The sequence below is a fragment of the Streptomyces sp. NPDC013457 genome, from assembly GCF_043089925.1.
In the GTDB taxonomy this organism is placed as follows: Bacteria; Actinomycetota; Actinomycetes; order Streptomycetales; family Streptomycetaceae; genus Streptomyces.
In genome coordinates this window covers 55544-110691 of sequence record NZ_JBICBL010000010.1, presented here as the reverse complement: position 1 = coordinate 110691, position 55148 = coordinate 55544, and the positions used below count along the sequence as shown (strand labels likewise).

Here is a 55148-nt window from a genome sequence, read left to right as displayed (position 1 = left end):
GGCCTCCGCGAGCCCCCAGCCGGTCAGGACGTCGGCGACGTATCTTCGGGCGGCGGACACCGAGGCGGGATCGCTCGGCAGAGTGACGGTTGCTTCCTGGTGGTCTGCCATGGCGACGCTGTCCCTTTCCCACCGGGCCCGGCCCGGATTGCGCTACGCGTCAGAGTGCCACCGATCGTGCCGCCTCGTATGGCGATCCACCAAGATATGTGCATATTTGTCGCTCGAAGCGGTGAACTCTGCTACGAGAGACCGTATTTGAGCTGCGGTCAGACGGTCGGGGGTGCTGTCCGCACGATCGTGGCGACGGCCTGCTCGATCTGCGCGTCCGTCAGATCCGCACGGGCCGTGAGACGCAGTCGCGAGACACCGTCCGGCACGGACGGGGGACGGAAGCAGCCGACGACGAGCCCCTGGTCACGGCAGTCGGCGGCCCACCGCAGCGCCGCCTCGGGCGAGGGCGCGCGCACCGAGACGACGGCCGCCTCCGGGCGTACGGCGGTCAGACCAGCCCCCGTGAGCATCCCGTGGAGCGTGGTGGCGACGGTCCTGGCACGCTCGGCGAGGCGGGGGTCGCTCTGGATCAGCCGCAGACTCGCCAGGGCGGCGCCCGCGGCGGCCGGGGCGAGGCCGGTGTCGAAGATGAACGTACGGGCCGCGTTGACCAGGTGCTCGATCACCCGGGCGGGGCCGAGGACGGCTCCGCCCTGGCTGCCGAGCGACTTGGAGAGGGTGACGGTGGCGACGACGTCCGGGGCGCCGGAGAGACCGGCGGCGTGGAGTCCGCCCCGCCCGCCGTCGCCGAGCACGCCCAGACCGTGGGCGTCGTCCACGACGAGCCCGGCGCCGTGGGCACGGGCGACCTCCGCCAGCTCGGCCAGCGGGGCCTGGTCGCCGTCCACGGAGAAGACGGAGTCGGAGACCACGAGGGTCCGGCGGTCCGGGTGGGCCTGGAGGGTCTTGCGTACGGCCTCGGGGTCGGCGTGCGGGACGACCGCCGTCTCGGCGCGCGACAGCCTGCAGCCGTCGACGATCGAGGCGTGGTTACCCGCATCGGAGACGATCAGCGCGTCCCGGCCGCTGAGCGCGGTGAGCGCGGCGAGATTGGCGGTGTAGCCGGAGGAGAAGACGAGGGCCGCCTCGAAACCGCAGAAGTCGGCGAGCTCGCGCTCCAGGCGGGCGTGCAGCCGGGTGGTACCGGTGACAAGACGCGAACCGGTGGAGCCGGCGCCCCACCGGCGGGCCGCCTCGGCCGCCGCCTCCGTGACCTCCGGGCGGTGGGTCAGTCCGAGGTAGTCGTTGCTCGCCAGATCGAGCAGATCCGACTCGGCCGGCCGCGGCCGGAGCGTGCGGACGAGACCCGCCTCCGCGCGGCGGCGCGCCTCCGCTTCGGTCCAGTCGAACGGGGTCCGGCGGGTGTCCTCGTCCCGGTGCATGGGGCAGATCCTTTTGTAGGCAGCGCACAGACCCTAACGGTCGGCGGCCAGGGACAGGGTGTGGCCATGCACACACCTCAATCGGGCTCGTTTGTTCAGATCCTCCTTGGCCGCGAGGTGTGCCGTAGGCGAGGATCACCCTTTATGGACCTGCTGAACACGCTGGTGGACAAGGGGCTGCGGCGCGAGCTGCCGAGCCGTGAAGAAGCGCTCGCCGTACTGGCGACCTCCGACGACGAACTGCTCGATGTGGTGGCCGCCGCCGGCAAGGTGCGTCGTCAGTGGTTCGGGCGGCGCGTGAAGCTGAACTATCTGGTCAATCTGAAGTCGGGGCTGTGTCCCGAGGACTGCGGGTACTGTTCGCAGCGGCTCGGCTCGACGGCCGGGATCCTCAAGTACGGCTGGCTGAAGCCGGACGAGGCCTCGCAGGCGGCGGCCGCCGGTGTCGCGGGCGGCGCCAAGCGGGTCTGCCTGGTGGCGAGCGGCCGGGGGCCGACGGACCGGGACGTGGACCGCGTCGGCAAGACGATCGAGGCGATCAAGGAGCAGAACGAGGGCGTCGAGGTCTGCGCGTGCCTCGGCCTGCTCTCCGACGGTCAGGCGGAGCGGCTGCGCGCGGCGGGCGCCGACGCGTACAACCACAACCTGAACACGTCCGAGGAGACGTACGGGGAGATCACCACCACCCACACGTACCAGGACCGGGTGGACACCGTGCAGAAGGCGCACGCCGCCGGTCTGTCCGCCTGCTCCGGTCTGATCGCGGGCATGGGCGAGAGCGACGAGGACCTGGTCGACGTCGTCTACGCGCTGCGCGAGCTGGACTCGGACTCGGTGCCGGTGAACTTCCTGATCCCGTTCGAGGGCACGCCGCTCGCGAAGGAGTGGAACCTCACCCCGCAGCGCTGTCTGCGGATCCTCGCGATGGTGCGGTTCGTCTGCCCCGACGTGGAGGTCCGGATCGCGGGCGGGCGCGAGGTGCATCTGCGCTCGATGCAGCCGCTCGCGCTGAACATCGCGAACTCGATCTTCCTCGGCGACTACCTGACCAGCGAGGGCCAGGCCGGCAAGGCGGACCTCGACATGATCGCGGACGCCGGCTTCGAGGTGGAGGGCGCGGGGACCACGACGCTGCCGAAGCACCGCGCGGACGCGCTCGCGGAGGCGGGTGCGGCCGCCGCCGCGGGTGCGGCCGGCGGGTGCGGCTCCCACGCGTCGGGCGGCTGCGGACCGTCGGGGTCCGCGGCGGCGCCGGCGGGCTGCGGCTCGCACGCCGAGTCGGGCGGAGGCTGCGGACCGTGCGGTGGTCACGCGCCGGCCGGGGCCCCGGAGGAGTCCACGGAGGCGGAGCCCGCCGCCGAGGGCGTGCCGGGGGCCCGTACGGACCTGGTGGCGGTACGTCGTCGGGGCGCCGGGACGGAGTTCGCGCCCAATGCGTAACGAGGAACTGCTGGCCCTGGACCGGGCGCACGTCTGGCATCCGTACGGCCCCATGCCGGGCCGTACGGACCCGATGGTCGTCGCGTCCGCGTCCGGGGTACGGCTCCAGCTCGCCGAACCCGTCCACGGGCAGGACGAGTTGATCGACGGCATGTCCTCGTGGTGGTCCGCGATCCACGGCTACAACCACCCGGTGCTCAACGAGGCGGCGCACGGTCAGCTGGACCGGATGAGCCACGTCATGTTCGGCGGGCTCACCCACGAGCCGGCCGTCCGGCTCGCCACGCGCCTGGTGGAGATCACGCCCGAGCCGCTCCAGCACGTCTTCCTCAGCGACTCCGGCTCGGTCTCCGTCGAGGTCGCGGCGAAGATGTGCCTGCAGTACTGGCGCTCGGTGGGCAAGCCCGGCAAGCAGCTCCTGATGACCTGGCGGGGCGGGTACCACGGGGACACCTGGCAGCCGATGTCGCTGTGCGACCCCGAGGGCGGGATGCACCAGCTCTGGTCGGGCGTGCTCCAGCGCCAGGTCTTCGTGGACGCGCCGCCGACCGCGTACGAGGAGTCGTACGCCGACATGCTGCGGGAGCAGATCGCGCTCCACGCGGACGAGGTCGCCGCGGTGATCGTGGAGCCGGTGGTGCAGAACGCGGGCGGGATGCGGTTCCACTCGCCCGAGTACCTGCGCGTGCTGCGCGAGGCGTGCGACGAGCACGGGGTGCTCCTGATCTTCGACGAGATCGCGACCGGGTTCGGCCGCACGGGCACGCTCTTCGGCGCCGGCCACGCGGGGATCTCACCCGATGTGATGTGTGTGGGCAAGGCGCTGACCGGCGGCTATCTGTCGATGGCGGCGACGCTCTGCACGACACGGATCGCCGAGGGGATCTCGCGCGGCGAGGTTCCGGTGCTCGCGCACGGGCCGACGTTCATGGGCAATCCGCTGGCCGCCGCGGTGGCCGGCGCCTCGATCGACCTGCTGCTGTCCCAGGACTGGGCGCAGGAGGTCAAGCGGATCGAGACGGGTCTGCGCGAGGGCCTCGCGCAGGCGGCCGCGCTGCCCGGTGTCCGGGAGGTGCGGGTGCTCGGCGCGATCGGCGTCGTCCAGCTGGACCACGACGTGGACATGGCCGCGGCGACGGAGGCGGCGGTCCGCGCGGGCGTCTGGCTGCGCCCGTTCCGCGACCTGATCTACACGATGCCGCCGTTCGTCACGGGCGACGACGACCTGGCCCGTATCTGCGCCGCGGCGTGCGCGGCCGCGGCGGCGGGCTGACGGCCGGGCGGCACGAGAGCGAGCCGGAAGCCGGCCCGTGCCCGTCCTTCGTCGGCGGAGCGCGGGCCGGCGCACCGGACGGCGGGTCCGCGTCCGGGCCCCTCGGGAGCCCGGACTCGGGCCGGCGCACCAGATCCCCCGCGGCCGTGCGGTCGCGGGGCCCAGGAGAGGAATCGACACACCATGACCGTCATCGTCGTCAGCGGTACGGGGACGGAGATCGGCAAGACGATCGTGACCGCCGCCGTGGCCGCGGTGGCCGTCGCGCAGGGGAGGTCGGTCGCCGTGCTCAAGCCGGCGCAGACCGGGCTGGAGCCCGGTGAGCGGGGCGACGCGGACGAGGTCGTACGGCTTTCCGGCGCGGCGGTCTCCGAGGAACTGGCCCGCTTCCCCGAGCCGTTGGCGCCCGCCACGGCCGCCCGGCGGGCCGGGATGGCACCGGTCGGGCCCCGGGAGGTCGCCGAGGCGGCCGCGAAGCTGGCCTCCGAGCACGATCTGGTGCTCGTGGAGGGCGCGGGCGGGCTCCTCGTCCGCTTCGACGAGGAGGGCGGCACGCTGGCCGACGCGGCCCGTCTCCTCGGCGCACCGGTGCTGGTCGTGACGCCCGCCGGGCTCGGCACGCTCAACACGACCCAGCTGACCGCCGAGGCGCTCGCGGCGCGCGGCATCGACCAGCTGGGCGTGGTGATCGGCAGCTGGCCGGCCGAGCCGGACCTGGCCTCGCGCTGCAACGTGGCCGAGCTGCCGGAGATGGCCGGGGCGCCGCTCCTCGGGGCCGTACCGGAGGGGGCGGGCGCGCTTGACCCGGCGGAGTTCCGGGCGCGTGCGGGCACGTGGCTGGCCCCGGCGCTCGATGGGGTCTGGGGCGCCGACACGCTCTGACCTCCGTAGGCTGGATCCATGCGCGCACACGTTTCGGAGATCGTTTTCGACTGCGCCGATCCGGCGGGTCTGGTGCGGTTCTGGGCCGAGCTCCTCGGCGGGGTCCCGGTCGACCGGAGCCCCGACTGGTCGTACGTCGAGCCACCCGGGTTCGTACGGATCGCCTTCCAGCAGGTCCCCGAGGGCAAGGCCGTGAAGAACCGGCTCCATCTGGATCTGGACGCGCCCGAGCTGGACGCGGCGGCGGACGGGGCGACCGCCCTCGGCGCGTCCCGGGTCGGCGGTGTGGTCACCGATCCGCAGGGGTCTTTTCAGGTGATGCGGGACCCCGAGGGCAACGAGTTCTGCTTCGTGTCGGGCTGAGAAGGGCGGCAGGGGGCAGAATCCTTCCGTCCGTCCACGTCTGCGACGTCGAGCGTCGGAGGAGGTCCGCGATGTCCTCGCGTTCCACCCGGGTCCCCCGGGATGCCGTCCACCATCCCCTCTTCGCCCGCTTCTATGCGCGGTTCAGCGTCTCCGCCGACACGAAGGGCGGTATCGGCGCCCTTCGTTCGGAGCTGCTGACGGGCCTCTCCGGCCGGGTCATCGAGATCGGCGCAGGGAACGGGCTCAACTTCGCGCACTACCCGGGCGCCGTGTCCGAGGTGGTGGCCATCGAACCGGAGCGCCATCTGCGGCAGTTGGCGGCGGAGGCGGCGCTCCGCGCCGACGTGCCGGTGGACGTCGTGCCGGGCGCGGCGGAGGCGCTGCCGGTGAAGAGCGAGGCCTACGACGCGGCGGTCGCGTCGCTGGTGCTGTGCACCGTACGGGATGTGCACCGGACCCTCGCCGAGCTGCACCGCGTCCTTCGCCCCGGTGGCGAACTACGCTTCTTCGAGCACGGGTTGGCGCCGACACCCGGTATGGCGCGGACCCAGCGCGCCCTGGACCGCACGGTGTGGCCGCGGATGTTCGGGGGCTGTCACACGGCCCGTGACCCGCTGGCGGCGATCGAGGCGGCGGGCTTCGAGATCGTCACCTTCCGCCACCTCCAGGTACCCGAGAACGGTCCCCGGCTGCCCTCCTCCTTCTGCGTGTTGGGGACGGCCCGCAGGACTTGAGGGGCCCGTCGGCTCAGCGGCTCCACTGGCGCAGCTCGTCCGCGATGGCGCGCACGTCGGCCTCGCCCTTCTTCACCAGGCGGGCCAGGTCCCGGACCTGTTCGGGCGAGGTGACGACCTTCAGGCCGCTGGCGACCAGGTAGCCGTAGGCGACGGCGGAGGCGAACATGGCGTTGGAGTGCTCCAACGCCGGTACGTGCAGCAGAAGCTGGAGGAGGGCGGCGGCGCGGGCGTGCGGGTCGCTGTACACGGGCACGCCGAAGATCTCGGCGTCGTGCCTGCGGACGGCGGCGACAAGCGCTCCCCAGTCGGTGACCTGGGGGTCGCCGGGCGTCTGGTGTTCGGCCACCATGAGCAGCCAGGAGAGGTCGACCGTGAGGCTCATGCGGTGCGGTCGCGTGCGGTGCGGTCGCGCTCCGTCCCGAACTCCTCGGCGAACACGGCCTCGTACTGCTTCATGAAGTCGGCCGCCGCCTCGACGAAGGCGCGTCCCGATTCCCCCGCGTCCTGCTGGACGAGTTCCTCGATGTAGCGGTTGACGCTCATGCCGCGCTGCTGCGCCCGCCGGCGCGCGGTGTCGGCGGTGTTCTCGTCCACCCGTACGTTCAGCTGAGTCTTGGCCACACGACCACGCTAGCGCCGACGCGCTAGCACCGTCCAGATGAAACCGTCCGGACGAAGGCGCAGACCCTAGGCGCAGGAGGGGCAGACTCCCCGGTAGGTGACGTCCGCCGCGGCCACCGCGAAGCCGAACCGCTCCCCCACCGGGAGGTCGGCCAGCGGGTCCCCGGTCGGGTGGACGTCGCGGATGGTGCCGCAGCGCGAGCACACCAGGTGCTGGTGCGGGTGGCGCGCGTTCGGGTCGTACCGCTTGGCACGGCCGTCGGTGGAGACCTCGGCGACCTCGCCGAGGGAGACCAGCTCGCCGAGCGTGTTGTAGACCGTCGCCCGGGAGATCTCGGGCAGCCGCTCCGCCGCGCGGACGTGCACCTCGTCGGCCGTGAGGTGCACGTGGTCACCGTCGAGGACCTCGGCGACGACACGCCGCTGGGAGGTCATGCGCCAGCCACGTCCTCGCAGCCGCTCCAGCAGGTCGCTCATTCGGTTCACCCATTCAGCTCGGACTTCGGCGGGACACGCGACGTTCACCCAGGGGCGCCAGCATTCCGAGGAGGTAGAGGATTGGCGCGCTTCTTGACTTGGACTCTGTCTATCGTAGGATCGATTCCGGCAATAGCCAAGGCACGACATGGCTCCGGACGGGCGACACGACCGCTCCCCCGGGCCGCCCCGGCTGAGCACCGCGATCCGCCCCGTCCGGAAGGATTCCCATGTCCGAAAACCACGATGCAGTCGTCACCGACGCGAAAGCGGAGGGCGCGGGTGGCTGCCCGGTCGCGCACACCGCGCGCGCCGCGCACCCCACGCAGGGCGGCGGAAACCGCCAGTGGTGGCCGGAGCGGCTCAATCTGAAGATCCTCGCCAAGAACCCCGCCGTGGCGAACCCGCTCGGCGAGGAGTTCGACTACGCCGAGGCCTTCAAGGCCCTCGACCTGGCGGCCGTCAAGCAGGACATCGCGGAGGTCCTCACCACCTCCCAGGACTGGTGGCCCGCCGACTTCGGCCACTACGGCCCGCTCATGATCCGTATGGCCTGGCACAGCGCCGGTACGTACCGCATCAGCGACGGACGCGGTGGCGGTGGCACCGGTCAGCAGCGCTTCGCGCCGCTCAACAGCTGGCCGGACAACGGCAACCTCGACAAGGCCCGCCGCCTGCTGTGGCCGGTCAAGCAGAAGTACGGCCAGTCCATCTCCTGGGCCGACCTCATGATCCTCACCGGCAACGTCGCCCTGGAGACGATGGGCTTCGAGACCTTCGGCTTCGCCGGCGGCCGCGCCGACGTGTGGGAGCCCGACGAGGACGTGTACTGGGGCCCTGAGACCACCTGGCTCGGCGACGAGCGCTACACCGGTGACCGCGAGCTGGAGAGCCCGCTCGGCGCGGTCCAGATGGGCCTCATCTACGTCAACCCCGAGGGCCCCAACGGCAACCCGGACCCGATCGCCGCGGCCCGCGACATCCGCGAGACGTTCCGCCGCATGGCGATGAACGACGAGGAGACCGTCGCCCTCATCGCCGGTGGCCACACCTTCGGCAAGGCCCACGGCGCCGGCCCGGCGGACAACGTCGGCGACGACCCCGAGGCCGCGCCGCTGGAGGCCCAGGGCCTCGGCTGGGCGAACACGTACGGCACCGGCAAGGGCGCCGACGCGATCACCAGTGGCCTCGAGGTCACCTGGACCACCACGCCCGCGCAGTGGGGCCACGACTTCTTCAAGCACCTCTTCGAGTACGAGTACGAGCTCACGAAGAGCCCGGCCGGTGCCCACCAGTGGGTGGCGAAGAACGCCGAGGCCATCATCCCCGACGCCCACGACGCGTCGAAGAAGCACCTCCCGACGATGCTCACCACGGACCTGTCGCTCCGCTTCGACCCGGTCTACGAGCAGATCTCGCGGCGCTTCTACGAGAACCCGGCGGAGTTCACGGACGCCTTCGCCCGCGCCTGGTTCAAGCTGACCCACCGTGACCTGGGCCCGGTCGTGCGCTACCTCGGCGCTGAGGTCCCGTCCGAGACGCTGCTCTGGCAGGACCCGCTGCCGGCGCGCGAGGGCGAGCTGATCGACGCCGCGGACATCGCCTCCCTCAAGGAGCAGGTCCTCGGCTCGGACCTCACGGTCACCCAGCTGGTCTCCGCCGCCTGGGCCGCCGCCTCCTCCTTCCGCGGCAGCGACAAGCGCGGCGGCGCCAACGGCGCCCGCATCCGTCTGGAGCCGCAGCGCAACTGGGAGGTCAACAACCCGGACGAGCTGGCGCAGGTGCTGCGTACGCTCGAGGGCATCCAGTCGTCCTTCAACTCCGCGGGCGGCAGGCAGGTCTCGCTGGCCGACCTGATCGTGCTCGCGGGCTCCGCGGCCGTCGAGAAGGCGGCCAAGGACGGCGGCTTCGACGTCGAGGTGTCGTTCACGCCGGGCCGCGTCGACGCCGCGCAGGAGCAGACGGACGTCGAGTCGTTCGCCGCGCTCGAGCCCACCGCCGACGGCTTCCGCAACTACGCCGGCAAGGGCAACCGTCTGCCGGCCGAGTACCTGCTGGTCGACAAGGCGAACCTGCTGACCCTCAGCGCGCCCGAGATGACGGTCCTCGTCGGTGGTCTGCGCGTCCTGGGTGCCAACACGGGCCAGTCCAAGCACGGTGTCCTCACCGACCGGCCGGGCACGCTCTCCAACGACTTCTTCCGCAACCTGCTCGACCTGGGCACGGCGTGGAAGTCGACGTCCTCGGCGCAGGACGAGTTCGAGGGCCGCGACCTCGCCACGGGCGAGGTCAAGTGGACCGGCACCCGTGCCGACCTCGTCTTCGGCTCGAACTCCGAGCTGCGCGCGCTCGCCGAGGTCTACGCGAGCGCCGACGCCGAGGCGAAGTTCGTGCACGACTTCGTCGCGGCGTGGACCAAGGTCATGGAGCTGGACCGCTTCGACCTCGTCTGACGAGAGCCGCGGGGCCCCGCGGCCCCCGCCCTGACGTCCAGGCCTGCCCCTCGGGCAGGCCTGGACTGCTCTGCGCCCGCATCGCGGAACACGGTCGACGGACAGCCGGAGCCGGTGGTGGGATGCGCACCATGACCGAACCGCACATCCGGACCGCCCTGCCGGCCGACCTGGACGCCGTCCTCGCCTTCTGGAAGATCGCCGCTGAGGGCACCAGCATCAGCGACGACCGGGACGGGATCGAGCGGCTCGTCGCCCGCGACCCCGAGGCCCTGCTCCTCGCCGAGCGGGACGGCGAGCTCGTCGGCACGGTGATCGCCGGCTTCGACGGCTGGCGCTGCCACCTCTACCGGCTCGCCGTACACCCGGACCACCGCCGCCGGGGCGTGGGCGGCGCGCTGCTCGCCGCCGCGGAGGAGCGTTTCGTCCGGCTGGGTGGCCGACGCGCCGACGCGATGGTGCTCGACCGCAACGAGCTCGGGCGCCACGCTTGGCGGGCGGCGGCGTACGGCCCCGAGGAGCAGTGGACCCGCTGGGTGAAGCCGCTGCCGACCGCCACCCCTCACCGGTGAGAACGGCTTTGCCCGTCCTTTACTATGGGTACCTCTCTTCCCCGCACGATCGAAAGGTGTGAGCGTCCGCCCATGGGCGAGCCTCCCAGTACCAAGCGAGCGATACCTCTGTCCGTGACTGATCATGGAACGGAGGTGAACCGATGATCGAAGTGCTTCTGCTCGTGGTGGCGCTCCTGCTCTCGCTGGCGTGCGGCGCCTTCGTGGCGGCCGAGTTCTCGCTCACCACGGTCGAACGCTCCGAGCTCGAGAAGGCCGTCGAGCGGGGGGAGCGGGGTGCGTCCAGCGCCCTCAAGGCCGTCAAGTCGCTCACCTTCCAGCTCTCCGGTGCTCAGCTCGGCATCACCGTCACCAACCTGATCGTCGGCATGCTGGCCGAGCCGTCGGTCGCCAAGCTGATCCGCGGACCGGTCGAGGCCCTCGGCCTCTCCCCCTCCGTCGCCTCCTCCGTCGCCCTGGTCCTCGGCACCGCCCTGTCGACCATCGTCCTGATGGTCGTCGGCGAGCTGGTCCCCAAGAACTGGGCGATCTCGTCACCGCTGGCGATCGCGAAGCGGGTGGCGACCCCCATGCGGGTCTTCACCGCCGCCTTCAAGCCGCTGATCAGCCATCTCAACAACACCGCGAACCGCGTCCTGCGGCGGCTCGGCATGGAGCCGACCGAGGAGCTGGGCTCCGCCCGTTCACCGCAGGAGCTGGTGGCGCTGGCCCGCCACTCGGCGAAGGCGGGCTCGCTGGAGGCCGACACCGCGGAGCTGTTCGTACGGACCCTCAACCTGGCCGAACTGACCGCGGAGAACGTGATGACCCCGCGCGTGCAGGTCACGGCGCTCGAAGTGCAGGCCACCGCGGAGGACGTCGCCAACGCGACCCGTGCGACCGGTCTGTCCCGTTTCCCCGTCTACCGCGGCACCCTCGACTCCGTCGTCGGCATCGCCCACATCAAGGACGTCCTGGCCATACCGGCCGACGAGCGGCGCCGCCGGCGCATCGGGGACATGCTGCGCCAGCCGTTGCTGGTCCCGGAGACGCTGACCGTGGACCGGCTCCTCGACCGGCTCTCCGGCAAGCAGACCATGGCCGTCGTCATCGACGAGTACGGCGGCACGGCCGGTGTCGCCACACTGGAGGACATCGTCGAGGAGGTCGTCGGCGAGGTGCGTGACGAGCACGACCCGCACGAGACCCCCGACCTGGCGCGGGCCGGTGTCGACGCGGACGGGCGCGAGCTCTGGTCCGCCGACGGCGCGGCCCGTACCGACCAGCTGGAGGCGATCGGCCTGCGCGTGCCGGACGGACCGTACGAGACGCTGGCGGGCGTCATCGCCAACGAGCTGGGCCGGATCCCGTCGGTCGGTGACCGGGTGGAGCTGGCCGGCTGGCTGCTGGACGTGGTGGACGCCTCCGGGCGCCGGGCGGCGCGGGTGCTCATGCACGTGCCGCCCCTCGAGGAGTCCGGCACGATCCGGGAGGCGGGCCGATGACCGCGATCCAGTTGCTGATCGGCGCGCTGACCCTGGTCGTGAACGCCTTCTTCGTCGGCGCGGAGTTCGCCCTGATCTCCGTACGCCGCAGCCAGATCGAGCCAGAGGCCGAGGCGGGCAACCGGCGGGCGCGCAGCGTCATCTGGGGTCTGGAGCACGTATCGGCGCTGCTCGCCGCGGCGCAGCTCGGCATCACGCTGTGCACCCTGGTGCTCGGCATCGTCGCCGAGCCGGCCATCGCGCACCTGCTCGAACCGGTCTTCGACGCGGTCGGCGTCCCGCACGGTCTGGTGCACCCGATCTCGTTCGTGATCGCGCTCGCCGTGGCGACGTACCTGCACATGCTGCTGGGCGAGATGGTCCCCAAGAACATCGCCCTCGCCGAGCCGACCCGCTCGGCGCTGCTGCTCGGCCCGCCGCTGGTCGCGCTCGCGCGGGCGCTGCGGCCGGTGATCTTCGCGATCAACGCCTTCGCCAACGCGCTGCTGAAGCTGTTGCGGGTGGAGGTCAAGGACGAGGTCTCGGCCACGTTCTCGGACGACGAGCTGGCGCGGATGGTGACCGACGCGGGTGTCGCCGGCCTGCTCGACGACCGCGCGGCGGAACGGCTGCACGACGCCCTGGAGCTGGGGCGCAGGCCGGTCGGGGATGTCGTCATGCCGGTGGAGAAGGTCGTGTACGCGGCGGTCGGGACGACGCCCGAGCAGCTGGAGTCCCTCGCCGCCGACTCGGGCTTCTCCCGCTTCCCGGTGGTCGACGCGGGGAAGCGGATCCTGGGCTACCTCCATGTGAAGGACGCCCTGGACGTGACGCCGAGGGATCTGCCCTTCCCGGTCTCGGCGATGCGGCCGATCGCCCGGGTCCGGGCGGCGACGCCGATGGACGACGTCCTGACGGCGATGCGCCGCAGCCGCACGCATCTGGCGGCGGTCCTGGACGAGGACGGCAAGCTGGCCGGCCTGGTCACGATGGAGGACGTGCTGCGGCAGCTGGTCGGCCGGCCGACGGCTCCGTAGGACATCGGGAACAGGAGCCCCGGGGTGCGTCGCGCGCCCCGGGGCTCCGTCCTGCCTCCGGCGGAACGCGCGCATACCGCGCGGTATGATCGCTCACGCCATGGAGATGAATGCCACCTACACAAGTCTGGTCGCCGTCGGGGACAGCTTCACCGAGGGCATGTCGGACCGACTGCCCGACGGGTCGTACCGGGGGTGGGCCGACCTCCTCGCGGCGCGCCTCGCCGCCCGCACCCCCGACTTCCGCTACGCGAACCTCGCCGTACGCGGCAAGCTCATCGGCCAGATCGTCGAGGAGCAGGTGGACCTGGCCGCCGCGATGAAGGCGGACGTGGTGACCCTCGTCGGCGGCCTGAACGACACCCTGCGGCCCAAGGTCGACATGGGGCGCGTACGGGGACTGCTGACCGAGGCCGTGGAGAAGCTGGCGCCGTCCTGCGGACAACTGGTCCTGATGCGCAGCCCGGGCCGCAACGGGCCCGTGATGGAGCGTTTCCGGCCCCGCATGGAGGAGCTCTTCGGGTACGTCGACGAGCTGGCCGCCCGCCATGGCGCCCTGGTGGTCGACCTCTACGGGGCACCCGCGCTCGGCGACCCGCGCATGTGGGACGTCGACCGGCTCCACCTCACCGACGAGGGGCACCGGAGGGTGGCCGAGGCCGTGTGGCAGGCCCTCGGCCTGGCCGCCGAGGACGACTGGCGGACGCCGCTGCCGCCGGCCCTGCCCCCGGGCTGGATGACCCGCCGCCTCGGGGACGCCCGCTTCGCGCGGGAGTACCTCGGCCCGTGGATAGGCCGCCGCCTGACCGGCCGCTCCTCGGGCGACGGCCGCCCGGCGAAACGGCCGGAACTGCTCCCGTACGAGTCGAACACGACACCCGAGCGGAACACGGCGAACGCGGCGAACGTGCCGGACAAGCCGGAGAAGCCCCACGGGACTCCGCAGGCCTAGGGTCTGGCACCCGGCACCTGGCAGAAGCCCGCCTGCCCCGGGGGGGTCAGGAGCTGATGGAGACGGTGCCGAGCGGCTCGGTGGTGGGCTGGCGCGAGCCGCCGGGAGGTTCGACGGTGATGCCGACGGCCACCGCGTCGCCGAGAGGGCCTTCGAGGACACGTGCCGAGCGGTCGCCGACGCCCGGCAGCAGGCCGGCCGCGCGCAGATCGCCCGTCGGCTCGGCGTACCAGAGCTCGTAGACCTTGCCTCCGGTCAGCGCCGGGAGACCCTGGGCCGTGAAGACGGCTTCGGACTGACGGCGGGAGACGATGACCGCCGCCGTCGCTCCGTCGCTCAGCTCGCCGGTGTGGATCGTGGCGTCGGGCGCGGTCAGCACGTCGGCGAAGGCGGCCTGGGCCTGCCGGGCCTCCCGCTGCGCCTGTGCGGCCCGGGTGCTCGCGTCGTCGGCCTGCGAGTGCTGCCAGGCGGCGACCCCGCCGAGCCCGGCCGCCACCACGATGCTCGCTGCCAGTGCGAAACGCAGACCACGCGTGCCGAGAGACGGCCCGTTCGCGCCGGGACGACGCCGCTCCTGACGGGTGCGGGCGGCGACGTCGAGGACACGCGCGCGCAGCCCGGGTGGCAGGGGGGCGGTCTCGACGGCGGCGAGCCGGGCCGTGGTCGCCTCGAACTCGGCGACGTCCCTGCGGCACTCCTCGCAACCGGCCAGATGGTTCAGGAAGGCCGCCTCCTCCGCCGGCGTGAGCGCGTGCAGAACGTAGGCGGCGGCATCGAGGTGGGGATCTTCCTGCCGTGTCATGAGCCGGCCTCCAGACATCGGCGGAGCTGCTCGAGGCCGTTGCGCATGCGGGACTTCACCGTGCCTTCCGGCGTCGACAACGATCGGGCGACCTCGATGTACGTCATGCCCTGGTAGAAGGCCAGCACGAGCGGGACCCGCTGGAGGCGTGACAGGCCCGCGAGGCAGCGGTAGACCCGTCGCCGCTCGTCGTGGCCCTCGACGGTCTCCGTCACCTGGTCGAAGGCCCGGTCCGCGGCCAGCACGCCGGCCCGCTGTTCGCGCTCGGTGCTCGCCTGCGCGCTGCGTACCCGATCCACCGCGCGCCGGTGCGCGAGGGTGAGGACCCACGCCTTGGCCGATCCGCGTTCGGGACGGAACCGGCCGGCCGTCCGCCAGACCTCGATCATGACGTCCTGGGTCACCTCCTCGGCCTGGGCGGCGTCCCTCAGGATCCGGCACGCGAGCCCCATGACCGGCTGGGCCAGCGCGTCGTAGATGCGGGCGAACGCCGCCTCGTCACCCTCCGCGGTCCGGGACATGAGCGCGTCGACGGGCTCCGCCGGCTCGGATTCGTGCCGCACTGGCTGCTCCCCGTCGTGCCAGTGGTCGTCCTGCCCGGTCGGTGCGGCGGACCGGCTGCCGCCGGACGTCACCCACCCTCGACTCTGCCGCGAGCGGTGCGCGATCGCCGGATGGGGGTGCCGACCGGGTGAGACCGGGCGCGGCGCCCGTGACATCACGGCGGTGCGTCCCGCGAGGCGGCGGTGTCGGGGGCCAGGGTCAGCGTGACGTGCACGGTCTTGCCGCCGAGACGCGGCACGACCGTGATCCGGCCGCCCAGACTGCGCATGATCTCCAGGCCGAAGCCGCCCCGGTGGTCCCCGCCGTCCCGTCGGCGCAGATCCGGGATCTCCTCGCTGTGGTCGGTCACGGCGAGGTCCAGGGAGGCGCTGTGGGCCGTCAGGGTGAGCACACACGGTCCGTCGGTGTGACGGACGGCGTTGGTGACCAGTTCGGACACGATCACGCTCACGTCCGGCGTACGGGCGGCGTGGCCCAAGGACTCCAGCCATCGGGCCGTGATGCGACGGGCGGCGGCCGGACTGTGCAGGTCGCGGGGGAGAGCCGCGACGTGGCGTGTCGTGGTCGGTGGTGGCGCGATGGTGGTCATGCCCGCTCACTCCCTCGGGGCGCGAGGCCTGTGCACAGGGGATTCGTAGCCGCGCCGACCGCGGATGTGCGGCGCCGCGCTCGGCGTGTCCGGCACCGCCACGGCGGCTCCCGCGTCGCCCACGTCGGTCTCGACCGTCGTCACGGGTGACCACCATGATCGCCACGAACGGTGCGAGTGGAAGAAGGGCCACTGGGAGAAGAAGTGGGTGAAGGGCCACTGGGACTGCCGGCACCGCTGACCGCACCGCCGGCGGCGACAGCATCCGAGGACCGGGCCGTGCGGCGGCCCGGTCCTCACCGTGCGCGCCCGTGACGGCCGTCTCGTAGCAAGAGACGAAGACGGCGGTGGCGCTGGCCTGCAGAAACCGCCAGTAGAATCTGTCCACGTGACTGCTGTGACTGCGAAGCCCCGAATCCCCAACGTCCTGGCCGGCCGCTACGCCTCCGCGGAGCTCGCCGTCCTCTGGTCCCCCGAGCAGAAGGTGAAGCTGGAGCGCCGGCTCTGGCTCGCCGTGCTGCGTGCTCAGAAGGACCTCGGGATCGAGGTTCCGGACGCGGCCCTCGCCGACTACGAGCGCGTGCTCGACCAGGTCGACCTCGGCTCCATCGCCGAGCGCGAGAAGGTCACCCGGCACGACGTGAAGGCCCGGATCGAGGAGTTCAACGCCCTCGCCGGTCACGAGCACGTCCACAAGGGCATGACGTCGCGCGACCTCACCGAGAACGTCGAGCAGCTGCAGATCCGCCTCTCGCTGGAGCTGATGCGCGACCGCACGGTCGCCGTCCTCGCCCGGCTCGGCAAGCTGTCCGGCGAGTACGCCGAGCTCGTCATGGCCGGTCGCTCCCACAACGTCGCCGCCCAGGCCACCACCCTCGGCAAGCGTTTCGCCACGGCCGCCGACGAGCTGCTCGTCGCCTTCGGCCGCCTGGAGGAGCTGATCGCCCGCTACCCGCTGCGGGGCATCAAGGGCCCGGTCGGCACCGCTCAGGACATGCTGGACCTGCTCGGCGGCGACGCGGACAAGCTGGCCGACCTGGAGCAGCGCATCGCCGGTCACCTCGGCTTCGCGCACGCCTTCACCTCCGTCGGCCAGGTCTACCCGCGCTCGCTCGACTACGACGTCGTCACGGGCCTCGTGCAGCTGGCCGCCGCGCCGTCCTCGGTAGCCAAGACGATCCGTCTGATGGCCGGTCACGAGCTGGTGACCGAGGGCTTCAAGCCCGGCCAGGTCGGCTCGTCCGCGATGCCGCACAAGATGAACACCCGCTCCTGCGAGCGCGTCAACGGTCTCATGGTCATCCTGCGCGGGTACGCCTCGATGACCGGCGAGCTGGCGGGCGACCAGTGGAACGAGGGCGACGTGTCGTGCTCGGTGGTCCGCCGGGTCGCGCTGCCGGACGCGTTCTTCGCTCTGGACGGCCTGCTGGAGACCTTCCTGACCGTCCTCGACGAGTTCGGGGCGTTCCCCGCGGTCGTCGCGCGCGAGCTCGACCGGTACCTGCCGTTCCTGGCGACCACCAAGGTCCTGATGGGCGCCGTCCGGGCCGGCGTCGGCCGCGAGCTGGCCCACGAGGCCATCAAGGAGAACGCCGTCGCCTCCGCGCTCGCCATGCGCGAGCAGGGTGCCGAGCGCAACGAGCTCCTCGACAAGCTGGCCGCCGACGAGCGGATCCCGCTGGACCGCGCGCAGCTCGACGCCCTCATGGCGGACAAGCTGTCGTTCACCGGTGCCGCCGCCGGCCAGGTCGCCGCCGTGGTCTCCCGTATCGAGGAGATCGTCAAGCAGCACCCGGAGGCCGCCGCGTACACCCCCGGGTCGATCCTCTGACCCGGTTCACCCCGCAGGAGCTCCAGGCCGCCCGCGACCGCGTCATCCCCGACGTGGTGGCGGGCGGCCTTTCGGTCCTCTTCTGCGGGATCAACCCCGGTCTGATGTCGGCGGCGACGGGCTATCACTTCGCGCGCCCGGGCAATCGCTTCTGGCCCGTGCTCGCACGGTCCGGTTTCACGCCCCGGCAGCTGAAGCCGTCGGAGCAGGAGGAGCTGCTCGCCTACGGTCTCGGCATCACGAACGTGGTGGCGCGGGCGACCGCGCGTGCCGACGAGCTGAGCGCCGAGGAGTTCCGCGAGGGCGGCCGGCTGCTGACCGGGCGGGTCGAGCTCCGGCGTCCGCGCTGGCTGGCGGTGGTCGGCATCACGGCTTACCGGACGGCGTTCGGCGAGAAGCGCGCGGTCGTCGGGGAGCAGGAGCGGACGATCGGGGAGACCCGGATCTGGGTCCTGCCCAATCCGAGCGGGCTGAACGCGCACTGGACGGTGGACTCGATGGCGGAGGAGTTCGGGCGACTGCGCGAGGCGGCGGGCGTACCGGACCGGCGGTCCGACGTCACGGCGGGTCCACGTCCGTAGCGGCGGCCCGACGTCACGGCGGGTCCACGTCCGTAGCGGCGGCCCGACGTCACGGCGGGTCCACGTTCGTACCGGCGGCCCGACGTCACGGCGGATCCACCTCCGTGACGCAGGCGATGAGTCCGTGGCCGTCCTCGCCCCGGCGCGTGAGTCCGAGCACGACCCAGTGGGTGTCCACCCGCCAGAGCTGGATGTCGGGCACGGAGGCGCAGATCAGCGCCCAGGGCCTGGGTATGTCCTCGCCCGCTCCGGCACGGGCGAGCAGGGAGTGGAGGCTGACCAGCCGAGGCGGCCCCCAGCGGGTCTCCAGGAGCAGGGCGAGGGCTTCCCGTTCGGCCTCCGCCTGCTCCTCGGTCGGGTCCTCGACGGCTAACTCGGCGAGGTGGTAGCCCTCTTCGGGGAACGCGCGGGCGCGCAGCAGGTCGAGGGCGGCGAGATGCTGTGCGAGCGTCATGGGTCCAGTAAACCGCCCGGCTCTGACAGCCGATGACCCGTCAGGAGCCCCGTTCGCCCCAGCAGGGTGCGGACGGACCTCGCCGCACCCCGGTCCATTGAGTAACATCCGGCAGACATGCGCACGAGCTGGGAGGACACACGGTGGGGCGGCTGACCGGCGGGGATCCGTCGCTGCTGCGGCGGATCAATTCCGCGGTGGTACTCCATGCTCTGCGGGGCGCCGACGCGCTCACGCTCACGGACCTGACACGGATCACCGGGCTGTCCCGGCCGACCGTCGAGGGCGTCGTCGAGGGGCTCATCGTCGGAGGTCTGGTCGTCGAGGCGGCGGCCGAGGAAGGCGAGGCGAGGCGGCAGGGCCGGCCCGCCCGCAGGTTCCGCTTCCGCGCCGAGGCGGGGCATCTGCTGGGCATCGAGATCGGTCCGCACCGGGTCGCCGCGCTGCTCTCGGGTCTGGACGGCCGGATCATCGGCGCGGGGGCCCGTGACGTCTCGGAGACGGCTCCCGAGGACGAGCGCCTGGAGCGGGTCCGTACGGTCGTGGCCGACGTGCTGCGCAGGGCGGGCGTCGCACGGTCGAACCTACGGGCGGTCGGCGTCGGCACGCCCGGGATCGTCGAGGCGGACGGCACGGTGCGGCTGGGTACGGCGCTGCCCGGCTGGACGGGCCTGGCACTCGGGGAGCGGCTGCGGCGGTCGTTCAAGTGCCCGGTCCTGGTGGAGAACGACGCCAACGCGGCCGCGGTCGCGGAGCACTGGAAGGGCGCGGCGACCGACTCCGACGACATCGTCTTCGTCCTGGCCGGGCTGAGCCCGGGCGCGGGTTCGCTGATCGGCGGGCGGCTGCACCGGGGCTACGGCGGGGCGGCGGGCGAGATCGGCGCGCTGCACCTGCTGGGCCGGGGCGTCACGCCCGAGCATCTGCTCTCCACCACGGACGAGCCGCTGCATCCGCTGGACGAGCAGGCGGTGGCCGAGGTCTTCGCGCTGGCCCGCGGGGGCGACGCCCGCGCGGAGGCGGCGGTGGAGCGCTTCACCCAGCGTCTGGTGCACGACGTGGCGGCGCTGGTCCTCGCGCTCGACCCGGAGCTGGTCGTGATCGGCGGCTGGGCGGCCGGCCTGGACGGCGTCCTGCAGCCGCTGCGCGACGAGCTGGACCGCTTCTGCCTCCGCCCCCCGCGTGTGGTGCTGTCGATGCTGGGCGAGGCGGCGGTGGGCACGGGCGCGCTGCGGCTGGCTCTCGATCACGTGGAGGAGCAGCTCTTCGCGGTGGAGGGCACGGCGACGGCCCGCCGCTGAGCGCGACGGGCCGGGGCTTCTGCCGAACTCCCGGTCAGGCCGACGGTTCCGACGCTTCCGGGCTCGGGTCGACGGTTCGCCGGCGCTTCCGGGCTCGGGTCGACGGTTCGCCGGCGCTTCCGGGCTCGGGTCGACGGTTCGCCGGCGCTTCCGGGCTCTGGTCGACGGTTCTCCCGCGTCCCTGTCAGGACGCCATCACCAGGTCGCCCGCGTCGCCGAAGGTGAGGCGGCAGGTGTCGGCGCGGTAGGTGGCCACCGAGACCGCGGCCGTGCGGCCTTCGGAGAGGTAGCGGGTCGTGACGACGAGGACCGGGGCACCGGGGAGGCGGTCCAGCTCCTTGGCGTCGTCCGCGCGGGCCGAGCCGAGCTCGACGGCACGGTCCTGTCCGTCCAGGGCGAGACGCTGGAGTTCGCGCAGGACGACACGGGCGCGGGCGGGGCCGGCCGGGGCGTCGATCGCGGTCAGGTCGGGGACCGAGGAGGACGGGACGTACAGGAGCTCGGCCGCGACGGGCTGGCCGTGTGTGACGCGCAGTCGGCGCACGATGTGCACCTGCTCGTCGGGGGCCAGGTCCAGGAGCTTGGCGACGGTCGCCGGGGCGGTGTCGCGGGCGGAGTCCACGGACTGCCAGGTCTCTTCCCCGACGCCGGGCCAGACGTGCTGCGTGGTGGAGACGTCGACGCCCACGCGCGGCGGTGCGACGGTCGTCCCGACACCGCGGCGGCGCTGCAGGCGGCCCTCCAGTTCGAGCTGCTCCAGTGCCTGCCGGAGCGTGGCCCTGGCGACGCCGAAACGCGCGGCCAGTTCACGCTCGTTGGGCAGGATCTCGCCGACCGCGAAGTCGGAGTCGAGTGCCTCGCCGATCACGGTCTTGAGGTGCCAGTACTTCGGCTCCGGAGCCGATTCCAGCTGCGTGGTCCCCACCCTGATCCTCCGCAATTCGCCGTGTCCCGCGGCGGTTTTCCGCGCCCTTGTTTATTAAAGGTTCCTGCACTAACTCTGCGACCATAAGGCGGCGCACCTACTTGGTCAAGACCAATCGTGACCCGGATGCCCCCCATTGCGGCCCTCTGGCGTAGATCGTTCACAGGACGTTCGCACCGTTGTGTGCCCTGCGCAGCAAAGTGCCCCGCCTCCGGGAGGAGGCGGGGCAGAGGGCGCACGTGGCGCGGGCGTCGGCGGCGCGGCAGGTCAGCCGGGGTCGACGGCGTGCAGCTTCTCGGGGTTGCGCACGATGTAGACGCACTGGATGCGCCCGTCGCGCACCTCGATCTGGAAGACCGAGTCGGGCTTGCCGTCGGCGAGGGCCAGCAGCCCGGGCGCTCCGTTGAACTCGACGAAGCGGAACTCGAAGGCCGCCTCTGCGCCCTGGGCGACGGCGATGAGGAAGCGGCCGACCTTGTCCGCGCTGTCGATGACCCGCAGAGGTGCCTTCGCCTTGCCGCCGCTGTCGCCGACGAGCCGGGCGTCCGGGGCCAGCAGGGCCAGGAGCTGTTCCAGGTCGCCGCCCGCAGCCGCGGCGAGGAAGCGCTCGGTGAGGTCGCGGCGTTCGGCCGGGTCGACGTCGTAGCGGGGCCTGCCCTCGTCGACGTGGCGGCGGGCACGGCCGGCGAGCTGGCGGACGGCGGCCTCGGAGCGGTCGAGCGCGGTGGCGATCTCCCCGTACGGGAAACCGAACGCCTCGCGGAGGACGAAGACCGCGCGCTCCAGCGGCGAGAGCGATTCGAGGACGACGAGGACGGCGAGTGAGACGGAGTCGGCGAGCATGGCGCGCTCGGCGGTGTCGGGGACGGCCGGACCGAAGTCGGTGACGACGGGTTCGGGGAGCCAGGGCCCCACGTAGGACTCGCGTCGGGACTGCACCTGGCGGAGCCGGTCGAGGGCCAGCCGGGTGGTGATCCGTACGAGATAGGCGCGCGGTTCGCGGACGTCGTCGCGGTCCGCGGAGGACCAGCGCAGCCAGGCCTCCTGGACCACGTCCTCGGCGTCGGCGGCGCGGCCGAGCATCCGGTAGGCCACCCCGATGAGGATCGGCCGGTGCTCTTGGAAGACGTCGGTCAGCGTGTCGGTCACCACTCCCCCATCCCAGCCGACGCGCCGCGCCGTGTCCAGTTCCGTCCGCGCCCTTGAACTCGTATCTACCGAGCGGTAATTCTTGCTGACAGGGTGTCTAAGTCAAGGAGCAGGCGTATGTCCGCACAGATCTCGTTCACGGTCCGGACCCCGGCGGGTCCACGCACGGCCTCGGTGGCGTACGAACGCAGGGGCGCGGGCGAGCCGCTCCTGCTGCTGCACGGCATCGGCCACCACTGGCAGGCGTGGGAGCCGGTGCTCGACATCCTGGCCGCCGAGCGGGACGTCGTGGCCGTGGACCTGCCCGGTTTCGGCACCTCCCCCGCGCTGCCCGACGGCTGCGCGTACGACCTGTCGACCGTGGTCCCGGTCCTGGGCGCCTTCTGCGAGGCGCTCGGTGTCGAGCGGCCGCATGTCGCGGGCAACTCGCTGGGCGGGCTGCTCGCCCTCGAACTGGGCCGGGAGAAGCTCGTGCGCTCGGTCACCGCGCTCTCCCCGGCCGGGTTCTGGTCGGAGAGCGAACGGCGGTACGCCTTCGGGACGCTGCGGGCGATGCGGGCGGCCGCGCTGTCGATGCCGGTCCCGCTGATCGAGCGGCTTTCGCGCAGCGCCGCCGGGCGGACGGCCCTGACGAGCACCATCTACGCCCGCCCGGGCCGCCGTTCACCCGAGGCGGTGGTCGCCGAGACGCTCGCGCTGCGGGAGGCCACCGGCTTCCGGCAGACCCTGGAGGCCGGACGGACGGTGATGTTCGGCGACGACGTCACCGCGGTGCCCGTGACCGTCGCCTGGGGCACCCGCGACCGGCTGCTGCTGCGCCGGCAGGGCGTCCGCGCCAAGCAGACCGTCCCGGGAGCGAGGCTCGTCCGGCTGCCCGGCTGCGGGCACGTTCCCATGAGCGACGACCCGGCTCTCGTCGCCCGGGTGATCCTCGACGGCAGCCGCTGAGCCGTTCCGGCGGCCGAAGAGCCCCGTCCCGAGGGCCGCTCCGGCGCCGACGAGGAGCCCGCCGGCGGCCTGCGGAACGCCGAAGCCGCCGGTCGCCACGAGCGCCGCGGTGCCGGCCGCGGCGACCGGGATGGCGCCGGTGAAGAGGGTCGCGCGCTCCATGCCGAGCCGCTGGACGCCCATGTAGAACAGGACGAACCCGACGACCGTGGCCAGGACGGCCTGCCACAGCAGAGCACCCGTCTCCACGGCCGTCGGCATCCGCAGGAACGCGCCGCCGTCCACGAAGAGCCCGAGCAGCGCCGACTCCACGGCGGCGATCCCGCACACGGCGGCCGTCAGGAGCTTCGGCCCGAGCGGACGGAGCACCGGTACGGCGAGGACGGTGAACCCCACTTCGCCCGCCAGCGCTCCTACGGAGTAGGAGAGGCCCGCCAGGTCGGTGCGGCCCCACCCCTGGACGACGAAGGCGCCGGCGGCCACCAGGAACGCGCCGTGGAGGACCGGCCGGCTCGGCCTGCGCCCGTCCAGGAGGGGGACGATCACGGCCACGACGATCGGGGCGCAGCCCACCAGGACGCCGGGGACGGCCGGTTCGGCGGTACGTTCCGCGGCGAGGACCGCGAGGTTGAAGCCGACCATGCCGACGGCGGCGAGCACCGCGAGCCGGGACCATCCACGGACGCCGAGGCCCCGCAGCGGCGCGAGCCCGCCGCGGCCGAGCAGGGGCAGCAGCAGAAGGCAGGCGGCGCCGTAACGCAGAGCCTGGCCGCCCGCGTACGGATAGTCGCCCAGAAGGCTGTTGGCGGTGAAGGAGGCACCCACGAGGGCATAGGCGACGGTCACGAGGAGGGCTCCTCGCAGGGAGTTCGCGTTCATGCCCCCGACGCTAGAAAGCGGACCGGCCCGGCTTAAGGGCCACTTTCTCCTCGCCATCGGGGACCACTTCGCGTATCGCGGTCGGCGGAGGTGCCGGTGGAGGCGGAGACGGAGACGGAGACGTAAGAGGAGGCGACGGCGGAGGCGGAGGCGGAGGCCGCGGGGAAGGTACTCTCCACCGCGTTGTGCCGCGCCGGGTGACCACCAAGGCCGCGCGACCGCGGCCGACCGGCCACGGAGGCCGGCGGCACGGACACCGCGATCAGGGGGACTTCTCGCATGCGGCCCACACCGGCCTGGGAACTGCTGCTCCCGGCGGCCGCCGCACCGGCCAGGCGGCGCGGCCGTGCGCTTCAGGAGGCGCTGCGGGAGGCGGTCCGCACCGGGCGGCTGACGCCCGGGACCCGGCTCCCGTCGAGCCGTGAACTGGCCGCCGACCTCGGCGTCTCACGCGGCCTGGTGACGGAGGCGTACGAGCAGCTGACCGCGGAGGGATACCTGCGCAGCGGCCGGGGCGCGGGCACCTGGGTCGGGGAGGCGGTGCGCGCGGCCACGGACCGGGCGGTACGGGACGCGGCGCCGCGCCCGCCGGGCCTGCGGATCGACTTCCGTCCCGGCACCCCCGACCTCGCGCTCTTCCCCCGCGCGGCCTGGGCGGCGGTCCAGCGCTCGGTGCTGTCCGCGCTGCCCCACCGGGCACTCGGCTACCCCGACCCGCGCGGGCTGCCGGAGCTGCGGACGGCGCTCGCCGGGATGCTGGCGCGGCGGCGCGGCGCGGCGGCCGATCCGGAGCGCCTGGTGGTGTGCTCGGGTGTCGCCCAGGCGTCGACGCTGCTCGGATTCGTGCTGCGCGCACGGGGGCTGCGGACCGTCGGGATCGAGGACCCCGGAAGTCCGGAGCACGGGCGGCTGTTCGCCTCCACCGGCCTGGACACGGTGTGGCTGCCGGTGGACGACGAGGGGCTGCTGCCCGGTCCGCTCGCCGCGTCCGGGGTGCGGGCGGTGGTGGCGACGCCCTCCCACCAGTTCCCGACCGGCATCGCCTACGCGGCCGCGCGCCGTGCCGCGCTGCTCGACTGGGCGCGATCGGTAGACGGGTACGTCCTGGAGGACGACTACGACGGGGACTTCCGCTACGACCGGGCGCCGGTGGGCGCCCTCCAGGGCCTCGATCCGGAGCGAGTCGTCTACGCCGGTTCGGTGAGCAAGTCCCTGGCCCCTGGGCTGCGGCTCGGCTGGATGCTCGTACCGCGGGAACTGCTCGCCGAGGTCGTGGAGCGCAAGCGGACGATGGACCTCGGGAACCCGGCACTGGACCAGGCGCTGCTGGCCGAGTTCGTGACGCGCGGGGCGTACGACCGGCAGCTGCGGCGCTGCCAGCGGGCGTACCGGGAGCGCCGGGACGCCCTGCTGGCGGCGCTCGCGGAGTCCTTTCCGGGCACCTCGGTGAGTGGCATCGCGGCCGGTCTGCACATCATCGCGCGCGTGCCGGAGCGATACGGCCCCACGGCCCGCTTCGTGGAGCGTGCGGCGGGGGCGGGGGTGGCTCTGCGCCCCCTGGAGGAGTACGGCACGGCCCGCCCGACGGACGGCGCGGTCCGGCTGGTCCTCGGCTACGCCCATCTGACGCCGTCCGAGATCGGCCGCGGAGTGCGCCTCGCGGCGGAGGCGTGCGGTGCGGGACGCGGGGCGGGGGCTGGGGCCGGGGCCGGGGTGCGAACCGAGGCCGGGACCGGGGCCGGGGTCCGGACCGGAGCCGGGGACGGGGACGGGGACGGGGTCCGGACCGGAGCCGGGACCGGGGCCGGGGTCCGGACGACCGGGGACGGGGTCCGGACCGGGGACGGTGACGGGGGTGCTGTCCGGAGGGCAGAGGACGCGCCTGACCCGAACGGGGGGTGAATCCGGGGTGTTCACCCCGGGTTCGTGTCCGCGCCGCCCCTGGCCGTTAGGCATGGGCGACGCAACACACCTGCCCCGTACCGCACTTGGAGGCGCCGATGTCCAGCTCCGTCCCCGATGGACCGTCCCCCGCCCGCCGCAGCGTGCTGCGCGGCTCGCTCGCCGCGTCGGCTGCCCTCACCCTCGGCGGCGCCGTGGCCGCAGCCCCGGCGCTGGCGCTCTCGGGGCGGCCGCGGGCCGCGTGGGGGGTGCAGACCGGCGATGTGACCGCCTCCTCGGGTCTGGTCTGGGTCCGTTCGGACCGGCCGGCCCGGATGATCGTGGAGACGTCGTCGAGCGAGTCCTTCCGCCGTACGCACCGCCATGTCGGGCCCCTGCTGGGGACGGGCAGCGACTTCACCGGGACGACGGCGCTGCGCGGGCTGCCCGCTGGCGAGCAGATCCATTACCGGGTCACCCTCGCGGACCCGGACGACCCGCGCCGTACCGGCGAACCGGTCGTCGGCACGTTCCGTACGGCCCCTGCACGGCCGCGCGACGGGGTGCGTTTCCTCTGGTCGGGCGACATCGCCGGGCAGGGCTGGGGCATCAACCCGGACATCGGCGGATTCCGCGCGTACGAGGAGATGCGCCGGCTGAACCCGGACTTCTTCCTGTGCAGCGGCGACACGATCTACGCCGACGGCCCCGTCCAGCCGAGCGTGACCCTGCCCGACGGCCGGATCTGGCGGAACGTCACGACGCCGGAGAAGTCGAAGGTCGCCGAGACGCTGGCCGAGTACCGCGGCAACTTCCGCTACAACCTGCTCGACCACAACGTGCGCGCGTTCAACGCGCAGGTGCCCACGGTCGTGCAGTGGGACGACCACGAGGTCCGCAACAACTGGTACCCCGGCCAGATCCTGGACGACGCCCGCTACACGGAGAAGGACGTGGACGTCCTCGCGGCCCGTGCCTCACGCGCGTTCGCCGAGTACTTCCCGGTCTCCACGCTCCACGCGCGCGGCGGCGGCGTCGAGGGCCGGATGCACCGGGTGGTGCGGTACGGCCCGCTGCTCGACGTCTTCGTCCTGGACATGCGCTCCTACCGGAACGCCAACTCCCCCGGCCGGCAGGCCGACGACACGACGGGCATCCTCGGCGCGGAGCAGCTGGCCTGGCTCAAGCGGGAGCTGAGCCGCTCACGGGCGGTGTGGAAGGTACTCGCCGCCGACATGCCGCTGGGGCTCGTCGTCCCCGACGGTGCGGCGAACATCGAGGCGATCGCCCAGGGCGATCCGGGCGCCCCGCTCGGCCGTGAGCTGCAGATCGCGGAGCTGCTCCGCTTCGTCAAGCACCGCCGGATCACCGGCACGCTGTGGCTGACCGCGGACGTGCACCACACCTCCGCGCAGCACTACGCGCCGGAGCGCGCGGCCTTCAAGGACTTCGCGCCGTTCTGGGAGTTCGTCTCCGGGCCGCTGGCCGCGGGCGGTTTCCCGGCCAACGCGCTGGACGGCACGTTCGGGCCCGAGCGGGTCTTCGTACGGGCCCCGGAGCGGGCGAACCTGTCGCCGATGGAGTCGCCGCAGTACTTCGGCGAGGTCGACATCGACGGTGGCAGCGGGGAGTTGACGGTCCGGCTCCGCGCGGAGGGCGGGACGGTCCTGTTCAGCAAGGTCCTGCAGCCGGGACGCGTGGGGCAGTAGGAGCAGGAGGCCGGCCCGGGGGCGCGCGAGCCGGAGCAGGGAGGCCGGGCCGGGGGCGGCTCCGGCGGGCCGCCGCGGTACGGCTCCCAGAGGTGGGCAGCGGGGCTGATTGTCAGTGGTGGGTCCTAGCGTTTTCGTCATGACGCGATCCGTACAGGCGCTCGCCTACTCATGCCCGTCCGCCCTGCGCTCCTCCGGGGACGGCCGGCTCCTCGGCCTGGAGACCTCCGGGGGCCTCACGCCCACCGGCGCCGAGGCGCATCCTCGTTTCTTCACCGGGTTCCTGACGTCCCCGCAGATCGCCGCGCGGGGTCTGCTGGCGGTGGCGGACGTGGCGGCCGCCCGCTACTACCAGCGGATACGTCCGGGGTCGCTCGACCCGGTCGTGACGGGGAACGGCGACCGGCTGCGGTTCGAGTCCTTCTCCGGCTGCGGCGGGGTGTACGCCCGGCTCGACGTGCTGAGCGAAGGGCTCGACGGCGCCACGACGGGGCACGGCACCACCAATGTGGACGTCAACAACCCACTGCGCGAGGCGCTGTCGCGGATGACGGGAAGCGATCCGCTGCATCTGCGCGTCGGCCCGGAGGAGTTGGCGGTGACGACACTGCGGGGGGCGGTCGTGGAGAAGAAGGTTCCGCTGCCGGACCGCTGGCTGCGTGGTTTCGCGGAGGCGCAGGTGGCCTCGGCGGGCTTCGACCTGCGGGCCGAGCTGACGGGCGCGGAGGCGGTGCGGTTCCTGCGTTCGCTGCCGCGTTCGCAGGGCGCCGGGCGGCGGGGGCCGCTCTGGGTCGTCCAGGCCGGCCGGACCCTGCGGCCCACGACCCGGCCGGTCGCGGGAGCCGTCTGTCTGCCGGGGCCCGACCGGCTGGTGGCACTGGAGCGGGTACTGCGCCACGCGACGGCGCTGCGGGTGTACGGGCCGGTGCCGGACGGTGCCGCGACGGCGAGCGCCTGGGAGGTGACGCTGCCCGGGATGCGCCTGACGCTGACCCTCTCGCCGGACGCCTCGCGGGGCTTCTCCGGAGAGGGCGGGGTCCTGGAGGCCCTGGCGACGGAGGAGGCCGCTCAGGACGCCGAGCTGATCTCGGTCCTGCTCTCCTGGGAGCCGAAGATCGACCTGGCCGAGCTGGGCGACCGGTCGGGCCTTCCCGTGGACCGGGTGCGGGCCGCGCTGACCCGGCTGGGGACCGCCGGGCGGGTGGGGTACGACGTGGCCGACGCGGCCTACTTCCACCGGGAGCTGCCGTACGACGCGGACCGCGCCGAGCGGCACAATCCCCGGCTGGTGGCGGCCCGCGGACTGGTGACGGAGGGTGCGGTCGCCCTCGACGGAGCTCTCGCGACGGTCGCCTCGGGGGAACGGCGCTACCAGGTGAGGGAGTCGGGCGGGGCGCTGACCTGCACCTGCCAGTGGTGGGCGGACTACCGGGGCCGCCGGGGGCCGTGCAAGCACGCGCTCGCGGTGCGGATGGCCCGGCGGAGCGCCGTGGCCGGGACGGCCGGTGCCGTGTCCGGGACGACCGCCGGCGCGGCGGCCGGGGTCGAGTCCTTCGGCGGTGCGCGATGAGCGAGGCGTTCGACCAGACCGCGCTGAAGGCGCGGCTGACCGCGGCACGGGAGGGACGTGCGGTGAACAAGCTGCTGACCGCGGTACGGGCGGGGCGGGTCGAGGCCGTCCCCGGACTGCTGAAGGAGCTGGACCCGGGAGACCGGAAGAAGGCCCTCGTGGAGCTCAAGGCGCTGCGGACCGAGGTCCGCGGCTGGGGCTGGAGGCGGTGGAGCGAGCAGGCGCCGGTCCAGAAGGCGCTGCGGGTCGCCGGGGCGGGGTGCCACACGGGCGCGGCCGCGGCCGCCGCCTGGATCGGGGGCCGGGACCTCAACGACTGGGCCCGGGGCACGAGCCACCTCGTCCTGGACGTGCTCGCCGACCGTGATCCGGCCTGGCTGGGCGATCTCGCGCAGCGGCTCGCCGAGCGGCCGGCCGTGACGGAGAGAGACTTCCCGCTCGTGCGCGAGCTGGTGGCGCGCTCGGGCTGCGCCGTGCCGACGACGGACGGCTACGTCCTCGGCTGGACGGGCTGGATGAACGGGCCAGGGCTCCTGGAGGAGCTCCGCGCCGACGCGCACACACCGGTGCTGGTCCCCCGCGTCCTCGATCTGACCGAGACCCCGGACCGGCTGACCTGGTCCGTGGCTCCCGACGCCCCCACGCACTGGCCGACGGCGCTCGCGCAGCTCGCCGGGGAGGGTGTGCTGGACCGTGCGTCCCTGGTGGACGGCTGCGTGGCGCGGCTGCTGCGGGGCGGCCGGCCGCGGGACCTGCGCTTCCCGCTCGCCCTGCTCCAGCTCCTGGACCCGACGCCCGAGGAGCGGCTGGACCGGACGGCGGACTGGGCGGGGATGGCCGCGGACGCGCCGTCACCGGTCGCCGCGTTCGCGCAGGAGGTCCTGGCGGGGCTCGCGGCCGGGGGCGGACTGTCGACGGCGGAGCTGGCGGAGATGTCCGGTCAGGTGCTGTTCCGCACGGAGAAGAAGCTCGTACGGACACAACTGACGCTGCTCACGAAGGAACTGCGGAGGGACCCGGGCGCGGCGACCGCGCTGCTGCCCGTGATCGCGGAGGCGTTCGGGCACGAGGACACGGGGATCCAGGAGCGGGCGCTGAAGCTCGTGGGACGGTACCTCACCCGCGTGGACGGCCGGGTGCGGGAGGAACTCGCGGGCGCCGCAGCGGTGTTGAGCCCTGCGAACCGCGAGGCGGCCGAGGAGCTGTTCGGCTCCACGGGTCTCGCCGACGACCATCCGTACGAGGAGACCCTGCCGCCCTTGCCGGGGCTGCGGCGGGTGGCCGCCCCGCCGGCCACCGTCGCCGAGCTCGTCGAGGATCTCGTGACGGTGTCCAAGGGGCGTGGCGAGGCTCCGCCCGAGGAGTGGGAGCGCGCCCTCGCCGGACTCGTCCACCATGCGTACCGGCATGGCGAGGAGCTGAAGGCGGCCCTGGCCGTGGCCTTCGCGGACGCCTGGTGGGCGGGTGAGGAGGGTCAGGCCCCGGACCACTTCGTCCACGGGACGTACGGCGTGGCCGTGGTGATGGCCTCGCTGATGGGCCGGGTCCGCCCGTCCCGGATCCATGACGCACGGGCCGGCCAGCCGGCCTCCTCCTGTGTGCACGGGGCCCTGGACGCGGTGGTCGACGCCCGTCTGTGGGAGGCGGCCGCCCTCGTCGGCACGGACCGGCTGCCGTTCCTGCTGGCCGCGCCGACCTGGCACACGGGGGCGATCGAGCCGTCCGTGCTGGTGGAGCGGTTGCGCGCCTACCGGGACGCGGGCGTGGATCCGGCACCCGTCGACCTCGCGCAGGCCCTGCTGCGCGTCCGTAAGGCCGACCCTTCGGCCGCGGCCGCGGCCGTCGACGCCTCGGCGTTGGGCACCCGGTCCGGGGAGCGGCTCGCGGACTGGCTCCGCGCGGACGCCTCCCTCGCACCCGGCCTGCGGTTCCTCGCCCGGGAACGGGGCCCGAAGGAAGGCAGCGCGCGGCTGGCCGACCGGATCGTCCTGAAGATCCGCGCGCGGCGGTCGGTACGGGAGGAGTTCCCGCCCGTGTTCCGGTGGCTGGGCGGCCCCGACAGCACGGCCCCGAAGCGCTGCTACCACTGGAGCGGGGAGCGCCGGAACTGGCCGGCCGTGGTGCCCGACGACCGGGAGACCCTGGCGTCCTGGCTGCTGCCCGTGCTCGCGGGCGGGGTCGAGTGGGACGAGCGCGGTGCCTCCTGGGGCATGACCGCCCTGGCCGAGGCCGAGGGGCCTGTCGGGGAGGCGACGCATCTCGCCCTGGCGTTCGCGCTCGGCTGCCGGCACCCGGAGGACCGGCTGAACACGGTGGACACGCTGCTCGTGCTCGCCGCGCGCGGTGATCTGGACGCCGGCCGACTGGGCGGGACGCTGGCCGGTCTGGTCGCCGACGGCACCGTCAAGCCCAACCGCTTGGCGGACGCGGCCCGTACGGCCGCGGCGACGGGCGCGTACGGCACGACATGGTCCGTACTGGCACCTCTGCTGCCCGCTCTGCTGACGGCCGAGAAGCCGGCGCGCGGGCTCGGCGAGCTGCTGGCCGTGGCGGCGGACTGCGTGGAGCGGTGCGGCGCGGCCGGACAGGTGGCGGGGCTGGACGCGACGGCGGACCGGCGCGCTTCGTCGCAGCTCGTCGTCCAGGCCCGGCGGCTCCGGAAGGCGCTCCACCCGGGTGCGTCGGCATCCTCCCAGCGCGCCGATCAGGAGACGACACAAGTGGCCGAAAACGACCAGTAAGCCCCCAGATCGGCGCTTAACCCGTCAGTCACAAAGCGTTCGTGATCACGCAACACCGTTGGGTCACAGTGAGGTCATGACCGATGTGACTTCCGCGAAGAGCTCCCGCCGTCCCCACCACTGGCGGCGGGACCTCATCGAACTCGCCGCCCTCTTCACCGCCGTGGTGGTGGCCGACACCATCGCCAAGACCGTCGTCCGCGGCGCCGACGGTCCGTACATGCTCGTGTTCTCGGCGATCGCGCTGATCGCCACGGCCGCCTTCCACACCTGGTGGGCACGGCGCCACAGCCATGCGCCGCCCCACGGCCATCCCGGCGGCAGTGGGCCCACCCCGCTGCCGGCGGCGACCGACGCCGCCACGGGCAAGGCCGCGGCGGTCGATGCCCCGTCGCGCGAGACCGCGTCTCACGAGACCGGGCCCGTCGAGACGACGCTCTGGCGCGTGCGCAGCACCGTCCGCGACACCCCGGGCAGCCTGGCCGCGCTCTGCACGGCGCTGGCCCACCAGAGCGTGGACATCCTGACTCTCCAGACCCACCCGCTCGCCGAGGGCACCGTCGACGAGTTCCTGCTGCGCGCCCCCGCGCGCCTCCAGGCGAGCGAACTGACCCGGGAGATCGCCGCGGCCGGCGGCACCCACACCTGGATCGAACGCGCCGACGCCCACGACCTCGTGGACACCCCGACCCGACTGCTGGGACTCGCCACCCGGACCGCGCTCGACGCGGCCGAACTCCCGCTCGCCCTGCGCCAGCTCCTCGGCCGGTGCTCCATCCACTCGCTTCCCGCCGTCTCCCTCACCGGCCGGCCCACGGGCGAGACCGCGCCCGTCGAGGGACACCTGGAGGACACGGTGATGCGCCTGCGCGACCCGAACGGCGGCGTGATCACGATCGAGCGGCCCTATCTGCCGTTCACCCCGACCGAGTTCGCCCGCGCCCGGGCCCTCGTCGAACTGGACGCCCGGCTCGGTCCGCGCATCCCGCGCAGCCAGGACGTCCTCACCCTTCCCGAGGGCAACGAGATCACCGTCCGCCGCGCGGACCAGCGGGACCTGGTCGCGGCACGTGCCATGCACGACCGCTGCTCCGCACGGACCCTCGACCTGCGGTACCACGGCCCCGTCGGCGACGCCGACCGCTACCTCGACCACCTGCTCAGCCCCCGCTACGGCCGGACCCTCGCCGTGCAGACGGCCTCCGGCCGGCTGGTCGCCCTCGGGCATCTGCTCTGGGACGGCGACGAGACGGAGGTGGCCCTGATGGTCGAGGACGACTGGCAGCGCCGGGGCATCGGCTCCGAACTCCTCGGCCGGCTGGTCGCGATGGCTGTCGAGGCCGGCTGCGAGAGCGTCTACGCCGTGACGCAGTCCTCCAACACCGGCATGGTGGCCGCCATGCGGGCCCTGAACCTCCCCCTCGACTACCAGATCGAGGAGAGAACGCTGGTCATCACCGCCCGCCTCTCCTCGGCCTCTGCCCGGAGCCGTCTCCCGCTCGGCGAGCGCTGACGGTCCGGTGACGGCCACAGGGCCCGGGGGCCCGCACCCGTCACGCCCGGGACACATCCGGGTGTCGGAAAAGCGCCCCACGGCCCGTGGCCGGATCCCTTCCACCGCTCCCGGCCCGAGTCGTACGTTCTGCGCCTCCGCCGGCCGACGCCCGGACCGCCCGCCCTGAGCTCGCCGCCGAGGTGGGCGAGGCACCCACCGCCGCTCCGTCGGGGACTTCCGCCGACGGGATCCGGCCAAACTCGCTCGCGGGCGTGAAGCCGCCCTCCCGGCCGAGCGTGTCCGTCCCGGCGCGAACTGATCGGCTCGTCCGTCGAGCGCAAGCTCGGGTGACGCGCGTCGACCCTCCGCCGGGCGCCCAGTCGGAACCGGTACGGACCACCCCTTCCGAGCGCTCATTTGTCAGCCTAGTGAGATCGATTGAGGGTGACGCGAGGACCGTGGAGGCCCCAGGATGAACCTCATGCCAGAGACTTCCAGCAGCGCTCTCCCCCGCCAGGTCGCCGACAGCTACGTCGACGCTCTCATCGAACTCGACCCGATCACCGGTACATACCTGGGAGTCAAAGAGAGCGCCGGCCTCCTTCCCGACTTCTCGCCTGCCGGCCAGGAAGCCGTGGCCGAGCTCGCCCGCGGCACCCTCGCCCGGCTCGACGAGGCCGAGCGGCTGCCGGGCGCGGACAGCGACGCCGAACGGCGCTGCGCCCGGCTTCTGCGGGAGCGTCTGACGGCCGAACTCGCCGTGCACGAAGCCGACGAGGGCCTCTGCGCGGTCAGCAACATGCGGTCCCCCGCGCACAGCGTGCGCATGGTGTTCACCGTGATGGCGACCGTGACCGAGGAGGACTGGGAGGCCGTGGCGCGGCGGCTGCGCGCGGTGCCCACGGCGCTGGAGGGGTACCGCGCCTCGCTGGAGCTCGGCCTGGAGCGCAAGCTCCTGGGCGGACCGCGGCCGACCGCCACGTTCGTCGGCCAGCTGACGGAGTGGGCGGGCGGGGACGGCGACGGCCGGGGCTGGTTCGAGGAGTTCGCCGCCGCGGCTCCGGACTCCCTTCCCTCCGAGCTGCGTACGGAACTGGCTTCGGCGTCCCGTGGCGCCACCGAGGCGGTCGTCGCGCTGCGGGACTGGATGCGCGACGTGTACGCGCCGGCCGTCGCCGGCGCGCCGGACACGGTGGGCCGCGAGCGGTACCAGCGGTGGTCGCGCTACTTCAACGGCACCGACCTGGACCTCGACCAGGCCTACGCGTACGGCTGGTCCGAGTACCACCGGCTCCACGCCGAGATGCGCACCGAGGCCGAGCGCATCCTGCCCGGATCCGGTCCGTGGGAGGCGCTCGCGCACCTCGACGTCCACGGCACCCACATCGAGGGCGTCGAAGAGGTCCGGGTCTGGCTGCAGAACCTGATGGACGAGGCGATCGAGGCGCTGGACGGCACCCACTTCGAACTCGCCGAGCGGGTACGGAAGGTGGAGTCGCGCATCGCCCCGCCCGGCGGCGCCGCCGCCCCGTACTACACCGGCCCATCGGAGGACTTCTCCCGGCCCGGCCGCACCTGGCTGCCGGTCGACGGCCAGAACCGCTTCCCGGTGTACGACCTGGTGTCGACCTGGTACCACGAGGGTGTGCCGGGCCACCACCTGCAGATCGCCCAGTGGGTGCACGTCGCCGACCAGCTCTCGCGCTACCAGGCGACGATCGGCGGCGTCAGCGCCAACGCGGAGGGCTGGGCGCTCTACGCGGAGCGCCTGATGGACGAGCTCGGCTTCCTCCCCGACGCCGAGCGGCGCCTCGGCTACCTGGACGCGCAGATGATGCGCGCCTGCCGGGTGATCGTGGACATCGGCATGCACCTGCGGCTCCGGATCCCGGCGGACTCGCCGTTCCACCCGGGCGAGGAGTGGACGCCGGAGCTGGCGCAGGAGTTCTTCCAGCGGCACAGCAGCCGTCCGCCGGCCTTCGTCGAGAGCGAGATGACCCGCTACCTCTCGATGCCGGGGCAGGCGATCGGCTACAAGCTGGGCGAGCGCGCCTGGCTGCTGGGGCGCGCCAACGCCCAGGCGGCGCACGGCGACGCGTTCGACGCGAAGGCGTGGCACATGGCGGCGCTGTCCCAGGGCCCGCTGGGCCTGGACGACCTGGTGGAGGAGATCTCGCGCCTCTGACGGAATGCGCGCCGGGGCACCCTTGCGCACATGGCGGCCAGGGGTCCCTGTACAGGAGCGGACCAGGCGGGGAATCCCGCCTGGTCCGCGTCCCGAGCCGTGAGAACTCCCCGGGGTCCGGTTGATCGGCCGAGGATTCCCCTGCACCATCGCGGTCATGACCGCGATGACCGAGTACACCCCGGACGCCACCGACTGGCGCATCCTCGACGCCCTGCAGGCCCAGGGCCGCGCGAGCTTCACCGAGCTGGCCCGTGCCGTCTCCATGTCGGCCTCCGCGGTGACCGAGCGTGTGCGCAGGCTGGAGGAGGCCGGGGTGATCACCGGCTATACGGCCGTGATCGACCAGGAACGCCTGGGGCTCCCGATCCTCGCCTTCGTCCGTCTGCGCTACCCGAACGGCAACTACAAGCCCTTCCACGACCTCCTCGCGGCCACGCCCGAGGTCCTGGAGGCACACCATGTGACCGGCGACGACTGCTTCGTCATGAAGGTCGCCACGCGGTCCATGAAGCACCTGGAGGAGGTCTCCGGGAAGCTCGGCACGCTGGGCTCGGTGACGACGAGCGTCGTCTACTCCTCCCCCCTCCCCCGTCGCGCGGTCAGCCGCTGACCACGCTCACCCGGCGGCTCCCCCTCCGGTGCGCAGCCGCACCGCCGACCCCCACCGTTCCTTGACGACCTCCAGTTGGGCCGGGATGCGGCGGCGGAGGTCGCCGACGTGGCTGACGATGCCGACGCTGCGGTCGCGCTCGCGCAGGGAGTCGAGGACGTCGAGCACCTCGTCGAGGGTCTGGTCGTCCAGGCTGCCGAAGCCCTCGTCGATGAAGAGGGTGTCGAGCCGGACGCCGCCCGCCTCGTCGGTGACGACGTCGGCGAGGCCGAGGGCGAGGGCGAGGGAGGCGAAGAAGGTCTCGCCGCCGGAGAGCGTGGCCGTGTCCCGCTCGTTGCCCGTCCAGGCGTCGACGACATGGAGGCCGAGGCCGGCGCGCTTGCCGCCGGAGCGGGCGTCGGAGTGCACGAGGGTGTAGCGGCCGGAGGACATGCGCTGGAGCCGGGCGGTGGCGGCGGCCGCGACCTGTTCCAGCCGGGCGGCCAGGACGTACGACTCCAGGCGCATCTTGCGTTCGTTCTCGGCGGAGGTGCCCGCGGTGAGGCCGGCGAGCCGGGCGACCCGGTCGTACTCCTCGCGCAGCGGTCCCAGGCCGCGGACCTCGGCGTCGGCCTGCCGGGAGAGCCGGGCGAGTTCGGCCTCGCGGTCCCGGACGGCGGCGAGGGCCGAGGTGGCGTTCCGCAGGGTGCGTTCGGCGGCGGTGTACGCGGCCTCGGCGGCCGCCGGGTCGGCGGCCCGGCGTTCGGCGGCGGCCCGCGTCTCCGGTTCGGCGAGCCGGTCGGCGACGGCGGCCGCCTCGGCCTGCCAGGCGTCCAGGCGGTGCTGGAGGGCGCGGTGCTCTCCGTCGTCCAGGAGTGCGGCGGCGGCCTCGGCAGGGGTGTCGAACCCGGCACGGAAGGCGGCGTTCGCGAGCCGGTCGTCGGCCTCCTTCAGGCGCTGGGCGCCGAGTTCCACGGAACGTACAGTCTCGGCGGCCTCGGTCAGGATGGCGATCTTCCGTTCGAGCCGAGAGGCGTGTTCGGCGACGCTCCCGGACTCGCCGCGCCCTCGGGCCACTTCGGCGTCGAGGGCCGTCTGCTCCCGGTCGAGGGCCTCCCGCTGCGAGGTCCGCGCGGCGACGCGCCGCTCGGCCTCCCGCTGCGCCCGGACCCGGCTTTCGTACTCCCGCTCCGCCCGTGCGAACGCCTCCCGAAGGCCGTGCGTCTGCGCGGCGAGGGCGTGCGCCTCGGCGTGCAGCCGGGTCAACTCGTCTACCTCGCCGAGCAGTTCGTCGACCGTCGGCTCGGGTGCGTCCGCCGCCGACACCTCCGCGCGGGCCGCCGCCCATGCCTCCGCGGTGGCCGCCGTGTCCCGCTCGGCGGCCGTGCGGGCCTCCTCCGCGCGGGTGAACTCTTCGTAGGCCGCGTCCTCGGTGGCGCGGTCGACGTGGTCGGCGCCCGTGCGGGCGGGGGCCGGATGCTCGGCTGAGCCGCAGACCTGGCAGGGCGCTCCGGGAGTGAGCGCCGCGGCCAGCTCGGCGGCGATGCCCTCGAGGCGGCGCGCCTTGATGTCGAGCCATGCCTCGTGCGCTTCGTTGCGGCGCTCGCGGGCCGCCGTGAGCCGGGAGTCGGCGGTGGCGGTCTGCTCGGCGAGCGTGTCCCGGCGGCGGGCGGCGGACAGCCGACGGCGGGCCGGTTCGAGGCGGCCGGCGAGCTGCTCGGCGCGCGCGGCGGCCTCCTGCGAGGCCTCGATCCGGGCCGCCAGCTCCGCTCTGCGGGATTCCCAGCCGCTGAGCCAGCCGCCCGCGTCCTGGAGGATCTCCTCGTCGGCACGGGCCTGCCGCTCCAGATCCGTACGCTCCCCGGCGATCTCGGCGCTGCGCCGCTCCGCCCGCCGTGCGGAATCGAGGCCGCCCAGCTCTTGGCGCAGCCGCCGTTCCAGTGCGGACAGCTGCTCCGCGCCGGCGTCGGCGAGGTCGGCGGGAAGCCGGTTCCGGCTGTTCTCCCGGGCCGTGTGCGCGGCAGCGTGCTCGCGCTCCGCGTCGGCGCGCAGGCCGAGGGCGGGAGCGACGAGGTCGGCCTTTCGGGACCGGTCGAGCACCGCCTGCGCGCGGTCCCGCTCGGGCCTGCCGGCCTCCAGCGCGTCCTGTCGCCGCCGCGATTCCGCGTGCCGTGCCTGACGGTCCGCGAGCTCCCGTTCCTCGTCGAGCGCCCGGCGGGCGGCGGCCTGCCGCGACTCGGCGGCCAGAACGGCCGACTCGGCGATGTCGCGGGCCTCGCGCGCCTCCGAGCGCGCCACGGCCGCCCGGCTCAGGACGGCCTGGGCGAGTCCCGGCTCTCCGGGCCGCTCGTCGACGACGGATCCGCCGGTGACCTGCGCCATTCGGTGGGCGAGCGCGAGCAGCCGCTCGTCCCCGTCCCGTACCTGCTGCTCGGCCGCGCGCCGCAGGTCGGCGAGCCGCTCCTCCACGGCCGCGAACCGGCGGGTGTCGAAGAGCCGCCCGAGCAGTTTGCCCCGCGCCTCGGCGTCCGCCCGCAGGAAGCGTGCGAAGTCGCCCTGCGGCAGGAGCACGACCTGGCAGAACTGCTCCCTGCTCATGCCGACGAGCTGGGTGATCTCCTCGCCGATCTCCTGGTGGGAGCGGCTGAGCGCGGCCCACTCGCCGGTGCCGGAGTCGTACTCGCGCAGCCGGCTCTGGGCCTTCTCGGTGGTGAAGCCGCCGCCGCGCTTCTTCGGGCGCGGCTGGGCCGGTCGTCGGGTGATCTCCAACCGCCGCTCGCCCACGGTCAGTTCGAGGGTGACCTCGGTGTGCGTGCCGGCGGGGGCGTGGTCGCTCCGCAGCGAGGTGCCGGGTGACTGCCGGGCGCCGGGCACGGCTCCGTACAGGGCGTAGCAGACGGCGTCGAGGACGGAGGTCTTGCCCGCGCCGGTGGGGCCGTGGAGCAGGAAGAGACCCGCGCTGGACAGTGCGTCGAAGTCGATCTCCTGCGGGGCTCCGAACGGTCCGAAGGCGGTCACGGAGAGGCGGTGGAGTCTCACCGGGCGCCCACCTCGCGCTCCCGCACCGCACCGTCCACCCGTACGTCGTCGAAAGCGCCGTACAGCACGGTCCGCTCGGTGTCGTCCGGACCGGCGCCGCCCCGTACATGGGCCACGAAGTCCTCCGCGATCTGCTGGTCGCTGCGGTCGCGCAGCCGCTGGGCGTACGAGGCGAGCGGATCGCTCTCCGTGCGCTCGGGATCGAAGACCAGGTTGAGGGTGTGCGGGAAGCGCTCGGCGAGCCGGGCCATGGGCTCGGCCGGCCGCACGGGGTCGGTGAGGGTCGCCTCGACCCAGGACTCCTCGTGCCGTACGAGTCCCGGGTCGGCGAGCAGGTCGTCGAGTCGGCCGCGGATCCGGGCCAACGGCCGGGGCACGGGACAGTCGACGCGCTCGGCCGCCTCGACGGTCCCGTCGGCGCCGAGATCGACCAGCCACATGCTCTTGCGGTGGTCGGCCTCGGAGAAGGAGTACGCGAGGGGTGAGCCGGAGTAGCGGACGCGCGGGGTGACGGTCTGGCTGCCGTGCAGATGCCCCAGGGCGACGTAGTCGACGCCGTCGAAGACTCCGGCGGGGACGGCGGCGACTCCGCCGACCGTGATGTCCCGTTCGCTGTCGCTCGGTTCGCCGCCCGCGACGAAGGCGTGCGCGAGGACGACGGACCGGGTGCCGGCGGGGCGCGTGGCGAGGTCGGCGCGGACGCGGTCCATGGCGGCGCAGAGCACCGACTCGTGCCCGGCCTTGGCGGCGCCGAACCGCTCGCGTACGAGGGCCGGTTCGAGATACGGCAGGCCGTAGAGCGCGACGGATCCATGGGCGTCGTCGAGCACGACGGGTGTCCCGACGCCGGCCGGGTCCGTACGGAGATGGATGCCGGCCCGCTCGATGAGCCCGGCGCCGACGCCCAGGCGGCGGGCCGAGTCGTGGTTGCCGGAGATCATGACGGTCGGCACTCCGGCCTCGGCCAGCCGGTGCAGGGCGGTGTCGAACAGCTCGACGGCGGCGAGCGGCGGCACGGCCCGGTCGTAGACATCCCCGGCGACCAGGACCGCGTCCACGTCACGCGTGCGCACCGTGGCCACCAGGTGGTCCAGGAACGCGGACTGGGCGTCGAGCAGGCTCACCCGGTGGAACGACCGTCCCAGGTGCCAGTCCGACGTATGCAGGAATCTCATGATCGAGGAGCGTATCGGTGGGGTCGGACAGTGGCCGGGGCTTCGGGAGATCCGGGGGTGGGCGGGACCGCGCGCGGCGGGATCACCGGGTCCGGGTGGTGGTCAGACATCGCCGTACGCCTCGCCGCCCAGCTCCACGCGCGCGGTGCCGGCCGTGGCATCGGCGAGCCAGGCCGTGAAGGCCTCCACGTCGGCGTCCGGGAGCCCGATCTCGATGGCGACCGCCTCGCCGTAGCGCACGTCGCGCACGCTCCGGCCCGTCGCCCGCAGGTCGTTCTCCAGCTTGCCCGCGCGCTGGTGGTCGACGGTGACGGTGGCGAGACGGAAGCGCTGCCGGGTGAGGGTGCCGAGCGCGTCCAGCGCCTCGCCGACCACTCCGCCGTACGCCCGGATCAGACCGCCCGCGCCGAGCTTCACGCCGCCGTAGTAGCGGGTGACGACGGCGGCGACGTACCGCACCTCGCGCCGCATCAGCATCTGGAGCATGGGGACACCGGCCGTGCCGCCGGGCTCGCCGTCGTCGCTCGCCTTCTGGACGGACGCGTCGGCCCCGACGACGTACGCGAAGCAGTTGTGCGTGGCCGTCGGGTGCTCCTTGCGGATGCGCGCGACGAAGTCCTGCGCCTCCTGCTCGGTCGCCACCGGTGCCATCGCGCAGATGAAGCGCGAGCGGTTGATCTCGGTCTCGTGCACGCCCTCGCGGGCGAGCGTGCGGTACTGCTCCTGCATCCCGCCACCCTATGCGGACAGGGAGGCGGCACCGACGCCCGGTGCCGGGGCCCCGGCGGTTAGCCTGCCACCCGGGACCGTGCCCCGGCGACCGTGCCCCGGCGACCGTGCCCCGGCGACCGTGCCCCTGCGTCCGTGCCCCTGCGTCCGTGCCACCGGGACGGCGTCCGACGACAAGGAGACCGACCATGACGACCACCGCCCGCGCGACAGTGCAGCACGAGGACGATCGGCTACGCGTCACGCGCTGGGACTTCGATCCGGGACAGAGCACCGGCCGCCACGTCCACGAGTACGACTACGTCGTCGTCCCCGTCACCGATGGACGGACCGACGTGATCACCCCCGACGGCACGGTCACCTCCTCGCAGCTGCGCGCGGGTGAGTCCTACGCCCGTGAGGCCGGAGCCGAACACGAGGTCGTCAACGCCGGCTCCCTGCCGCTGTCCTTCGTCGAGGTCGAGGTCAAGCGGGTGTAGTCGCGGCGGGCGGGGCGGGGCGATCATGGCGGGGCGGCCGCGCTCCGCCGGGGGGAATCACCGGTACCCGTGATCCGTTGTGTTCAGCGACGAGCCACAGGAGGCAGCAGATGAGCGTCGAGACACCCACCACCGGAACCACCGAGTCGGACGTGGTCCGAAAGATCCTGACCGCCACGGGCGACACCTGGGCGGTCGTCGGGCTGTCGTCGAACCGATCACGCGCCGCGTACGGTGTGGCGGCGGTTCTCCAGCGCTACGGCAAGCGGATCGTGCCCGTGCACCCGAAGGCCGAGACGGTCCACGGCGAGCAGGGATACGCCTCGCTCGCCGACATCCCGTTCCCGGTGGACGTGGTGGACGTGTTCGTCAACAGCGAGCACGCGGGGCAGGTCGCCGACGAGGCGGTGGCCGTGGGCGCCAAGGCGGTCTGGTTCCAGCTGGGCGTGATCGACGAGGCGGCGTACGCGCGGACCAGCGGGGCGGGGCTCGACATGGTCATGGACCGCTGCCCCGCCATCGAGATCCCGCTGCTCGACCCGCGGCCCGACCTCGCCTGACCGCGGCTGCCCTCGGCTGAACTCGGCTGCCCCCGCTCAGCCGGCGGCGACGTCGACGCCGAGACCCTCCAGGACGACGGCGCCTGGCAGCTCGGCGAAGGCCTTGCCCGGCAGGATGAGCTTGCCGCGCCGCCGTCCGCTGCCGACGAGCACCCAGTCGGTGTCGACGACGGCGGCGTCGACGAGGAGGGGCCAGTCGGCGGGGAGGCCGATGGGGGTGATGCCGCCGTACTCCATTCCGCTCTCGCCGGTCGCGACCGCCATGTCCGCGAACCGCGCCTTGCGGGCGCCCAGGTGACGGCGGACGGCGCCGTTGACGTCGACCCGGGTGGCCGAGCGCACGACGCAGGCGGCCAGGGTCGTCTCCTCGCCCCGCTTTCCGGCGACGATCACGCAGTTCGCCGACCGGTCGAGGAGGTCCCGGCCGTGGTGCTCGACGAAGACGGCCGTGTCGGCGATCTCGGGGTCGGTGTCGACGTACAGGAGCTGGTCCGCCGGGACGCTCCCCTGCCACGCCCGGACGGCCGCGGCGACCGGTTCCGTGAGCCGGTCCAGGCAGTCGGGGGCCGGTACCGCGTTGTCGAAGTCTCCGATGGGTGCGCGCATACCGGCCACGCTAACAAGTGCGGCGCTCGCCCGACTTGGGCGTCTCAGCGGGCGGGCGGAATGGAGACGGCCATCGTCATCTCGGCTGTCTCGGTGCCGTCGTTGCGGTAGGCGTGCGGCACGTTGGCCTCGAAGACGGCGGAGGTTCCGGCCGGGATGCGGTGTTCCTCCCCCTCCACGACCAGGGTGAGTTCCCCGGCTGTGACGTGCAGCAGCTCGGTGGTGCCGTCCGGGTGCGGGTCGGAGGCGCTGCCGTCGCCCGGCATGAGCGTCCAGGACCAGAGTTCCAGCGGGCCGCGCGCCTCGGTGCCGGCGAGGAGGGTCGTGTGGCTGCCGGTGGAGGTGGACCACATGCGCACGGCCTGGGCGGGCGGGACGAGTCGGACGTGGGGGCCCTGCTCGTAGTCGAGGAGGGTGGTGATCGAGACGCCGAGCGCGTCAGCGAGCTTCACGGTGGTGCCGACGCTGGGGTTCGTCCGGGCCTGCTCGATCTGGATGATCATGCCGCGGCTGACGCCCGCCCGAGCGGCGAGCGCGTCCAGCGTGAAACCGCGCTCGTTGCGCCACCGCTTCAGGTTCCGCGCGAGGGACTGCGTGAGCTGATCGAGGTCCGACACATTCCGTCCAATATTCTGGATGACAGAGTTCAACAGACTGAACTACGGTGTGGTCTACCGCGGTGTACCCAGCTGTCCACCGCACTGTACTGCGAGACCGCCACCCTGCGAGGATCCATGACTGCGCTGTTCGCCCTGGCCACCGCCCTGCTCTGGGGCCTGGCCGACTTCGGCGGCGGGCTGCTGACCCGGCGCATGCCGGCGCTCACGGTGCTCGTGGTCTCGCAGACGATCGCGGTGGTCGTCCTCGGGGCGATCGTGATCGCCACCGGGGCCTGGCGCGAGGTGAGTCCCGACCTCTGGTACGCCGTCGCCGCGGGCCTCGTCGGCCCGGTCGCGATGCTCGCCTTCTACAAGGCCCTGGCGCTCGGACCGATGGGCGTGGTCTCCCCGCTCGGCTCGCTGGGTGTCGTCGTCCCGGTCTCGGTCGGCCTCCTCATCGGTGACCGGCCGGGCATCCTGCAGTTCGCCGGGATCGGCGTGGCGATCGTCGGCATCGTCCTCGCCGGCGGGCCCGAGCTGCGCGGCGCTCCCGTGCAGCGCCAGGCCGTGCTCCTCACGCTGGTCGCGGCCTTCGGGTTCGGCTCGGTGATGGCCTTGATCGCGGAGGCGTCCTCGACCCTGACCGGACTGTTCCTCGCGCTGTTCGTCCAGCGGGTGACGAACGTGGCGGTGGGCGGCGGCGCGCTGTACGTCTCCGTGAAGCGCGGCGGACGGGCGCTGCCCGAGGGCGGCGGCGGGCTGAGCGTCGTGTGGGCGGCCCTGCCCGCGCTCGCCTTCGTCGGCCTCGCGGACGTCGCCGCCAACGGTACGTACTCGATCGCGGCACAGAACGGGCCCGTGACGGTCGCGGCGGTGCTGGCGAACCTCTACCCGGTGGTCACGGCGCTGGCCGCGCGCGGGGTGCTGAAGGAGAGGCTCCGCGCGGTCCAGGCGGCCGGCGCGGGCCTCGCCCTGGTCGGCACGGTCCTGCTCGCGACGGGCTGACCACGGCACACTCCGCCGGGCGTCGGGGGCGGTCACCGGGCGTCGGGGCCGATCGTCGGGCGTCCCCGGGCGTCGCCGGATGCCGCTCCGGCGCCCGGTCCGACCCCCGCGGGCGGCCCGCGCCGGGGACCGAACCGCGCGCCCGCGCTGTGGTCCGCTCTGCGGTCCTCGCTGCGGTCCTCGCTGCGGTCCTCGCTGCGGTCAGCCCTCCGCGAGGTCCCAGTCGGCGAGGGCGGCGAGCTGCTCGTGCGTCACTCCGTCCGGGACCGGCACCGGGGCCGGCGTGCGCAGCGGCGGCTGCCAGCCCCGCTCCGGGTCCCAGCTGCGCACCACCTTCGCCGGCGCCCCGGCCACCACCGAGTGGTCCGGCACCTCTCCCCGTACGACCGCGCCCGCCGCGACCACCACGTTCCGGCCGAGCCTGGCGCCGGGCAGGATCACGGCGCCCGTGCCCAGCCAGCAGCCGGGGCCGATCTCGACCGGCTCGGAGCGCGGCCACTGCCTGCCGACGGGTTCGTCCGGATCGTCGTAACTGTGGTTGGTCGAGGTGATGTAGACGTACGGCCCGCAGTACGTGTCCGAGCCGATCGTCACCCGGGCGTCGGCGATGACATGGCTGCCGCGGCCCAGGACGACGCCGTTGCCCAGGGTCAGGACCGTGTCCGGCCCGAGGTCGAGGCCGGGCAGCATGCCGGCGGTCAGCGTGACCTGCTCGGCGACGATGCAGCACTCGCCGATCTCGATCCACCGCTCGCCGAAGACCGTCCCCTGCGGGAACGCCAGCCGGGTGCCCGCGCCGAGACGCTTGAAGCGCAGCCGTCCGGGGCTCTCGGCGGTGACGGCACCGGCCTCCTGCACCCAGCGCCACCCGCCCTGCAGGGCGCGGGCGAGAACGCGGCGCCGCCAGGCGGTGAGAGAGGAGAACGTGTTTCTGTTCCTGGGCACCCGCACACGGTAGTCGGCGCCGTCGTGCCTGATCGGCGGGGTGCCCTGTGATGTCCGTCATGGGCCGCGGCTAGGGTGCCGTGGAGGCGTGACGCAATCACGAGTGACCAGGAGCGAACCATGACAGAGGCGTTGATCAAGGCCGTGGGCGGCAAGGAGCCGCAGGTCGATCCGACGGCCTTCACCGCGCCGACCTCCGTCGTGCTCGGCGATGTCACGCTCGGCGCCCGCGCCAGCGTCTGGTACCACGCGGTGCTGCGGGCGGACTGCGGTCCCGTCGTCGTCGGCGAGGACTCCAACATCCAGGACAACTGCACCGTCCACGTCGACCCGGGCTTCCCGGTCACGATCGGCGACCGCGTGACGGTCGGCCACAACGCGACCGTCCACGGCTGCACCATCGAGGACGACGTCCTGGTCGGCATGGGCGCCACGGTCCTCAACGGGGCCCGCGTCGGCGCCGGTTCGCTGATCGCCGCGCAGGCGCTCGTCCCGCAGGGGATGGAGATCCCGCCGGGCTCGCTGGTGGCCGGTGTCCCGGCCAAGGTCCGGCGCCCGCTGACGGAGGAGGAGCAGGCCGGCATCCGCCTCAACGCGGAGATGTACCTCCACCTGGCCAAGGGCCACGCCGAGGCCTTCCAGGACTGAGGGCCACAGCGAAGGGCGCGGCGGCCGTGAGGCCACCGCGCCCTTGCGCATACGTCCGTGTGGAGGTGCGGAACTCCCGCTCGGATCAGTCCGCCACCGGCACGGGCGCCGGCTCCGCGGCCGGCTCGCTCTCCGTCTTCGTCCCGGACCGGGTCCCGGCCTCGGCCGCGGCCTTCTTCGCACGGTTCTTCAGGACCAGCATCGAGGTCACGCCGACCAGGACGGCGAGCACCAGACCCAGCCACGAGAAGCGCTTGAGCCACGCCTCGGCGACGATGCCCACCGAGTAGATGACAGCGGTCGTGCCACCCGCCCAGAGGATGCCTCCGAAGACGTTGGCGATCAGGAACTTCCAGTACGGCATCTTCAGCACACCCGCGAGCGGTCCGGCGAAGATCCGCAGCAGGGCGACGAAACGGCCGAAGAAGACCGCCCACATGCCCCACTTCTCGAAGGACCGCTCGGCGAGCGCGATGTTGGCCTCGCTGAAGTGCTTGGGGAACTTCCCGCCCAGCCAGGCCAGCAGCGGGCGCCCGCCCCTGCGGCCGATCGCGTACCCGATCGAGTCGCCGATGATGGCCCCGGCGGTGGCGCAGGCGCCGAGGACGTACGGGTTGATGTCACCGTGCTGGGAGGCGAGCAGGGCCGAGCTGACGAGGACGATCTCGCCGGGCAACGGGATCCCCAGGCTCTCGAGCCCGATCACCACACCCACCAGCGCGTAGATCGCGCCCGCGGGGATCGTCTCCAGCCATTCCTGGACGTGCAACGCGGATTCCTCCCGTGTCGAGCGCACGCCGCGTCGCGCACGCCGGGGCAGCCTACCTGGTCGCACGACGACGCCCGGCCGACTGCGGGCCGTGGACGCAGGGGCTCGCCCGGCTGGACTGCGGCAGCGGCGCGGACGGCCGCGCGAGGGAGTGGGACCTGGGACCGGAGGGCGCAATACGGTCTGAGCGCGCAGGAGCGGCACGCGGTGCGGTTCCGGGTGGCGCAGGGCATCTCCGGCCGGCCGGGGGGACGCCCCGAAGGGGTGGCGGCGGTGGGCGGAGGAGGCGTTCCACCCGCCTCAGCCGTGGCGGGAGTTGCTGGGCGCGGCGCTCCGTTCGGCGGCCTCGAGGCCGGGCAAGGGCGATGACTACGCGTACGGCTGTCCCTCCCGCCGCTCGACCTCCCTGCCCGGCACCGTGCTCCCGAGCCTGCGGCGGACTCCGCCACGGGCACCGGTGGTCATCGACACCTCGGGCCCGGTCAGCGACGCCGGGGCGGACAGCGCGCTTCCGGAGGTCGCCGCGATCGCCCGCGCCGTGGGCGGCCACCGCCCTGGGCCCGCGTCGTCACCATCGGCCAGGCGCGGCCCGCGGGGCCCCGGCACGGTCGGCGAGTCCGGGACGCGACCCGCGGGTCCGGAGCGCCGTCTGCCGGTCCGGGACGCGACCTGCGGTTCCGGGACGCCGTCTGCCGGTCCGGGACGCTACCCCGGAGCCGCGGCTCCGGAGCGTGACCCTCGAGCCCGGGGCGCGGCCCGCGAGTCCGGCGGGTCCGGGGCGCGGCCCGTCGTCCGTTACTCCCCTACTTTCCCTGGCCGTTCGGGCGCAGGGTCCAGACGACCGTCATCTCGCCCGTCACGGCGCCGTCCTCGCGGGTGATCGCGATGTGGACCGGGAACTCCGGGCGCTCGCCCGCGTCGAGTTCGGCGACGACCTCGACGGCCGGACGGCCGAGCGTGGCGGTGGCGGTGACGACGCCCATGGCCAGCTTCTTGTAGCCGATCTCGGCGGTGACCGCGAGCGGCACCGCGCGGTTCAGCTGGTCGCCGAAGGCGGCCAGGACGATCGCGCCACTGGCCGACTCGGCCAGGGTGAACATGGCTCCGGCGTGCGGGCCGCCGACGTGGTTGTGGTAGTCGGCCTGGTCCGGCAGGCGGACCACGGCACGCTCGGAAGTGGTCTCGAGGAACTCGAGGTTCAGGGTCCTGGCCATGGGAACGGTCGCGGCGAGCATCTCGCCGACGGACATCTGGTCTGCGCTCATGGCGGCGATGTTACCCACGGGTAGCAGAGAAGGCCATCCCCGTCTGCACCACACCCTCACGGGGGCGGGCGTAGCACGCCTCCGGCCACACCTCTATGGTTACTGGCCATGTGGCCAGGACAGCAGCCGCCCGGGGGCGAGCAGAACCCGCAGGACCAGAGTCAGAACCCCTACCAGCAGTCGGGGTACCAGCAGCCCAACCCGTACCAACAGCCCGGCTACCAGCAGCAGCCCGGGTACCCGCAGCAGCCGCCGGCCCAGCCGCCCACGCAGCCGGGTTACCCCCAGCAGCCCGCGCAGCCCGGCTACCAGCAGCCCAACCCCTACCAGCAGCCGACCGTGCCGCAGTACGCGGTCCCGGGCGCACCTCAGGGCGGGCCCGGTGACGGCAAGAAGAAGCAGACGACCCTGATCGCCATCCTCGCCGCGACCGCCGTGGTCGTCGTCGCCGGTGTCACCGGGTTCCTGGTCCTCGGGGACGACGACGACAAGAACACGAAGGCGGGCGGCGACTCGAAGGCGACGGCCTCGGCCTCCGCTTCCGGCGGCTCCGGTGAGCCGTCCACCTCCCCCTCGCTCGACAACCCGCGCGACGACGCCGCGCTGCAGCCGACGATCCCGGGCTGGAAGGTCGTCCACAACCCGAAGTACGGCACGCTGTTCGACGTACCGCCCGACTGGGAGCTCCTGAAGCCCGGCTCCGTCACGTTCTTCGAGGACGAGAAGAAGGGCGACGGCACTCCGGTCGTCACCATGTCCGCCCCCGTGCGCTACAAGAGCAAGTGGTGCACCCTCGACACGAACAAGGACGGCTCCGAGGAGAACTGGGGTCTGAGCAGCGCCGGCACCAAGGGCGGCCAGGGCGCCAAGGACACCGCCGAGGCGGCGTTCAACGAGGCCGGCAACTGGGTGTGGGCCGGTTACGCCCAGCACATGCCCAAGGGGACCATCAAGATCACCAAGGCGGTGCCGTACACCACCACGTCCGGTCTCGCGGGCCACGTCGCTACAGCGACCGCCCCGGGAATCAAGAAGCGGAACAGCTGCGAGTCGGACGGCAAGTCCCTCGCGTTCTCCTTCAAGAACGCCAAGGGCGACTTCTCGTCCTTCGTGCTCTACGGGGCCGACGGCGTCAAGGACGAGCTGGCGGACGCGACGATCCAGAAGATCCTCGCCACGGTGCGACTGGCCCCCGAAGGATCCTGACGAGGGGAGCCGAGGGGACCCGCTCAGATCCCCTCGGATCCCCTCGGCTCTGATCCAGGCGACGTACGGGCGATGTAAGGGCGACGGCGGCCGGAGAACGAGCGGCCGGACGGCGAGCTGACGGGTAATCCGTTTGGCAGGAGGCGGTGGAGCCGGGGATAGTCCCGGAGTGAGTACTGCCGCCGCCTCCCCCCGCGCCCCGCGCTCGCGCCGCCCCGAATGGGCCGGCCGCAACTACATCCTGCTGACCGCCGCCGCGATCGTCACCAACCTGGGCACCCACGGCGCCCTGATCGCGGCGGCGTTCGCGGTGATCCAGACCGGCGGCGACGGCGGCGACGTGGGTCTCGTGGCGGCGGCCAGGACACTGCCGCTCGTCCTCTTCCTCCTCATCGGCGGCGCCGTCGCCGATCGCATACCCCGGCACCGCGTGATGGTGGCCGCCAACGCCCTGAACTGCGTCTCGCAGGGTGCCTTCGCCGTCCTCGTCCTCGCCGGCGAGCCGCAGCTGTGGCAGATGATGCTGCTCACCGCGCTGTGCGGAACGGGTCAGGCGTTCTTCAGCCCGGCGGCCGAGGGCATGCTGATGTCCAGCGTCAGCGGCGAGCAGGTCAGCCGCGCCTTCGCGCTCTTCCGGATGGCGATGCACGGCGCCGGCATCGGCGGGGCCGCTCTCGGCGGCGCGATGATCGCCGCCGTCGGCCCCGGCTGGGTCCTCGCCATCGACGCGGCCGCGTTCGCCGTCGCCGGTGCGCTGCGCGCCTTCCTCGACGTCAGCCACATCCGCGAACGCGAGGCGGGCGGCGGACTCCTCGCCGATCTGCGCGAGGGCTGGCAGGAGTTCGTCGGGCGGCCGTGGCTGTGGTCGATCGTGGCCCAGTTCTCCATCGTCGTGGCCCTGGTCGGCGCGGCCGAGTCGGTGTACGGACCGCTGGTCGCCCGGGACGAGCTGGGCGGCGCCAAGCCATGGGGGCTCGCCCTCGCCGCGTTCGGCGTCGGTACGCTCAGCGGCGCGCTGCTGATGATGCGCTGGAAGCCGCGCCGGATGCTGCTCGTCGGCACCCTGGGCGTCTTCCCGATCGCCCTGCCCTCGGCCGCGCTCGCGGTGCCGCTCGACGTCGTCGGGCTCTCGGCGGCCATGTTCGTCAGCGGGGTCGCCATCGAGGTGTTCGGTGTGGCGTGGATGACGACGCTGCACCAGGAGATCCCCGAGGAGAAACTGTCCCGGGTCGCCGCGTACGACTGGTTCGGATCGACCGCCATGCTCCCGCTGTCCACGGCTCTGGCGGGCCCGGCGGAGAGCGTCTTCGGGCGGAGTCAGGCGCTGTGGGGTTCAGCGGTCCTGATCGTGGTCGTGACGGCGCTGGTGCTGTTCGTCCCGGACGTCAGGAACCTGACGCGGCGCACGAAGCAGATCGCCTCCGGTCCTGCCACTCCCCTTCTGCCGGAGCCCACGCCCTTGCCCGCGCCTACGGCTTCGGGCGCGGACACGGCGCGCTGACCGCCCCAGCCCCAGCCCCCGTCGTCGCCGCCGCCGTCACCCCACGCTGAACGCCCCGTCCGGCGGTACGGGAGAGGGCACGGCGTCCGGGTCGCTCACCGGCCGGGCGTCGCCGGTGAAGCGCGTCAGGGTGTCGCCGTACTCCACCCGCGCGGGGAACGCGTCCGCCGCCGCACGCCGGGCCAGGCGCACCGTGTCGATCTCGCCGTCGGAGGCGACGAGGACGGCGTTGCCGAAGCGGCGGCCGCGCAGCACCGCGGGCTCGGCGATCAGCGCCAGTTCGGGGAAGACGGCCGCGAAGGTGGCCAGTTGGGAGCGGAGGAAGGCGAACGGCGCCCCGTCGGCCAGGTTGGCCGCGTAGATCCCGCCCGGCCGCAGCACCCGCCGGGCCTCGCGGGCGTACTCCACGGAGGTCAGGTGGGCGGGGACGCGCGAGCCCCCGAAGACGTCGGCGACGAGCACGTCCGCCGATGCGGCGGGCGCGCCCTCCAGCCAGGCCCGGGCGTCGGCGCCGTGCACGGCGACACCGGAGCCGTCCGGCAGCGGCAGGTGCTCGGTGACCAGGTCGAGCAGGCCCCGGTCGGCCTCGACCACGTCCTGGCGGGAGCCCGGTCGGGTGGCCGCGACGTACCGGGGCAGGGTGAGCGCCCCGCCGCCGAGGTGCAGGACGGCGAGCGGCTCGCCCTCGTCCGCGGCGCTGTCGAGGACGTGGGCCAGCCGGCGCGTGTACTCGAATTCCAGGTACGCCGGATCGTCCAGGTCGACGTACGACTGCGGAGCGCCCTCGACCGTGAGCAGCCAGGCCCGCTCGCGGTCGACGTCGGGCATGAGCCGGGCGGTGCCGCCGTCGACGTCCCGGATGACGGGTATCTGCTCGTTCACGCTCTCATTGTGCCCGCAGACCACGGACCGCCTCCGCGCGGGCGGCGGCCCGAGCCCGACCGGCACGGGGCGCCGCGATGCGAGCCCGTCCGCCCCAGGGCGCCGGTGGTCCCGTCCGTCCCGCAAGGCGGGGCCCCGCACTCCGTGGGTGCGGAATGCGGGGCCCGCCCGTAGGCGTGCGGTCAGTCCACGGTCGTGACCGTGCCCGCGCCGACCGTGCGGCCGCCCTCGCGGATCGCGAAGCCGAGGCCGGGCTCCAGCGGTACGTCACGTCCGAGCTCGACGGTCATCGTGACCGTGTCGCCCGGCCGCGCGACGGCCTGCTCGGCCAGGTCGACGTCGCCGACGACGTCCGCGGTCCGGATGTAGAACTGCGGGCGGTAGCCGGTCGAGACGGGGGTGGTGCGACCACCCTCCTTCGCCGACAGGACGTAGACCTGCGCGGTGAACCGCCGGCGCGGGACCACACTGCCGGGCGCCGCCACCACGTGCCCGCGGCGGACCGTGTCGCGTGCGACACCGCGCAGCAGCAGGGCCACGTTGTCACCGGCCTCGGCGGACTCCATGGGCTTGCCGAAGGTCTCCACGCCGGTGACGACCGTCTCCGTGTCCGCGCCGAGCACCTCCACGCGGTCGCCGACCCGCACCGTCCCACGCTCGACCGCGCCGGTGACGACCGTGCCACGGCCCGTGATGGTGAGCACGTTCTCGACGGACAACAGGAAGGGGGCGTCCACATAGCGCACCGGCATCGGTACGTACGTGTCCACGGCGTCCAGGAGCGCCTCGATCGAGGCGGTCCACCGTGGGTCCCCCTCCAGTGCCTTGAGCCCGGAGACCCGGACGACGGGGACGGCGTCGCCGCCGTAGCCGTGCGCGGACAGCAGCTCCCTCACCTCCAGCTCGACCAGGTCGGTCAGCTCGTCGTCCCCCGCGTCGGCCTTGTTGAGCGCGACGACGATGTGGTCGACGCCGACCTGGCGGGCGAGGAGGACGTGCTCGGCCGTCTGCGGCATGATCCCGTCGAGCGCGGAGACGACGAGGATCGCACCGTCGAGCTGGGCGGCGCCCGTGACCATGTTCTTGATGTAGTCGGCGTGACCGGGCATGTCGACGTGGGCGTAGTGGCGGGTGTCGGTCTCGTACTCGACGTGCGCGATGTTGATGGTGATGCCGCGCTGCGCCTCCTCGGGCGCGCGGTCGATCCGGTCGAAGGGCACGAACGTGCCGGTCCCGCGCTCGCTGAGGACCTTGGTGATGGCGGCGGTGAGAGTGGTCTTGCCATGGTCGACGTGGCCCATGGTGCCGATGTTCAGGTGCGGCTTGGTGCGCACGTACGCCGTCTTGGACATGGTTCGCTCGTTCCTTGAGCTCGAAGCGTGTGAGGGGACCCCGTGGCCTGACCGACCCTCCCCCTGGGGGGTCCGCCGGACGATCCGGGGAGGGTCAGCTTCGGGCGCCGTCGAATGCGGCTGCCGTGCCGGGAACGAGGAGATCGGCAGCCTTCGGCGCGGCCGCGACTGCGGTCCGTGCTGCGAGGAAGGCGTACCGGAACATGCCCACGATCATCCCGGGACGGGGGACGGACGTCGAACGATTTTCCCCCGAGGGGGAGTTCAGAGGTGCTTGAGCGCCTCGCGCACGGAGAGCGGGGCGAACCTCTCCCGGTTTCCGTCGACGAACGCGCGCACCTCGTCGGGGCCGGTCTTGGCGTACTCGCGCAGGGCCCAGCCGATCGCCTTGCGGAGGAAGAAGTCCGTGTCGGAGGCCCGGCGCAGGCAGTAGGCGAACAGCCGCTCGGTGTCGGTGGCGCCCTTGAACCGGAGTTGGTGGAGCAGCGCGGTCCGCGCGACCCAGAGGTCGTCGTCCTCGATCCACTCGTCCATCCGCGCTGCGAGCCGCGGGTCGGCGGCGACGAGCCCGCCGACGACGTGGGCGGCGAGGTGGTCGACGGTGTCCCACCAGGATTCGGTGGTGACGAGGTGCCGGGCGACGGGCAGGAAGCCGGAGGAGCAGCGCTTGACGTGGCGGCGCAGGTAGTCGACGCCGAAGTAGTGGTACTCGCGCTCCGGAAGGGCGAAGCAGCGCAGCGCGACGGCCGCGCAGTCCGCCTCGTCGGGGCGCGGGGTGCCTTCCAGGACGGTGCGGGACAGGGCGCGCCGCTCGGGGGTGCGGATGCCGAGGAAGGGAGCGGCGCCCTTCATGTACGCCACCATCTCCTGGGCCCGGAACGGGTCCCCGGCGGTGGGATAGACCTCGGTGAGACGCCCGAGCACGGTGTCGGCGAGGGCGCTGGCGGGGACGGCGGGCGGCGCGGACGTCATACGGCTCACAGTAGGCGGATGACGGACATTACGGCGATCACATGGGGGGTTCGGTTACTCTCCCCTGATGCTCGACCCCGTCACCCGACCGCCGGGCTCCCTCGCTCTGCGCTGCTCCCGGGCTCTGCTCTCGCCCTGGTCGCGGCTGTCCCTGCTCGCCGCGCTCCTCCTCGGCGCGGCGACGACCGTGGTCCTGTACGAGCCACAGCGGCTGCTCGCGGCCGGCTGGCCGCCGCAGGCGAACGGCGCGGGGGCGGTGGTGCTGTTCGGTCTGGCGTACGGCGTGTGCACCGCCGCCTTCGTACCGCGACCCATCCTGAACCTGGCGGCGGGCGCGCTGTTCGGTATGCAGGCGGGGCTGGCGGCCGCGCTGGCAGGGACGGTCCTCGGGGCGGGCATCTCGTTCACGCTGGGGCGGCTGCTGGGGCAGGACGCGCTGCGGCCGCTGCTGCGGGGCCGCTGGCTGACGGCTGCGGACGGGCAGTTGAGCCGGCACGAGTTCCGCTCGATGCTGGCGATCCGGCTCTTCCCCGGGGTGCCGTTCGCGGCGGCCAACTACTGCGCGGCGGTCTCCCGGATGGGGTACGCGCCGTTCCTGCTGGCCACCGGGCTCGGATCGATCCCGAACACTGCGGCGTACGTGGTGGCGGGCAGCCAGGCGGGGTCACCGACGTCGCCCGCGTTCCTCGTGTCGATGGGCTTCATCGTCGTGTCCGGCCTGGGCGCGGCGGCCGTGGCCTGGCGCAAGCGCCACGGCCTGCGGGCCAGGGAGAGGGCGGGCGCCGCCCCGTCCCCCGCCGCGCCCGCCGCGCCCTCACCGGAGCGCCCCCTGGAACCGGCGGCGGCCCGGGAGGTCCGCTGACCCTGAGGTCCGCTGACGCCGAAAGTCCGCCGATCCTCGGAGGCGCCCTGCCTCAGAGCGCCTCGACGATCATCGCGTTCGCCAGGCCGCCCGCCTCGCACATCGCCTGGAGGCCGTAGCGCGCGCCCCGTGCGCGCAGGGCGTGGACCAGGGTGGTCGTCAGCCGGGTGCCGCTCGCGCCGAGCGGGTGGCCGAGCGCGATGGCGCCACCGTGGACGTTGACCTTGGCCGGGTCCGCTCCGGTCTCCTGCTGCCAGGCGAGCACGACGCTGGCGAACGCCTCGTTGATCTCGAAGAGGTCGATCTCCTCCAGGCCGAGCCCGGCCCGCCGCAGCACCTTCTCCGTGGCGGGGATGACGCCGGTGAGCATGAGCAGAGGATCGGAACCGGTCACCGCGAAGCTGTGCAGCCGGGCGAGCGGCCGCAGACCGAGCCGCTCGGCGGTCTCGGCGGCCATGACGAGCACGGCGGAGGCTCCGTCGTTGGTCGGGCTGCTGTTGCCGGCCGTCACCGACCAGTCGATCTGCGGGAAGCGCTCGGCGAATCCGGGGTCCTCGAAGGCGGGCCGGAGCCCCGCAAGGATCTCGGTCGTCGTCGCGGGCCGCACCGACTCGTCCCGTCGGACCTCTCCGTACGGGACGACCTCCGC

At 73.3% G+C, this 55148-nt stretch carries 52 protein-coding genes and 2 pseudogenes (2 of these 54 running past the window's edge); 30 read left to right on the top strand and 24 right to left on the bottom strand.

The features are described from left to right. Both ACF1G2_RS26285 and ACF1G2_RS26280 read right to left on the bottom strand, forming a co-directional pair. On the bottom strand, positions 1–111 hold the start of the coding sequence (locus ACF1G2_RS26285) for an ATP-binding protein (protein WP_391800626.1). Its footprint begins 348 nt before the window's first position; 111 of the gene's 459 nt are visible here — the first part of the coding sequence; its start codon is at positions 109–111; the stop codon falls past the left edge of the window. Positions 112–269: 158 nt separating this feature from the next. Continuing rightward, entirely contained in the window at positions 270–1436 is a 1167-nt protein-coding gene (locus ACF1G2_RS26280) for an 8-amino-7-oxononanoate synthase (RefSeq protein WP_391800625.1), read from the bottom strand. 144 nt (positions 1437–1580) lie between these two features. On the opposite strand from ACF1G2_RS26280, the gene bioB reads away from it, so the two are divergent. From bioB to ACF1G2_RS26255, 5 genes are all read left to right on the top strand, one after another. After that, positions 1581–2876 (top strand): biotin synthase BioB, encoded by a 1296-nt coding sequence (bioB, locus tag ACF1G2_RS26275; protein WP_391800624.1) that lies wholly within the window; start codon positions 1581–1583, stop codon positions 2874–2876. Then, entirely contained in the window at positions 2869–4149 is a 1281-nt protein-coding gene (locus tag ACF1G2_RS26270) for an adenosylmethionine--8-amino-7-oxononanoate transaminase (RefSeq protein WP_391800623.1), read from the top strand. The genes bioB and ACF1G2_RS26270 overlap by 8 nt, the downstream gene beginning before the upstream one ends. Positions 4150–4332: 183 nt before the next feature. Beyond that, a complete protein-coding gene (gene bioD / locus ACF1G2_RS26265; RefSeq protein ID WP_391800622.1) occupies positions 4333–5031 on the top strand; it encodes a dethiobiotin synthase in 699 nt (232 codons plus the stop codon). An 18-nt stretch (positions 5032–5049) separates the two neighbouring features. After that, positions 5050–5394, top strand: a complete 345-nt coding sequence (locus tag ACF1G2_RS26260) for a VOC family protein (protein ID WP_391800621.1) — start codon at positions 5050–5052, stop codon at positions 5392–5394. 71 nt (positions 5395–5465) lie between these two features. After that, entirely contained in the window at positions 5466–6131 is a 666-nt protein-coding gene (locus ACF1G2_RS26255) for a class I SAM-dependent methyltransferase (protein ID WP_391800620.1), read from the top strand. 13 nt (positions 6132–6144) lie between these two features. Here ACF1G2_RS26255 and ACF1G2_RS26250 read toward each other — a convergent pair whose 3' ends face one another. The 3 genes from ACF1G2_RS26250 to ACF1G2_RS26240 all read right to left on the bottom strand — a co-directional run bounded on the left by ACF1G2_RS26250 (position 6145) and on the right by ACF1G2_RS26240 (position 7232). Further along, the gene (locus ACF1G2_RS26250) at positions 6145–6516 is read right to left on the bottom strand and encodes a fic family toxin-antitoxin system, toxin component (RefSeq protein WP_391800619.1); all 372 of its coding nucleotides are present in this window, start codon (positions 6514–6516) and stop codon (positions 6145–6147) included. Continuing rightward, the gene (locus tag ACF1G2_RS26245; RefSeq protein ID WP_352191017.1) at positions 6513–6755 is read right to left on the bottom strand and encodes an antitoxin; all 243 of its coding nucleotides are present in this window, start codon (positions 6753–6755) and stop codon (positions 6513–6515) included. The genes ACF1G2_RS26250 and ACF1G2_RS26245 overlap by 4 nt, the downstream gene beginning before the upstream one ends. A gap of 66 nt (positions 6756–6821) precedes the next feature. Next, positions 6822–7232, bottom strand: a complete 411-nt coding sequence (locus ACF1G2_RS26240) for a Fur family transcriptional regulator (RefSeq protein WP_391800618.1) — start codon at positions 7230–7232, stop codon at positions 6822–6824. Between the two features lie 230 nt (positions 7233–7462). On the opposite strand from ACF1G2_RS26240, the gene katG reads away from it, so the two are divergent. The 5 genes from katG to ACF1G2_RS26215 all read left to right on the top strand — a co-directional run bounded on the left by katG (position 7463) and on the right by ACF1G2_RS26215 (position 13709). After that, complete coding sequence (katG, locus tag ACF1G2_RS26235; protein ID WP_391800617.1) at positions 7463–9685, top strand: catalase/peroxidase HPI; 2223 nt, start codon at positions 7463–7465, stop codon at positions 9683–9685. Between the two features lie 131 nt (positions 9686–9816). Continuing rightward, on the top strand, positions 9817–10257 hold the full coding sequence (locus ACF1G2_RS26230; RefSeq protein WP_391800616.1) for a GNAT family N-acetyltransferase: 441 nt from the start codon (positions 9817–9819) through the stop codon (positions 10255–10257). 143 nt (positions 10258–10400) lie between these two features. Continuing rightward, positions 10401–11741: a hemolysin family protein gene (locus ACF1G2_RS26225; protein ID WP_391800615.1), complete on the top strand. Its 1341-nt coding sequence runs from the start codon at positions 10401–10403 to the stop codon at positions 11739–11741. Beyond that, positions 11738–12757, top strand: coding sequence for a hemolysin family protein (locus ACF1G2_RS26220; RefSeq protein WP_391800614.1), 1020 nt, complete (start codon positions 11738–11740; stop codon positions 12755–12757). Before ACF1G2_RS26225 ends, ACF1G2_RS26220 begins: the two co-directional genes overlap by 4 nt. Before the next feature lie 100 nt (positions 12758–12857). After that, positions 12858–13709 carry an SGNH/GDSL hydrolase family protein gene (locus tag ACF1G2_RS26215; RefSeq protein ID WP_391800822.1) on the top strand — a complete coding sequence of 284 codons (852 nt, stop codon included), beginning with the start codon at positions 12858–12860 and terminating at the stop codon, positions 13707–13709. Between the two features lie 46 nt (positions 13710–13755). On the opposite strand, the gene ACF1G2_RS26210 is transcribed toward ACF1G2_RS26215, so the two are convergent. The 3 genes from ACF1G2_RS26210 to ACF1G2_RS26200 all read right to left on the bottom strand — a co-directional run bounded on the left by ACF1G2_RS26210 (position 13756) and on the right by ACF1G2_RS26200 (position 15664). Then, positions 13756–14511, bottom strand: a complete 756-nt coding sequence (locus ACF1G2_RS26210; protein ID WP_391800613.1) for an anti-sigma factor domain-containing protein — start codon at positions 14509–14511, stop codon at positions 13756–13758. Beyond that, the gene (sigK, locus tag ACF1G2_RS26205; RefSeq protein ID WP_391800612.1) at positions 14508–15074 is read right to left on the bottom strand and encodes an ECF RNA polymerase sigma factor SigK; all 567 of its coding nucleotides are present in this window, start codon (positions 15072–15074) and stop codon (positions 14508–14510) included. The genes ACF1G2_RS26210 and sigK overlap by 4 nt, the downstream gene beginning before the upstream one ends. A 155-nt stretch (positions 15075–15229) precedes the next feature. Continuing rightward, complete coding sequence (locus ACF1G2_RS26200) at positions 15230–15664, bottom strand: ATP-binding protein (RefSeq protein ID WP_391800611.1); 435 nt, start codon at positions 15662–15664, stop codon at positions 15230–15232. Positions 15665–15749: 85 nt separating this feature from the next. Here ACF1G2_RS26200 and ACF1G2_RS26195 point away from each other — a divergent pair, with 85 nt between their 5' ends. From ACF1G2_RS26195 to mug, 3 genes are all read left to right on the top strand, one after another. Then, complete coding sequence (locus ACF1G2_RS26195) at positions 15750–15905, top strand: hypothetical protein (protein ID WP_391800610.1); 156 nt, start codon at positions 15750–15752, stop codon at positions 15903–15905. A gap of 147 nt (positions 15906–16052) precedes the next feature. Continuing rightward, the gene (gene purB, locus ACF1G2_RS26190; RefSeq protein WP_391800609.1) at positions 16053–17495 is read left to right on the top strand and encodes an adenylosuccinate lyase; all 1443 of its coding nucleotides are present in this window, start codon (positions 16053–16055) and stop codon (positions 17493–17495) included. Continuing rightward, positions 17492–18076, top strand: coding sequence for a G/U mismatch-specific DNA glycosylase (gene mug / locus ACF1G2_RS26185; RefSeq protein ID WP_391800821.1), 585 nt, complete (start codon positions 17492–17494; stop codon positions 18074–18076). Before purB ends, mug begins: the two co-directional genes overlap by 4 nt. 85 nt (positions 18077–18161) lie before the next feature. Here the strand turns inward: mug and ACF1G2_RS26180 are convergent, their stop codons facing one another. Further along, entirely contained in the window at positions 18162–18530 is a 369-nt protein-coding gene (locus ACF1G2_RS26180; protein ID WP_391800608.1) for a hypothetical protein, read from the bottom strand. Between the two features lie 143 nt (positions 18531–18673). Between ACF1G2_RS26180 and ACF1G2_RS26175 the strand changes: the two genes are divergently transcribed. Continuing rightward, positions 18674–19831 (top strand): ROK family transcriptional regulator, encoded by a 1158-nt coding sequence (locus ACF1G2_RS26175; RefSeq protein WP_391800607.1) that lies wholly within the window; start codon positions 18674–18676, stop codon positions 19829–19831. A gap of 184 nt (positions 19832–20015) precedes the next feature. Here ACF1G2_RS26175 and ACF1G2_RS26170 read toward each other — a convergent pair whose 3' ends face one another. Continuing rightward, on the bottom strand, positions 20016–20756 hold the full coding sequence (locus ACF1G2_RS26170; protein ID WP_391800606.1) for a GntR family transcriptional regulator: 741 nt from the start codon (positions 20754–20756) through the stop codon (positions 20016–20018). A gap of 267 nt (positions 20757–21023) precedes the next feature. Then, on the bottom strand, positions 21024–21908 hold the full coding sequence (locus tag ACF1G2_RS26165; RefSeq protein ID WP_391800605.1) for an RNA polymerase sigma-70 factor: 885 nt from the start codon (positions 21906–21908) through the stop codon (positions 21024–21026). Between the two features lie 114 nt (positions 21909–22022). Between ACF1G2_RS26165 and ACF1G2_RS26160 the strand changes: the two genes are divergently transcribed. Continuing rightward, complete coding sequence (locus ACF1G2_RS26160; RefSeq protein WP_391800604.1) at positions 22023–22853, top strand: alpha/beta fold hydrolase; 831 nt, start codon at positions 22023–22025, stop codon at positions 22851–22853. A 471-nt stretch (positions 22854–23324) separates the two neighbouring features. On the opposite strand, the pseudogene ACF1G2_RS26155 reads toward ACF1G2_RS26160, so the two are convergent. Next, positions 23325–23732, bottom strand: a pseudogene (locus ACF1G2_RS26155) (EamA family transporter); the annotation flags it as partial. Between the two features lie 279 nt (positions 23733–24011). Between ACF1G2_RS26155 and ACF1G2_RS26150 the strand changes: the two are divergent. From ACF1G2_RS26150 to ACF1G2_RS26120, 7 genes are all read left to right on the top strand, one after another. Further along, positions 24012–25634 carry a PLP-dependent aminotransferase family protein gene (locus ACF1G2_RS26150; RefSeq protein ID WP_391800603.1) on the top strand — a complete coding sequence of 541 codons (1623 nt, stop codon included), beginning with the start codon at positions 24012–24014 and terminating at the stop codon, positions 25632–25634. A gap of 98 nt (positions 25635–25732) precedes the next feature. Beyond that, the gene (locus ACF1G2_RS26145; protein ID WP_391800602.1) at positions 25733–27322 is read left to right on the top strand and encodes an alkaline phosphatase D family protein; all 1590 of its coding nucleotides are present in this window, start codon (positions 25733–25735) and stop codon (positions 27320–27322) included. Between the two features lie 139 nt (positions 27323–27461). Further along, the gene (locus tag ACF1G2_RS26140; protein ID WP_391800601.1) at positions 27462–28892 is read left to right on the top strand and encodes an SWIM zinc finger family protein; all 1431 of its coding nucleotides are present in this window, start codon (positions 27462–27464) and stop codon (positions 28890–28892) included. Next, positions 28889–31633 (top strand): DUF6493 family protein, encoded by a 2745-nt coding sequence (locus ACF1G2_RS26135; protein WP_391800600.1) that lies wholly within the window; start codon positions 28889–28891, stop codon positions 31631–31633. Before ACF1G2_RS26140 ends, ACF1G2_RS26135 begins: the two co-directional genes overlap by 4 nt. Positions 31634–31709: 76 nt before the next feature. Next, on the top strand, positions 31710–33146 hold the full coding sequence (locus tag ACF1G2_RS26130; protein ID WP_391800599.1) for a GNAT family N-acetyltransferase: 1437 nt from the start codon (positions 31710–31712) through the stop codon (positions 33144–33146). A 463-nt stretch (positions 33147–33609) separates the two neighbouring features. Next, positions 33610–35313 carry a DUF885 domain-containing protein gene (locus ACF1G2_RS26125; RefSeq protein WP_391800598.1) on the top strand — a complete coding sequence of 568 codons (1704 nt, stop codon included), beginning with the start codon at positions 33610–33612 and terminating at the stop codon, positions 35311–35313. Positions 35314–35479: 166 nt separating this feature from the next. Then, positions 35480–35926, top strand: a complete 447-nt coding sequence (locus ACF1G2_RS26120) for an Lrp/AsnC family transcriptional regulator (protein ID WP_391800820.1) — start codon at positions 35480–35482, stop codon at positions 35924–35926. Between the two features lie 6 nt (positions 35927–35932). Here the strand turns inward: ACF1G2_RS26120 and ACF1G2_RS26115 are convergent, their stop codons facing one another. The 3 genes from ACF1G2_RS26115 to ACF1G2_RS26105 form a co-directional block, all read right to left on the bottom strand. After that, positions 35933–38944 (bottom strand): AAA family ATPase, encoded by a 3012-nt coding sequence (locus tag ACF1G2_RS26115; protein ID WP_391800597.1) that lies wholly within the window; start codon positions 38942–38944, stop codon positions 35933–35935. Then, positions 38941–40119, bottom strand: coding sequence for an exonuclease SbcCD subunit D (locus ACF1G2_RS26110; protein ID WP_391800596.1), 1179 nt, complete (start codon positions 40117–40119; stop codon positions 38941–38943). Before ACF1G2_RS26110 ends, ACF1G2_RS26115 begins: the two co-directional genes overlap by 4 nt. Before the next feature lie 102 nt (positions 40120–40221). Beyond that, positions 40222–40848: a YigZ family protein gene (locus ACF1G2_RS26105; RefSeq protein ID WP_391800595.1), complete on the bottom strand. Its 627-nt coding sequence runs from the start codon at positions 40846–40848 to the stop codon at positions 40222–40224. A gap of 188 nt (positions 40849–41036) precedes the next feature. On the opposite strand from ACF1G2_RS26105, the gene ACF1G2_RS26100 reads away from it, so the two are divergent. Then, positions 41037–41327 (top strand): cupin domain-containing protein, encoded by a 291-nt coding sequence (locus tag ACF1G2_RS26100; protein WP_391800594.1) that lies wholly within the window; start codon positions 41037–41039, stop codon positions 41325–41327. 110 nt (positions 41328–41437) lie between these two features. After that, positions 41438–41887, top strand: coding sequence for a CoA-binding protein (locus ACF1G2_RS26095; RefSeq protein ID WP_391800593.1), 450 nt, complete (start codon positions 41438–41440; stop codon positions 41885–41887). A 36-nt stretch (positions 41888–41923) separates the two neighbouring features. Here the strand turns inward: ACF1G2_RS26095 and ACF1G2_RS26090 are convergent, their stop codons facing one another. Next, positions 41924–42493: a YbaK/EbsC family protein gene (locus ACF1G2_RS26090; RefSeq protein ID WP_391800592.1), complete on the bottom strand. Its 570-nt coding sequence runs from the start codon at positions 42491–42493 to the stop codon at positions 41924–41926. A 44-nt stretch (positions 42494–42537) separates the two neighbouring features. Continuing rightward, positions 42538–43110, bottom strand: coding sequence for an XRE family transcriptional regulator (locus ACF1G2_RS26085; RefSeq protein ID WP_352189478.1), 573 nt, complete (start codon positions 43108–43110; stop codon positions 42538–42540). 117 nt (positions 43111–43227) lie between these two features. On the opposite strand from ACF1G2_RS26085, the gene ACF1G2_RS26080 reads away from it, so the two are divergent. After that, on the top strand, positions 43228–44097 hold the full coding sequence (locus tag ACF1G2_RS26080) for an EamA family transporter (RefSeq protein ID WP_391800591.1): 870 nt from the start codon (positions 43228–43230) through the stop codon (positions 44095–44097). 201 nt (positions 44098–44298) lie between these two features. Here the strand turns inward: ACF1G2_RS26080 and ACF1G2_RS26075 are convergent, their stop codons facing one another. After that, on the bottom strand, positions 44299–45042 hold the full coding sequence (locus ACF1G2_RS26075) for an acyltransferase (RefSeq protein WP_391800590.1): 744 nt from the start codon (positions 45040–45042) through the stop codon (positions 44299–44301). 120 nt (positions 45043–45162) lie between these two features. On the opposite strand from ACF1G2_RS26075, the gene ACF1G2_RS26070 reads away from it, so the two are divergent. Continuing rightward, entirely contained in the window at positions 45163–45690 is a 528-nt protein-coding gene (locus ACF1G2_RS26070; protein WP_391800589.1) for a gamma carbonic anhydrase family protein, read from the top strand. Positions 45691–45775: 85 nt separating this feature from the next. Here ACF1G2_RS26070 and ACF1G2_RS26065 read toward each other — a convergent pair whose 3' ends face one another. Beyond that, the gene (locus ACF1G2_RS26065; protein WP_391800588.1) at positions 45776–46459 is read right to left on the bottom strand and encodes a DedA family protein; all 684 of its coding nucleotides are present in this window, start codon (positions 46457–46459) and stop codon (positions 45776–45778) included. Between the two features lie 86 nt (positions 46460–46545). On the opposite strand from ACF1G2_RS26065, the pseudogene ACF1G2_RS26060 reads away from it, so the two are divergent. Next, a pseudogene (locus ACF1G2_RS26060) lies at positions 46546–47012 on the top strand (hypothetical protein); the annotation flags it as partial. Positions 47013–47262: 250 nt separating this feature from the next. Here the strand turns inward: ACF1G2_RS26060 and ACF1G2_RS26055 are convergent. Further along, positions 47263–47724 carry a DUF4442 domain-containing protein gene (locus ACF1G2_RS26055; RefSeq protein WP_391800587.1) on the bottom strand — a complete coding sequence of 154 codons (462 nt, stop codon included), beginning with the start codon at positions 47722–47724 and terminating at the stop codon, positions 47263–47265. Between the two features lie 108 nt (positions 47725–47832). On the opposite strand from ACF1G2_RS26055, the gene ACF1G2_RS26050 reads away from it, so the two are divergent. Next, positions 47833–48930 carry a hypothetical protein gene (locus ACF1G2_RS26050; protein ID WP_391800586.1) on the top strand — a complete coding sequence of 366 codons (1098 nt, stop codon included), beginning with the start codon at positions 47833–47835 and terminating at the stop codon, positions 48928–48930. A gap of 169 nt (positions 48931–49099) precedes the next feature. Continuing rightward, a complete protein-coding gene (locus tag ACF1G2_RS26045; protein ID WP_391800585.1) occupies positions 49100–50431 on the top strand; it encodes an MFS transporter in 1332 nt (443 codons plus the stop codon). A 36-nt stretch (positions 50432–50467) separates the two neighbouring features. Here ACF1G2_RS26045 and ACF1G2_RS26040 read toward each other — a convergent pair whose 3' ends face one another. From ACF1G2_RS26040 to ACF1G2_RS26030, 3 genes are all read right to left on the bottom strand, one after another. Continuing rightward, positions 50468–51313, bottom strand: a complete 846-nt coding sequence (locus ACF1G2_RS26040) for a spermidine synthase (RefSeq protein ID WP_391800584.1) — start codon at positions 51311–51313, stop codon at positions 50468–50470. A gap of 182 nt (positions 51314–51495) precedes the next feature. After that, positions 51496–52665 (bottom strand): elongation factor Tu, encoded by a 1170-nt coding sequence (gene tuf / locus ACF1G2_RS26035; RefSeq protein WP_391800583.1) that lies wholly within the window; start codon positions 52663–52665, stop codon positions 51496–51498. A 264-nt stretch (positions 52666–52929) separates the two neighbouring features. Continuing rightward, on the bottom strand, positions 52930–53637 hold the full coding sequence (locus tag ACF1G2_RS26030; protein ID WP_391800582.1) for a DNA alkylation repair protein: 708 nt from the start codon (positions 53635–53637) through the stop codon (positions 52930–52932). Between the two features lie 67 nt (positions 53638–53704). On the opposite strand from ACF1G2_RS26030, the gene ACF1G2_RS26025 reads away from it, so the two are divergent. Next, a complete protein-coding gene (locus ACF1G2_RS26025; protein WP_391800581.1) occupies positions 53705–54499 on the top strand; it encodes a TVP38/TMEM64 family protein in 795 nt (264 codons plus the stop codon). A 52-nt stretch (positions 54500–54551) separates the two neighbouring features. On the opposite strand, the gene ACF1G2_RS26020 is transcribed toward ACF1G2_RS26025, so the two are convergent. After that, a protein-coding gene (locus ACF1G2_RS26020) for a thiolase family protein (protein ID WP_391800580.1) crosses the window boundary here: on the bottom strand, positions 54552–55148 show its 3' portion. 573 nt of this gene lie beyond the right edge of the window; the window shows 597 of its 1170 coding nt (coding positions 574–1170); its start codon lies beyond the right edge, outside the window; it ends in the stop codon at positions 54552–54554.

Bases quoted from the DNA above. Each gene is read 5' to 3' on its own strand.
- ACF1G2_RS26280 (WP_391800625.1), bottom strand. From the start codon at position 1,436: ATGCACCGGGACGAGGACACCCGCCGGACCCCGTTCGACTGGACCGAA.
- bioB (WP_391800624.1), top strand. From the start codon at position 1,581: ATGGACCTGCTGAACACGCTGGTGGACAAGGGGCTGCGGCGCGAGCTG.
- ACF1G2_RS26270 (WP_391800623.1), top strand. From the start codon at position 2,869: ATGCGTAACGAGGAACTGCTGGCCCTGGACCGGGCGCACGTCTGGCAT.
- bioD (WP_391800622.1), top strand. From the start codon at position 4,333: ATGACCGTCATCGTCGTCAGCGGTACGGGGACGGAGATCGGCAAGACG.
- ACF1G2_RS26260 (WP_391800621.1), top strand. From the start codon at position 5,050: ATGCGCGCACACGTTTCGGAGATCGTTTTCGACTGCGCCGATCCGGCG.
- ACF1G2_RS26255 (WP_391800620.1), top strand. From the start codon at position 5,466: ATGTCCTCGCGTTCCACCCGGGTCCCCCGGGATGCCGTCCACCATCCC.
- ACF1G2_RS26250 (WP_391800619.1), bottom strand. From the start codon at position 6,516: ATGAGCCTCACGGTCGACCTCTCCTGGCTGCTCATGGTGGCCGAACAC.
- ACF1G2_RS26240 (WP_391800618.1), bottom strand. From the start codon at position 7,232: ATGAGCGACCTGCTGGAGCGGCTGCGAGGACGTGGCTGGCGCATGACC.
- katG (WP_391800617.1), top strand. From the start codon at position 7,463: ATGTCCGAAAACCACGATGCAGTCGTCACCGACGCGAAAGCGGAGGGC.
- ACF1G2_RS26230 (WP_391800616.1), top strand. From the start codon at position 9,817: ATGACCGAACCGCACATCCGGACCGCCCTGCCGGCCGACCTGGACGCC.
- ACF1G2_RS26225 (WP_391800615.1), top strand. From the start codon at position 10,401: ATGATCGAAGTGCTTCTGCTCGTGGTGGCGCTCCTGCTCTCGCTGGCG.
- ACF1G2_RS26220 (WP_391800614.1), top strand. From the start codon at position 11,738: ATGACCGCGATCCAGTTGCTGATCGGCGCGCTGACCCTGGTCGTGAAC.
- ACF1G2_RS26215 (WP_391800822.1), top strand. From the start codon at position 12,858: ATGGAGATGAATGCCACCTACACAAGTCTGGTCGCCGTCGGGGACAGC.
- ACF1G2_RS26210 (WP_391800613.1), bottom strand. From the start codon at position 14,511: ATGACACGGCAGGAAGATCCCCACCTCGATGCCGCCGCCTACGTTCTG.
- ACF1G2_RS26200 (WP_391800611.1), bottom strand. From the start codon at position 15,664: ATGACCACCATCGCGCCACCACCGACCACGACACGCCACGTCGCGGCT.
- ACF1G2_RS26180 (WP_391800608.1), bottom strand. From the start codon at position 18,530: ATGACGCTCGCACAGCATCTCGCCGCCCTCGACCTGCTGCGCGCCCGC.
- ACF1G2_RS26160 (WP_391800604.1), top strand. From the start codon at position 22,023: ATGTCCGCACAGATCTCGTTCACGGTCCGGACCCCGGCGGGTCCACGC.
- ACF1G2_RS26150 (WP_391800603.1), top strand. From the start codon at position 24,012: ATGCGGCCCACACCGGCCTGGGAACTGCTGCTCCCGGCGGCCGCCGCA.
- ACF1G2_RS26145 (WP_391800602.1), top strand. From the start codon at position 25,733: ATGTCCAGCTCCGTCCCCGATGGACCGTCCCCCGCCCGCCGCAGCGTG.
- ACF1G2_RS26140 (WP_391800601.1), top strand. From the start codon at position 27,462: ATGACGCGATCCGTACAGGCGCTCGCCTACTCATGCCCGTCCGCCCTG.
- ACF1G2_RS26135 (WP_391800600.1), top strand. From the start codon at position 28,889: ATGAGCGAGGCGTTCGACCAGACCGCGCTGAAGGCGCGGCTGACCGCG.
- ACF1G2_RS26130 (WP_391800599.1), top strand. From the start codon at position 31,710: ATGACCGATGTGACTTCCGCGAAGAGCTCCCGCCGTCCCCACCACTGG.
- ACF1G2_RS26125 (WP_391800598.1), top strand. From the start codon at position 33,610: ATGCCAGAGACTTCCAGCAGCGCTCTCCCCCGCCAGGTCGCCGACAGC.
- ACF1G2_RS26120 (WP_391800820.1), top strand. From the start codon at position 35,480: ATGACCGAGTACACCCCGGACGCCACCGACTGGCGCATCCTCGACGCC.
- ACF1G2_RS26110 (WP_391800596.1), bottom strand. From the start codon at position 40,119: ATGAGATTCCTGCATACGTCGGACTGGCACCTGGGACGGTCGTTCCAC.
- ACF1G2_RS26105 (WP_391800595.1), bottom strand. From the start codon at position 40,848: ATGCAGGAGCAGTACCGCACGCTCGCCCGCGAGGGCGTGCACGAGACC.
- ACF1G2_RS26100 (WP_391800594.1), top strand. From the start codon at position 41,037: ATGACGACCACCGCCCGCGCGACAGTGCAGCACGAGGACGATCGGCTA.
- ACF1G2_RS26095 (WP_391800593.1), top strand. From the start codon at position 41,438: ATGAGCGTCGAGACACCCACCACCGGAACCACCGAGTCGGACGTGGTC.
- ACF1G2_RS26090 (WP_391800592.1), bottom strand. From the start codon at position 42,493: ATGCGCGCACCCATCGGAGACTTCGACAACGCGGTACCGGCCCCCGAC.
- ACF1G2_RS26080 (WP_391800591.1), top strand. From the start codon at position 43,228: ATGACTGCGCTGTTCGCCCTGGCCACCGCCCTGCTCTGGGGCCTGGCC.
- ACF1G2_RS26070 (WP_391800589.1), top strand. From the start codon at position 45,163: ATGACAGAGGCGTTGATCAAGGCCGTGGGCGGCAAGGAGCCGCAGGTC.
- ACF1G2_RS26055 (WP_391800587.1), bottom strand. From the start codon at position 47,724: ATGAGCGCAGACCAGATGTCCGTCGGCGAGATGCTCGCCGCGACCGTT.
- ACF1G2_RS26050 (WP_391800586.1), top strand. From the start codon at position 47,833: ATGTGGCCAGGACAGCAGCCGCCCGGGGGCGAGCAGAACCCGCAGGAC.
- tuf (WP_391800583.1), bottom strand. From the start codon at position 52,665: ATGTCCAAGACGGCGTACGTGCGCACCAAGCCGCACCTGAACATCGGC.
- ACF1G2_RS26030 (WP_391800582.1), bottom strand. From the start codon at position 53,637: ATGACGTCCGCGCCGCCCGCCGTCCCCGCCAGCGCCCTCGCCGACACC.
- ACF1G2_RS26025 (WP_391800581.1), top strand. From the start codon at position 53,705: ATGCTCGACCCCGTCACCCGACCGCCGGGCTCCCTCGCTCTGCGCTGC.